General features: G+C 44.0%; 42 protein-coding genes, 2 rRNA genes and 2 riboswitches. Of the genes, 14 read left to right on the top strand and 30 right to left on the bottom strand.

Going from position 1 to position 49552, the window contains the following annotated elements; translation table 11 throughout:
- Nucleotides 1-187: 187 nt before the first annotated feature.
- The 8 genes from G541_RS10535 to G541_RS10615 form a co-directional block, all read right to left on the bottom strand.
- Complete coding sequence (locus G541_RS10535; protein ID WP_009553931.1) at nt 188-337, bottom strand: hypothetical protein; 150 nt, start codon at nt 335-337, stop codon at nt 188-190.
- Between the two features lie 126 nt (nt 338-463).
- Entirely contained in the window at nt 464-1141 is a 678-nt protein-coding gene (locus tag G541_RS0104510) for a class A sortase (protein ID WP_027826637.1), read from the bottom strand.
- A 53-nt stretch (nt 1142-1194) separates the two neighbouring features.
- On the bottom strand, nt 1195-5004 hold the full coding sequence (addA, locus tag G541_RS0104505) for a helicase-exonuclease AddAB subunit AddA (RefSeq protein ID WP_027826636.1): 3810 nt from the start codon (nt 5002-5004) through the stop codon (nt 1195-1197).
- Nucleotides 4991-8635 (bottom strand): PD-(D/E)XK nuclease family protein, encoded by a 3645-nt coding sequence (locus tag G541_RS0104500; protein WP_027826635.1) that lies wholly within the window; start codon nt 8633-8635, stop codon nt 4991-4993. Before G541_RS0104500 ends, addA begins: the two co-directional genes overlap by 14 nt.
- A gap of 103 nt (nt 8636-8738) precedes the next feature.
- Nucleotides 8739-9413 carry a type 1 glutamine amidotransferase gene (locus tag G541_RS0104495; RefSeq protein ID WP_027826634.1) on the bottom strand — a complete coding sequence of 225 codons (675 nt, stop codon included), beginning with the start codon at nt 9411-9413 and terminating at the stop codon, nt 8739-8741.
- Between the two features lie 497 nt (nt 9414-9910).
- Entirely contained in the window at nt 9911-11227 is a 1317-nt protein-coding gene (locus tag G541_RS0104490) for a C1 family peptidase (protein WP_027826633.1), read from the bottom strand.
- A 79-nt stretch (nt 11228-11306) separates the two neighbouring features.
- Nucleotides 11307-11858: an SDR family NAD(P)-dependent oxidoreductase gene (locus G541_RS10165; RefSeq protein WP_235806345.1), complete on the bottom strand. Its 552-nt coding sequence runs from the start codon at nt 11856-11858 to the stop codon at nt 11307-11309.
- Nucleotides 11859-11882: 24 nt separating this feature from the next.
- Nucleotides 11883-12122 carry an NAD(P)H-binding protein gene (locus G541_RS10615; protein ID WP_051174558.1) on the bottom strand — a complete coding sequence of 80 codons (240 nt, stop codon included), beginning with the start codon at nt 12120-12122 and terminating at the stop codon, nt 11883-11885.
- Between the two features lie 168 nt (nt 12123-12290).
- Here G541_RS10615 and G541_RS0104475 point away from each other — a divergent pair, with 168 nt between their 5' ends.
- Genes G541_RS0104475 through G541_RS0104465 form a run of 3 tightly spaced genes read left to right on the top strand, consistent with a single transcriptional unit; the run spans nt 12291 to nt 14549 of the window.
- Entirely contained in the window at nt 12291-12809 is a 519-nt protein-coding gene (locus G541_RS0104475; protein ID WP_027826632.1) for a TetR/AcrR family transcriptional regulator, read from the top strand.
- Between the two features lie 2 nt (nt 12810-12811).
- On the top strand, nt 12812-13873 hold the full coding sequence (locus G541_RS0104470) for an ABC transporter permease (protein WP_027826631.1): 1062 nt from the start codon (nt 12812-12814) through the stop codon (nt 13871-13873).
- A gap of 4 nt (nt 13874-13877) precedes the next feature.
- Nucleotides 13878-14549: an ABC transporter ATP-binding protein gene (locus G541_RS0104465; protein ID WP_009553940.1), complete on the top strand. Its 672-nt coding sequence runs from the start codon at nt 13878-13880 to the stop codon at nt 14547-14549.
- 63 nt (nt 14550-14612) lie between these two features.
- On the opposite strand, the gene G541_RS0104460 is transcribed toward G541_RS0104465, so the two are convergent.
- Nucleotides 14613-15578 (bottom strand): ribose-phosphate diphosphokinase, encoded by a 966-nt coding sequence (locus G541_RS0104460; RefSeq protein WP_009553941.1) that lies wholly within the window; start codon nt 15576-15578, stop codon nt 14613-14615.
- Nucleotides 15579-16217: 639 nt separating this feature from the next.
- Here G541_RS0104460 and speC (G541_RS0104455) point away from each other — a divergent pair.
- Together speC (G541_RS0104455) and G541_RS10790 are read left to right on the top strand one after the other, a co-directional pair.
- Nucleotides 16218-18413 (top strand): ornithine decarboxylase, encoded by a 2196-nt coding sequence (gene speC, locus G541_RS0104455; RefSeq protein WP_009553942.1) that lies wholly within the window; start codon nt 16218-16220, stop codon nt 18411-18413.
- Between the two features lie 172 nt (nt 18414-18585).
- Nucleotides 18586-18744: an ArsR/SmtB family transcription factor gene (locus tag G541_RS10790; RefSeq protein WP_202805141.1), complete on the top strand. Its 159-nt coding sequence runs from the start codon at nt 18586-18588 to the stop codon at nt 18742-18744.
- Between the two features lie 85 nt (nt 18745-18829).
- Here G541_RS10790 and G541_RS0104450 read toward each other — a convergent pair whose 3' ends face one another.
- From G541_RS0104450 to G541_RS0104415, 8 genes are all read right to left on the bottom strand, one after another.
- The gene (locus G541_RS0104450; RefSeq protein ID WP_027826630.1) at nt 18830-19573 is read right to left on the bottom strand and encodes a DUF1129 family protein; all 744 of its coding nucleotides are present in this window, start codon (nt 19571-19573) and stop codon (nt 18830-18832) included.
- Nucleotides 19574-19601: 28 nt separating this feature from the next.
- A complete protein-coding gene (gene ychF, locus G541_RS0104445; RefSeq protein WP_027826629.1) occupies nt 19602-20702 on the bottom strand; it encodes a redox-regulated ATPase YchF in 1101 nt (366 codons plus the stop codon).
- A 50-nt stretch (nt 20703-20752) separates the two neighbouring features.
- Nucleotides 20753-20938 (bottom strand): DUF951 domain-containing protein, encoded by a 186-nt coding sequence (locus tag G541_RS0104440; protein WP_009553945.1) that lies wholly within the window; start codon nt 20936-20938, stop codon nt 20753-20755.
- A gap of 19 nt (nt 20939-20957) precedes the next feature.
- The gene (locus G541_RS0104435) at nt 20958-21848 is read right to left on the bottom strand and encodes a ParB/RepB/Spo0J family partition protein (protein WP_009553946.1); all 891 of its coding nucleotides are present in this window, start codon (nt 21846-21848) and stop codon (nt 20958-20960) included.
- Nucleotides 21838-22605 (bottom strand): ParA family protein, encoded by a 768-nt coding sequence (locus G541_RS0104430; RefSeq protein WP_009553947.1) that lies wholly within the window; start codon nt 22603-22605, stop codon nt 21838-21840. Before G541_RS0104430 ends, G541_RS0104435 begins: the two co-directional genes overlap by 11 nt.
- A gap of 14 nt (nt 22606-22619) precedes the next feature.
- Nucleotides 22620-23456, bottom strand: coding sequence for a nucleoid occlusion protein (gene noc / locus G541_RS0104425; RefSeq protein WP_009553948.1), 837 nt, complete (start codon nt 23454-23456; stop codon nt 22620-22622).
- Between the two features lie 10 nt (nt 23457-23466).
- Complete coding sequence (rsmG, locus tag G541_RS0104420) at nt 23467-24207, bottom strand: 16S rRNA (guanine(527)-N(7))-methyltransferase RsmG (RefSeq protein WP_009553949.1); 741 nt, start codon at nt 24205-24207, stop codon at nt 23467-23469.
- A 193-nt stretch (nt 24208-24400) separates the two neighbouring features.
- Nucleotides 24401-25774 (bottom strand): MFS transporter, encoded by a 1374-nt coding sequence (locus G541_RS0104415; RefSeq protein ID WP_009553950.1) that lies wholly within the window; start codon nt 25772-25774, stop codon nt 24401-24403.
- Nucleotides 25775-25906: 132 nt separating this feature from the next.
- On the opposite strand from G541_RS0104415, the gene G541_RS0104410 reads away from it, so the two are divergent.
- The 4 genes from G541_RS0104410 to G541_RS0104395 all read left to right on the top strand — a co-directional run bounded on the left by G541_RS0104410 (nt 25907) and on the right by G541_RS0104395 (nt 29062).
- A complete protein-coding gene (locus G541_RS0104410; protein WP_035162934.1) occupies nt 25907-26560 on the top strand; it encodes an HD domain-containing protein in 654 nt (217 codons plus the stop codon).
- Between the two features lie 157 nt (nt 26561-26717).
- Entirely contained in the window at nt 26718-27602 is an 885-nt protein-coding gene (locus G541_RS0104405; RefSeq protein ID WP_027826627.1) for a metal ABC transporter solute-binding protein, Zn/Mn family, read from the top strand.
- A 6-nt stretch (nt 27603-27608) separates the two neighbouring features.
- Nucleotides 27609-28265 (top strand): metal ABC transporter ATP-binding protein, encoded by a 657-nt coding sequence (locus G541_RS0104400; RefSeq protein WP_009553953.1) that lies wholly within the window; start codon nt 27609-27611, stop codon nt 28263-28265.
- A complete protein-coding gene (locus tag G541_RS0104395; RefSeq protein WP_009553954.1) occupies nt 28265-29062 on the top strand; it encodes a metal ABC transporter permease in 798 nt (265 codons plus the stop codon). The genes G541_RS0104400 and G541_RS0104395 overlap by 1 nt, the downstream gene beginning before the upstream one ends.
- 35 nt (nt 29063-29097) lie before the next feature.
- On the opposite strand, the gene G541_RS0104390 is transcribed toward G541_RS0104395, so the two are convergent.
- The 5 genes from G541_RS0104390 to G541_RS0104370 all read right to left on the bottom strand — a co-directional run bounded on the left by G541_RS0104390 (nt 29098) and on the right by G541_RS0104370 (nt 34077).
- Nucleotides 29098-30543 carry a nicotinate phosphoribosyltransferase gene (locus tag G541_RS0104390; protein ID WP_027826626.1) on the bottom strand — a complete coding sequence of 482 codons (1446 nt, stop codon included), beginning with the start codon at nt 30541-30543 and terminating at the stop codon, nt 29098-29100.
- 125 nt (nt 30544-30668) lie between these two features.
- A complete protein-coding gene (gene accA, locus G541_RS0104385; protein WP_027826625.1) occupies nt 30669-31442 on the bottom strand; it encodes an acetyl-CoA carboxylase carboxyltransferase subunit alpha in 774 nt (257 codons plus the stop codon).
- Entirely contained in the window at nt 31429-32283 is an 855-nt protein-coding gene (locus G541_RS0104380; RefSeq protein WP_027826624.1) for an acetyl-CoA carboxylase carboxyltransferase subunit beta, read from the bottom strand. Before G541_RS0104380 ends, accA begins: the two co-directional genes overlap by 14 nt.
- Nucleotides 32283-33650: an acetyl-CoA carboxylase biotin carboxylase subunit gene (locus G541_RS0104375; protein WP_027826623.1), complete on the bottom strand. Its 1368-nt coding sequence runs from the start codon at nt 33648-33650 to the stop codon at nt 32283-32285. Before G541_RS0104375 ends, G541_RS0104380 begins: the two co-directional genes overlap by 1 nt.
- Before the next feature lie 4 nt (nt 33651-33654).
- The gene (locus G541_RS0104370) at nt 33655-34077 is read right to left on the bottom strand and encodes an acetyl-CoA carboxylase biotin carboxyl carrier protein (RefSeq protein WP_027826622.1); all 423 of its coding nucleotides are present in this window, start codon (nt 34075-34077) and stop codon (nt 33655-33657) included.
- Between the two features lie 126 nt (nt 34078-34203).
- Nucleotides 34204-34251: riboswitch (PreQ1 riboswitch) on the top strand.
- A gap of 7 nt (nt 34252-34258) precedes the next feature.
- Here G541_RS0104370 and G541_RS0104365 point away from each other — a divergent pair.
- The 4 genes from G541_RS0104365 to G541_RS0104345 all read left to right on the top strand — a co-directional run bounded on the left by G541_RS0104365 (nt 34259) and on the right by G541_RS0104345 (nt 37936).
- On the top strand, nt 34259-34753 hold the full coding sequence (locus tag G541_RS0104365; protein WP_009553960.1) for a QueT transporter family protein: 495 nt from the start codon (nt 34259-34261) through the stop codon (nt 34751-34753).
- A gap of 203 nt (nt 34754-34956) precedes the next feature.
- The gene (locus G541_RS0104360) at nt 34957-35556 is read left to right on the top strand and encodes a nitroreductase family protein (protein ID WP_027826621.1); all 600 of its coding nucleotides are present in this window, start codon (nt 34957-34959) and stop codon (nt 35554-35556) included.
- Nucleotides 35557-35617: 61 nt separating this feature from the next.
- Nucleotides 35618-35738, top strand: a riboswitch (FMN riboswitch).
- A gap of 91 nt (nt 35739-35829) precedes the next feature.
- Nucleotides 35830-36402: an ECF transporter S component gene (locus G541_RS0104350; RefSeq protein WP_027826619.1), complete on the top strand. Its 573-nt coding sequence runs from the start codon at nt 35830-35832 to the stop codon at nt 36400-36402.
- Between the two features lie 241 nt (nt 36403-36643).
- Entirely contained in the window at nt 36644-37936 is a 1293-nt protein-coding gene (locus tag G541_RS0104345; protein WP_027826618.1) for a C40 family peptidase, read from the top strand.
- A gap of 73 nt (nt 37937-38009) precedes the next feature.
- Here G541_RS0104345 and G541_RS0104340 read toward each other — a convergent pair whose 3' ends face one another.
- The 4 genes from G541_RS0104340 to G541_RS0104325 form a co-directional block, all read right to left on the bottom strand.
- Complete coding sequence (locus G541_RS0104340) at nt 38010-39725, bottom strand: SpaA isopeptide-forming pilin-related protein (protein WP_027826617.1); 1716 nt, start codon at nt 39723-39725, stop codon at nt 38010-38012.
- 219 nt (nt 39726-39944) lie between these two features.
- Complete coding sequence (potE, locus tag G541_RS0104335; protein ID WP_027826616.1) at nt 39945-41273, bottom strand: putrescine-ornithine antiporter; 1329 nt, start codon at nt 41271-41273, stop codon at nt 39945-39947.
- A 30-nt stretch (nt 41274-41303) separates the two neighbouring features.
- The gene (gene speC, locus G541_RS0104330; protein WP_027826615.1) at nt 41304-43484 is read right to left on the bottom strand and encodes an ornithine decarboxylase; all 2181 of its coding nucleotides are present in this window, start codon (nt 43482-43484) and stop codon (nt 41304-41306) included.
- 499 nt (nt 43485-43983) lie between these two features.
- Entirely contained in the window at nt 43984-45771 is a 1788-nt protein-coding gene (locus tag G541_RS0104325) for a glycoside hydrolase family 13 protein (protein WP_027826614.1), read from the bottom strand.
- Nucleotides 45772-45915: 144 nt separating this feature from the next.
- On the opposite strand from G541_RS0104325, the gene G541_RS0104320 reads away from it, so the two are divergent.
- The gene (locus tag G541_RS0104320; protein WP_027826613.1) at nt 45916-47289 is read left to right on the top strand and encodes an NAD-dependent succinate-semialdehyde dehydrogenase; all 1374 of its coding nucleotides are present in this window, start codon (nt 45916-45918) and stop codon (nt 47287-47289) included.
- Nucleotides 47290-47353: 64 nt separating this feature from the next.
- Here the strand turns inward: G541_RS0104320 and G541_RS0104315 are convergent, their stop codons facing one another.
- The 4 genes from G541_RS0104315 to G541_RS0104300 all read right to left on the bottom strand — a co-directional run.
- Nucleotides 47354-48046, bottom strand: coding sequence for a DUF975 family protein (locus G541_RS0104315; RefSeq protein WP_009553970.1), 693 nt, complete (start codon nt 48044-48046; stop codon nt 47354-47356).
- Between the two features lie 95 nt (nt 48047-48141).
- Nucleotides 48142-49059 carry a M48 family metallopeptidase gene (locus G541_RS0104310; RefSeq protein WP_081654780.1) on the bottom strand — a complete coding sequence of 306 codons (918 nt, stop codon included), beginning with the start codon at nt 49057-49059 and terminating at the stop codon, nt 48142-48144.
- A gap of 147 nt (nt 49060-49206) precedes the next feature.
- Nucleotides 49207-49323, bottom strand: a 5S ribosomal RNA gene (gene rrf, locus G541_RS0104305).
- An 84-nt stretch (nt 49324-49407) separates the two neighbouring features.
- A 23S ribosomal RNA gene (locus G541_RS0104300) occupies nt 49408-49552 on the bottom strand; the annotation flags it as partial.

Raw genomic sequence — 49552 nt, 5'->3', positions numbered from 1 at the left:
CTCAAATGTTTGAACTGGCGAACTCCAATTGAGATCTTTTTGCTTAATCTGCGTCATTAAATTTGTTCAAGTTATTTATTGCAATCTACCAAATAATAAAAAATCCACACAAAACACAGCAGTCTTATGTGGAGCCTTTAAATATTCGAATATTTGCAAACGATCGTAATTACGATTGCTCTACTTCTTACTTGCTAGCCTTGTCAAGTGCTTCGCGTTCCTTTAAGAAAGCAAGAACTGCTTGGTGTTGAGCACGACGCTTCTTGATGTTTTTAGCGTTAACCGGACGACGGTCGTTACCTACGCCAACATGGACGTTTGTTGAATCATGACGCATAACAGGAAAACCTCCCTTCATTTATTCATGCATTTTATCATTTTATACTTAAAACCGCAGTTTTTCAAGGTCTAGACTAAAAAAGAGACCACCTGAGCTGTTACCTGCAATGGTGGTCTTACTTTTTTAACGGTTAAATATCTTTAAATTATTGCTGGTGGCTGGAGAAGTTTGTGTTAGTTCGCCCCGCACAACGATCCGGTTAGTCTCCCCAGGTTCTCCTGAAGCACAGGTGAATAATGTTACTAACTTTTGCTGCCCCACATTATCCACCCAGTAGACTTCTGTTTCATTGATTTTTTGGCGCACAGTAACCGTATAAGTGTAGACCTTTTGCCCATCAGTCAGATAGATCTTATCTCCTTTTTGTACCCGGGCCAAGGGTCCAAACAAGATCTTATCGTTCTTCATGTGGTGTCCAGCCAAAGCATAGTTATTAGCTGCCCCCAGCTGCTGGTCAGCCTTCATTGTCCCAGCTCCACGAATTAAGTTACTATTTTCTAAACCATAAAAGATCGGCAATTTCAGCCCGACTGCAGGAATAGCCACCTTCCCAATCGCTTTTTGTTTAGCCATTGATGCTTTGACCACTTCGCGATTGTCTACGGCCTTAACCGTCGCAAAGTCAAAATTTCCCTTTTGTGTCTTGGGACTATAAATTTTGGTTGTTAAGGCAGACTTTTCCATGTGCCCAATCGCCATGGTTTTGATCTGTTCGTTAAAAACTAAGGCCAACCCAATAACCACCAAAAGCAACGCCAAAACCCGATAGAGCCAACTTTTGTGACTTTTCTTAGCTGCCACTTCGCTACCTCCTTAAAAATATTAATTTCATTCTAGCATGTTTTGCCCCCTCGCTACACCTCTACTGTTTCGCCTGTCTGCGTCAAATAGAGGTACTTGTGGGTTACCGGTGCAGCTACCATTTGTTGTAAAGCCAGTTGATAAAGGTTAAGTTGCCCCTGGTATTCCCGCTTCATTCGCTCGCTAAAGGCCTGGGCATCTTCGCCAGCAACTGCTCCTGCGTGGCTAGTGGCTGCCATATGTCCAAATGGATGGTTCGTCTTGTAGTCAAAAATCACCACTTCGTCCCCAGTGTCGACATACCCGTCAATGATCCCGTGAACCAGGATCGGCTTGCTAGCCGTTGCCGTGATGGCAAAGAGTTTTTCGGGTTGGATTACTAGCGAGAACGGAACCTCACGGAAAACTTGGTCTGGATGGGCTAGAACCAACTGGCCCACCGGGGTTTGATAGAAGTTAACGATCCCATCAAGGTTAATCCGAGCAGCAACTTCTTGACTAAGCAGATTATCCTGGACTAACTGCTCACACATTGCTTGGACCCGGTCCTTGGTTACCTCCTGGTGCAGATCCATTTTTTGGAACAACAAGTGAGTTGCAGTCCCGATTTGGGCTGCCGATACCGGTTTGGTCATTGTTGGCATAAATGATGGCAATGAAAATTCATTGTCCAAATACCGATTAACTTGCCCATTTTTAGCTCCATCAAGGTTTTGCAGTCGTCCCATCCGCTCAGTATCTGGATCTTCAAATAGGCGCCGAATATCTGATACCGACTGAAAGGCGGTGGTCCGTGTCAAATCAAGTTGATCGTAGTGGTGGTTCAAGACTGCCGCCATCTCTTTTAACATCTCAGGGCTGACATGCTCTTGCCCCGCCTCAGTTTGAGTTGTCAACCATTGATCAACATCCGTCGGCTGCTCATGTTCAATCTGAGGTAACTGATCTGGTCCAATAAACCGAACACTGAAATCCGCCCCACTAGCTTGAATAAATGTCGGCTCAGGCAAGTTCGTATCAAGTGGGTAACCAAACTTATGGCTCCGAATTAGGCACATTCCTAGCCAATCCATCAAAGATGTTTGGGCTGCCCGTGCGCCGGCTGGCAAGACCAGTGCGTCGGTCATCGCTGCCCCCTGCCATTTTGTGAGCACTTTATCTTGTTTGTCATACGCTCCGATGATAAGCAACTTCTGCTCAGCCCGCGTCAACGCTACATAAAGGAGCCGCATCGCCTCAGCCCGGTTTTTCCGTGCAATCCTATTCTGCGCTAATAGTTTAACCAGGGAGTCACTCTTGATGGTGGCCGTGTTGGCAACGCCTGGAATCTCAGGATCAGTTAATGGTTGTACATAAGTTAAACCAGCACCTTCGGTTGGGGTAAAGATCACACTTTGGCGCTCATCCGTGAGGTTAAATTGATGGGTAGCATCGAAAAGGACTACAATCGGAAACTCTAGCCCTTTACTCCCGTGAATAGTCATCACTGTTACCGTATTGCCAACGCTCTGTGTGGTTGCCGCGTTAAGATCATCATTATTTTCTTCCATCCGTTCAACAAAGCGAATAAATTGAAAAAGTCCTTTAAATGATGTCTTTTCATAAGCTGCCGCACGGTCATACAGCGCATGCAGGTTGGCTTGGCGTTGGGGTCCCCCAGGCATCCCGGCTACATAATCAATAAAGCCTGTCTGATCATAGATATCCCAGATTAGATCAGCAATCGCCTGCTGGCGGGCGAGATCACGCCAGGCGATCAGTTGTCGCATAAACTGGTCGACACGCTCCCACAACTCGCGGTGTAGCTCATCGTGAGTTTGCCAATACTTAGTTAATGCCGTGTAATAATCACTATCTCTTTGGGTCAGTCTGATCCGAGCTAAGTCATTTTCCTTGAGGCCCACAATTGGCGAACGTAAAACTGCTACTAATGGGATATCCTGTCGGGGGTTATCAATGATTTTTAGCAATGAAACCATGATTCTGATCTCGGTTGTCTGGAAATAGTTAGCCGCATCATTGACATATAAAGGAATACCAGCACGACTGAAGTAATCCATGAGTGTATTGTTGTTGCTACGCGTCCGCGTCAAAATAGCGATATCACTATAAGTAATCGGTCGCATCTCACCTGTCTTTCGGTCAAAAATCCGGTGGCTACCATCACACAATTCTTGAATCTTGGCAATCAATAATTGCACTTGCCCCGTCACCTTATCCGGAACAGGTTCTTCTGTCGCTCCATCCTGTTCACAATAGAGCAGGATTTCGGCTTGGAGGTCCGCCACATCGGCAGGGAGCGCCTCAGGTTGGGTTTGAGGATAATATTTCGCCCCAAACTTTAACTGTGCATTAGTGTCATAGTCCATTTCCCCCACTTGTTGGTCCATCAGCTGACTAAAAATCAAATTGGTAAAGTCTGCTACATTTTGTACTGACCGGAAGTTCTCAGCTAGGATCACCCGTTCATCGTCATTGTCAGTCTGGGCATAGCGGTGGTATTTATCCAAAAAGAGCTGGGGTTCAGCAGAACGAAAACCATAAATTGACTGCTTAACATCCCCAACCATGAAAAGGTTGCCGGGTTTAGTTCGGGCAAAGCTCGTCAGGATTGCTTCCTGGAGGTGGTTAGTATCCTGATACTCATCGATCATGATTTCCGCAAACTGGTTACGCATACTGGTTTGCACGTCTTCATTCTGTAAGATTTGTAAGCTTAAATGTTCCAAATCATTAAACTCTAACAGGTGGCGCCGCCTTTTCTCTTGGGCATATGCATCCATAAATCGCAGGGTCACTTCTGCCAGTTTATTAGCTAAGCGGTAGCAAGCATGTAAGGTTTGCCGAACGGCTTGTTCGTCTTCCCCAAACCACCGGGTACTGAGATTTTTGAGGGTTTTTTTAACATCGTCAATCAGTGCCTTGATCCGTTCCTTCTCTTGGGTTGCCACAGGATCAAGGTTCCGACCATAATATTTCTTAGTGAATGTAAAGGCCAAGAGTGCTTGAATGGTGGCATACTCTGGGTCCGAAGCGGCCAAAGCAGCCAGAACTTGGCGTAAGTGAGCTTGATCATCGGCAATCTTAGCAGCTGCTTTGTCAAAACCATTGTTTTCAGCAATTGTCTGTGCCAAGGTCAAATTGCTAGCTTGTTGCTCTAATTCCTGTTGTACCAAAGGAATGATCCCCTGCCGAAATAGTTCCATCTGGCCTAAACCTGCTTCAGGGACCCGGTAGGCCTGGCCCAACTTTTGGAGCCATTCCTGGGGGTGTGGTAAGGATAACGATTGCCGATAAGCCCGCAATACAATCGTTGTCAGACCTTCGTCATCACGGTCATTGGTAAAATTATCGGCTAATTCTTTGAAGGACGCACAGTCGGATTCAGGTGTGTCCTGCCCTTGATAATAGGCTTGATAATACTGCTCACGCACGTCTTCCCACACATTTTCCATTAACATGGTCTGTTCAGCCGTGTCCGTCAACATCCTGAAGCCCGGATCAAGGTTGATAACATAGTAGTAGCGACGGATGATTTGCAAACAGAAAGCATCGATGGTGCTGATATTAGCAACATTTAGCTTCACTAATTGTTGCCGGTAACGGCGCACTTCGGCTGGCGTAGCTGTTTGCAGTTCTTTTTCGAGCGCCTTTTTAATTCGGTCGCGCATTTCAGCGGCCGCTGCTTCGGTAAAAGTTACGATTAAGAGCTGGTCGATATCAGTTCCTTGCTTAATCTTTTCGATCACCCGTTGGACTAAAACCCGGGTCTTCCCAGACCCAGCTGAGGCAGCCACCAGGATGTTTTGCCCCTGGTCAAAGATTGCCTGTTTTTGTCCCGGTGTAAAATTAATTTCTGCCATTGTTGTCCCCCTCTTGCTGTGCATTATTTAATAGCTCTAAGACTTCTTGGAGTCGCAATTCTGGAATTGAGCGATAGTTATTCTCAGGTAACATCTCGTCAAATTGCATAATCGCCTTGTAATCAGAGTATGCAAGCACACTTGTATTGTCAGTAAAGCGCGCCGGAGCCAAACTAACATCTCCGGCAAAAATTCTTTGGGCAGCCGCTACAATCAGGTGCTCATCGTGGGCCACCAACTGATTGAGTTGGTCAAGTGTCAACAAAGTATTGGTAGTCGGACTGCTAGAGGCAAACTGATAATCGCCTTCCTGTCGTGCTTTTTTTCGTTTAACTGGATAAATGCTGGAATTGGCAGCTTTAGTCGCATCCCCCGCTAGATCCTGATCCAAAGTCAACAAGAAATCTTGGTCGTTGACCAACAAGCCGTTTAATTTGTGTTGCTTAAAGATTTCCTGACTACTATTCTTCTTGAGAACTTGAGCTTGATTCAAATTAGGACTAAAGATCCGCATATACAAAGCACCGGCTGGTTCAAACCGTTGGGTTGCTGGTAATGCTTGGGCTTCGCGCTCTAAAAAGGCTAAGTATGTTAATAATTGCAACATAATACCAGCATATGCTTTACCATAGCTAAACCGTTTATCGCTAGATTTATAATCAATAATTGTCCGGTAGCGTTTATTATTAGCCACCAATTCATCGATGCGGTCAACTTTTCCCCGTACGTTGACGCGGTAATCAGCCTGGTTTTCCACAGCAAAATCATATTGTAGCCCTGGCCGACTATTGGTATCTCCTAATTGACCATACACGACTTCGGTTCCAATTGTTTTGACTGGCGACTTAGTTCGGGACTGGCGCACCGTCCACCCCATATGTGCAATTGTCCCGTGGATTTTATCCCCTAAGTACCGCATCCGGTGTGAACTCTGCAAAATGCGGAATTCATCCCGGTGTTGAATGTCATCCATAATCGCAGTCATCATCCGGTCAAATTCGGTTGCACTCAGCTCAGCCAAAGTCTGGCCGGCCTGCGCTAGGCGGTCAAAAAGCTCTTGCAATGCCAAATGGAAAATCGTCCCCCGAATCGTAGTTGACATTTCCAATACTTCCCGTGGTTGCAGTTGCAGTCCATATTTCAAGAAGTATGAATAAGGATTGGAGTAGAATTCTTCTAGCTGTGAAATAGAAGTGTTCAGTACCAACTTATTGTCTTGTTTGCTAGCATAGAGCTCTTGAGCTACTATTGGCTGCAAATGTTCTGGTGAATTGTGGTATGTCAACCCACCTAAGAGCTTGTGGGCTAGTTTGGCCCAATGTGGATCTTTGGTTAAAACATTATAAACAGCCTGCCAGCGGTCAGGTAACGGCTGATTTTCTTGGAGGGCGTGCCGAGTCACCCCAGCTAAATTGGTCAAAGTCAAGCGGGGGGCGCCAACATAGTCAGCAATTGCCCCCGTAGTTACGGGTGGGATCGTTGCTACTTGCCGGACTGGTAAAGTAAAGTGTGTGACGATCTGCCGTAAATATGGCGATGGGTTAACTGTTTTTTCACCATCAATATTGGCGGGGTAAGATAGATACAATTGCTGGTTGCCCGACATAAAGGCCAAATAAGCAATAAACGCTTGATCAAGCATCGCATACTCACTGCTTGGTTTAAGTACCTGGTTATCTGCTAGCAATGGGGTTAAGAGGGCACGATCTTGGTCAGTTAGTAAGTCGTCTTGTTTGATAATTTCTGGCATGACCCCTTCACACAGCCCAAGTATGAAAGTCACTTTTTGTTCATTTAGTTGGGCTAACAATGCGTCTGACACAAGTACCTGGTCTAACGTAGCTGGAATTTGCCCGTAGCTAGCTCCTTCAAACCCACTTTGCAGGATTTCAAGAAAGTTGTTGGCAACAAAGGGCTGCTTTCCTAAAACTTCGTTATATTCTTCGACCATTCTAATCAACATTTGCCATACTTCTTTGGGACGGGAACTTCCCACTACATCCCCTGCTTGGTGGGCTTGTTCTTGGAGTTTTTGTAGCTGAACCACTACTCCGTTTTCCACTAAGAACGTGATTAGTAATTTAGCCGCTTGGGTCCCCGTTTGGGCGTGGTCTAACTGTTTAAAGAAAGGCGGTAGTGTCTGCTGAATATAATGTCTGATAAAGTTGATCTGATGTTCAACTTTCTTTTCACTAGCAAACTGTTCCCGTCCCGCCGTTGTCTTGCGATAAAAGAACTTCCAGTCCTCTTTTTGTAACCAGTCACGAGCACCATTGAAATTATATTTAAGGATGGCATTCTCCGTAATATCCAGAAGCTCCCTAAATTTATGCCGACTCATATATTCATTTTCGGCATCTGGGTCGCGGGGGAGTAGCAACTCTGTCTTCAATAGCCGCATCATATCCTGGTATTGATAGTTGTGTTCCTTAATTTGAAACAAAGCTGTCAACAACTCCACTAGCGGGTGATTACTCATTGTTTGGCGACCATCAATAAAGGCCGGAATCTGTGCCTGCTGTAATAGTGGCTGGATGACTTCTTGGTAGGCTGTCAGGTCCGGCGTCAAAAGCACAAAATCGTTATAATGGTAACCTTCACGCGCTACCATCTGGTGAATCTTGTTAGCAACAAATCTCACCTCGGCGTCCTTGGTCGCCGCTTGAACTACATGCACAGCTGTCCCAATATCATGCACTGCGTTATTGGTTTGGCCCGTATTACTCTTTATCCAATAATCCTCCAGTCCGAGGAGGCCTGGTGCGGTGATTCGAGGCTGTTGAACTGCTAAATTCCGTACGGCTACTCCTTTTGCCCGTGCCAACTGGTTAAGCCGGAAGTATGTCCGCCCTGTCCGTAGATAGAAGGAACTAGGGTCAGGTAGCTTTGAGGACGGTTGATCTAACACAAGCGCCACAAACACTTGCGCTGCTCGTTGAAACAGCACTTGAAGCACTTGTTCTTCTAAAGCATTGTAACGGTAAGCTTTATCAAGGAAAAAATAAGTATGACTCAGGTCTGCCTGAGTAAAATATGCTGCCAAAGCTGTTAAAACGGCTGCATTATCAGTATATTTACCTTGCAAATAATGTTCATATTCTCGATATACTAATGCCAAATCGGTTAGTTTTGCTTGGAGGTCGGCTTGCTGGCCCACATCTGGGGCTACTTGCGGGATCAGCTCTTGAAGATCTGTACTACTGATGTTAGCAGCCCGCAAATCGTTCATCTGTGTTACCAGTTTAGCCACAAACCCCGGTTGATTTTTTTCACCCCGAAATAGGCGCAGGTCATCCCCTTTATCTTGCAAAATTTTGGTCACCAGCATGTTGGTCCCAGCCTGGCTCAAGCGGGGCACCTGATAAACTGGTTGGTCCTTGAGAAAATACCAAGCTAAACGGGTGAATGAGTAAACTTGCACCTGGTTTGTTGCAAATGTCGCCTGCCGCTCAACGCCTGCTTGTTGCCGTAGCATATCCAGTATTTTAACCTCTGTCCCAAACTTAACGTGATCAGGGACGATAAAATAAAACTTCCCTTGTGGGTCCGCTTCTTTAAGCGCCAGCATTTGCTCCAGCAACTCCTGCTGGTGGTCTTGTGACGCATTGCCAAGAATAAAAGTAAGCCCCATATTATTGCCTCCAAATCATAATTGTCCATGACTCATTTTAGCAGAAAACAAAAAGGAGCTGCGGCGCGATCACTAAAAGATCACTCCGTCAGCCCCTAAAGGGTTATTTTTGTGACACTAAGTAGTCTAATAACTGGAACATCACTTGTCGATTTTGCGCTGGAACGCCATGAGCAATAATTTCTGCTGCCGTTTGGTGCAGATCATTATTGTCATCTGGATAAGTAGCATCGTTAATGGCAATTTCGCGCACATTATCCAGCGCTGGTTCAAAATGAAATTGTAGACCAATTACATTATCTTTCAACAAGAAACCCTGGTTGGCAACCAGATCACTACTGAATAGCAACTTTGCTCCCGTAGGAATTTCAAACATTTCTTGGTGCCAATGCAATACTTCCACCGTTGCTGGCAAGCCCGGAATCACGTCAGTTTGCAAATAGACCGATGCCCACCCAACTTCTTTATGTGGAGCCGCATGTACCCGGGCTCCCTGAGTATAAGCAATCTGTTGGGCCCCAAAACAAGCGCCAAAGAGCGGTTTATTTTGGACCAATAGTTCCCGAATCAAATCTCGCTCCGCCTTGACCCAAGGTAAATCATCGTTGGGACTTTGGGGACTACCCAAAATCACTAGCATATCTGTTTCGTCTGCTTGAGGCAACCGGCCAAAGGTCGCCGGATGATAAATGTACACTGCGTGTCCATGTGCATGGGCCCAATCTTGAATAGTCCCGGGTCCTTCATTCGGCGTATGCTGCAAAATATTAACTCTCATGTAAGTTTTCCTTTCCAACGACGGCAAAGTTTATCCGGTTTCGCCTGCAAATACCTGAAATTATTTTTAATATAAAGCATACAAGAGATAGTTGACAAGCAAAAAATAACTATAGCTGGATCTTGGCAGCAGAATATGTTTCCTTTCGCAAACAAGCTAGGTTTCATGTCCAAATAATTTAAGCAGTCATTATCTTTTCTCCGCCTACTTTTTCTAGCTGACACGATATATTAAAAAATATGTGCTTTTCAAAAAGGCTTCAAACCAGGGTTCTTCTCTTGTGAAACGCGCATATTTTACTATATGCCGTGTCATAATTGCTACCAGAGCAAATCTTCATTTCAACTGTTGGTAAATAAAATTCCTTTTTGGCAAAATCTGGATATAAAAAGAACGAGGCTGAGAGAAAATAAAGTTTTCTCCCAGCCCCGTCGATCTTTACCAATATTAGTTGCAAAGATCCATCATATTTTCCTGTCAGTGCTTAACCCAACAGCCTATTTCAATGAGTCCCAAGGTGCCAATGGAATAGGTTCTTGGTGCAACAATTCCTTTTGTGCCGGGGTCAGGTACTTCTTGTTGATGATCACTTCATACATATAATTATCAAACCATTTATCAGTCATAATGAAATATCCCGCTTGCCCAGGCTTGTCACCCCACGAGTTTTCAACTTTCCATTTCGTTGGTTGACCTTCAACCAGATCAACGCCTGTCATCGTCATTGCATGGGAAACTTCCCCCTGCCCGCTGGCGAGCCGATCCTGTTTGGAGAAACTCAAATCCACCCCAAAGAGTTCATCTTGCTTGAAGAAATCTGGGTCTAAAATCCCGGCCTTACGGTCAGAATCCGCGCCCACATCACATCCAAACCAAGCTGTCTCACCCGCTTGTAGCTGCACAATTGTCGCCTGCTTTAACGCTGCTGTATCCACAATTACGAATTGGTTCGTCCGACCACCAGCAATATAATCTTGGCTTGGAAGAGAATATACCTTACCTAACTCGTGGTCCGGTGCGTCTGTCAAACAAACATAATCATTAAAGTCAACTTTGATGTACTTGGCATAGAATTCCTGTGGAGTTAGGTTCCGCACAATGTGGTAGTTGTTATCCTTGTCCCGGTATTCGAAATCAAATTTTTCAACTGGTTTACCAAAGGCAAAAACTAACATCCGGTAAACCTCACTCAAAAAGGCCTGTTTTTGTTCAGCAACTGCAGCCGGAGTTTGACCGGCAGCTATCATTCGCCGTAAAAACATGGCATCGCGCCGCAGCTTCCATTGCAGGGTTGTATTTAACCCGGCAGTGTTAGAGCTGGTAAAAGTTTCTTCCATCGCACTCTTGGGCACCAGTCCGTACTTTTCAATCAATGCTACCGCATTGGACCACTGCCCGCCGTCACTGTCATTCCAGCTCAGGTTCCACTGGACTAACCGATCGTTAAGGGGACGGTCGGCTGTAGCAATGATCCGTTCATAAAATGCATTAGCCTTTTCAAGGCGATCATAGAAAGCATTGTAGTTTTGAGAAAACTCGAAATCTTTCAATTTTAACTCTTGTACTAACTGATGACGCAACGTATTCAGGGTTGCAAACAACCAGCAACGTCCTGATTGCTTCTGGTTGGTAACCTTGCCAGTCTTAACTTCAACTGAAAAGACATGGTCCAGATGTTGCTTAGCCGCAAAATTCTTGCTAGCTTCGACCACTCCAGTGTTTTGAACTGCTCTGGCCAACGGCTCTGCTCCCGGATACGCGGCTAATTCCTGTTCGTACCGTGCTAGGTCTGCAGCTGTGATCTGAGCTGACACTGGCATTGATTCATTTTCCATTCTTTCACCACTTCCGCTAATTTTGTTCGATTATACCACAAATCAAGGAGGAAACTTTTTATTCTACTGGCCAGTCAATACTTTGACTCAAAGCAACGTTACGGTTAATTTCTTCTACCAACGTTCCGATTTTTTGCTGGAGGGCGCCTAAAGACCAGTTGCCCAGATACAGTCGCCGCGGCATTTCTTCCATTTGAGCCAGGGTAATGATTGCCTGGCCGACCAATTCGGGGTCCCCACTTTGGTTGTGATTGAGTTGGGCCAAGCCGGCCATTGTTTGCCGTACCACCTGGTATTCTGGCAGTTGCTTTTGGGGCCGTTTCATCGAACGGTCATCCAAAAAGTCAGTGCGCACTCCGCTAGGACCAACAGCAGTTACCTGGATCCCAAACGGTGCTACCTCATCAGCCAACGCCTCACTCATCATGATGACAGCCGCTTTAGTTACCGAATAGATAGCTTGTCCTGGCCCGGTCACTGTGCCTGAGATTGAAGCAATATAAGCAGCCGGTAAATTAGCTTCGGTCCAGCCTACCAGTGGTTGAGGTACTTCTCCTTCTGTCCCCGCAATTGTAGCCCCGATCAGGTGGGTAACTCCTACCTGCTTCATCGCGCTAATGATTGTTTGAGTTGCCTAAGCATCAGACATCGCATTTAGATAAACTAAGTCAACGCCTTGCAAGGCCTGCATTAGTGCCTTTTGGTCTTGGAAAGTCCCATCAACCAGGCTAACCTGGTCTCCTTTTAACGCAGCCAGACGGGTACTGATATTCCGCCCATATAAGACAAGTTCCATGTCCGTTCCGGCCAATAGCCGTTGACTAAATTGACGCGCAATTTGTCCAGCGGCCCCTAAAACTAGAATTTTCTTCATAATAGTTTCCTCCTGATTATTAATTTGTATGCACATGCATATATCATAAGAACACTTACTTTTTGTCAACCCTCCCACATTTTAGTTGACACCGTGTCACTTTGTGTTATTCTTGATTTTAAAAGTGACATCGTGTCACATAGATGCTAAAGAATACAGGAGAGAATTATGCCTAGTTCGACTTTTTTAAACCTACCCACACCGAAAAAGGACCGGATCATCCATGCTCTGGTCACAGAGTTCTCGCACCATCCCCTGGCCGATGCTCAAGTAGCCCCCATCGTTAAAGAGGCTGCGATCGCGCGCGGGGCTTTTTATAAATATTTCACTGATTTAAATGATGCTTATCACTTTGTTTACCAACTAGCAATCCAAACAATTCATCGCGCCATTCCTGCTCCGCCAGTTGCACACTCGGCTGCCACCTATACTAACTTTACCCGCTCCTTCCTTGAACAAGCGGTAGCTAGTGAATACTTTTTATTTATCAAGAACCATCTTTTATTTAATGAACAAAATGTCTCCACATCAGTACCACTAGATTCTGATGCAAAAACATGGGCTGCTGCTACCCTGAGCCATGCAGCCCTGCGCGAGGCTATTGCCACATCGGATTCTGCCACTCAAGCGTTGATTTTGACCCGACTTAATACAGCCTTAAAGCACTTATTTTCAGAGGAGGATTGACTATGTTTTTAGCATTAAAAGAATTACGCCACGAAAAACTCCGGTATGGGCTCGTTATTGCAATGATTGCCCTAATTTCTTATATGATTTTCATTTTAACCGGTCTGGCTTCTGGTTTAGCCAACCAAAATACCGCTGCCATTGATTCATGGCAAATCAAAAAGATTGTCCTCAACAAAGATGCTGATACCAACCTACGTCAATCCCTTCTAACTAACCAAGAAGTCGCTAAAGGAACACAAAATCACCAGGTATCTGTTATCGGTCAGGCAACCATTGTTGCTAAACGTCCGCACCATGCCAATATCTCTGGAACTTTTATCGGGATCAATCCTAATCAAGCTCTTGCCTCCCAGATAAAGATCACTACTGGTCACCAGCTGCGTGGAAAATACCAGCTAGTGGTCGATGATAGCCTGGCAGATAAAGGTCTGAAAATTGGCGACCAGTTTACCTTTAACTCTGATCCACAAAAATATACTATTGTTGGCTTTACTCATAACGCTAAGATGAGTGTTACACCCGTCATTTACGGAAACATTGCTGCGTGGGCTAATATTCGCCAATTACCAGCAACTTTTGGTGGCAGTGCACTAGTTAGTTCCCACAAAAACCTCCCGGCTCCATCTGCCAACTCGAAAACATACCCTGTTGCTGACTTCATTGCAAAATTACCGGGATATGCGGCTCAAAATAGCACCTTCATTTTTATGATTGGTTTTTTACTAGTGATCTCACTCATTATCATCGCTGTTTTTCTATACATTATTACAATGCAAAAGTTACCCAACTATGCGGTTCTCCGAGCTCAAGGGATTCCTGCCCGCTTGCTGGTTACTGCCACTTTATTGCAGGCTGGTTTGCTCACTGTAATCGGACTTGTTATCGGAACCCTTTTAACATACGGAACAGATTTGGCTTTACCAGCTGGTGTCCCCGTGTCATTTGACCTCCCCCTACTAGGTTTAGGGGCACTGGGGCTGCTCTTAATGGCCTTCCTTGGGGCACTGATCCCTGGTCGTGTAATAGCTAAAGTCGATCCAATCACAGTAATTGGAGGTTAATTTTATGACAGCAATTCATTTACACAATATCAATAAGTTTTTTGGGTCTGGGTCCGCACGTGTTCATGTGCTAAAAGATCTTGATTTTCAAGCTGAATATGGTGAACTAGTGCTTATCTTAGGTCCCTCTGGTTCCGGCAAGAGTACCTTTTTAACGATTGCCGGTGGTCTGCAAACACCGTCCACAGGTACAGTAAGCATCGCAGACCAGCAAATCGATCAGTTAACTCCCCAACAGCGGGAACAAGTTCGCCTGAATAAAATTGGCTTTGTTCTCCAGTCATCCAGCTTAGTGCCTTACCTTGATGTCGCTGATCAGTTTGCTCTAGTTGACCGAGTCAAAAAAGGGAATCTTTCGCCACAAGAACTGGATCGCTTGTTGAAACAACTAGGCATTGCCGAGCTCAAGCATAAATTTCCGGAGCAGCTATCTGGTGGGCAGAAACAGCGGGTAGCAATCGCACGGGCATTATATGCCGATCCAGCAATCATTTTAGCTGATGAGCCAACTGCTGCTCTTGACAGTCCACGGGTACGTGAAACGGGTCAACTTTTACAGGCCGTTGTACATCAGCAACACAAGGCAGTAGTAGTGGTAACTCACGACCTGCGCCTCAAAGATTTTGCCGATAAAATTTATACATTGAATGATGGAAAATTAACAATTACCCGATAAACAAAAAAGCGGGGAGCACATTTTTTTCGTGTGCTTCCCGCTTTGCTATATTTATCGCAAGAATTAAATTTCGTGTTGTTCAAATAGACTATCGACCGACTGATTATGGTAAATCAGCGAAATTGCTTGAGCAAATACTGGTGCTACGGATAACACCTTGAGTTGAGCGAATTGCTTTTCTTCCGGAATAGCAATCGTGTCTGTCACAATCACTTGCTTGATATCAGAATCACGCAAGCTTTCTACAGCTTTGCCAGAGAAAACAGCGTGTGTTGCGCAGGCATAGATATCCTTGGCATTAGCCATCTTCAATGCTTTGGCCGCATCTGTCATCCGAACACCGGTATCAATCATATCATCCAGGATGATGCAGTTCTTACCGGCAACGTTGCCAATAACCGTCTGATCATGAATTGTTTCCAGAGAATTCTCATCCCGCTTATCAATGATTGCAATTGGTGCTTTGAGTAGTTGGGCCATGTTCCGTGCTTTCTTGGCACTGCTATGATCTGGCGCAATCACCACAACATCCTTGTCGAGACCAATCTTCTTGAAATAATCCACTTGGGTAAAAATTGCCAGCAAGTGGTCGACTGGAATATTGAAGAAGCCTTGGAGCTGACCAGCATGCAAATCCATAGAAACTACCCGATCAGCACCTGCTGTTTGAATGAAATTAGCCACCATCTTAGCGGTGATCGGTTCCCGTGCACGCGCTTTCCGGTCTGCCCGTGCATATCCATAATAAGGAATCACAACATTAATTGTTTCAGCACTTGCGCGCCGCAAAGCATCGATCATAATCATCAATTCCATGAAGTTTTCATTAACTGGGTCAGAAATTGATTGCACAACGAAGACATCCGCTCCCCGGACACTTTCATCAATGTTGATTTGAATTTCACCATCGCTAAAATGCTTAACTGAAGCACTGCATAGATCTGCTCCCAATTCGGTAGCAATCTTTTGTGATAATTCTGGATTTGAGTTCAATGCAAACAGTTTTAAACTAGCAGTATTATTTTCCATAATGCCCTCCAATATATAATCCTACTGTCCCTATTATAGGGTAAAACGATTGATTAGTAACTATCTTTCCATGAAGTTATCCGATAAAAATCATCTGGTAAAAATAATTTAAAATTCATTGGGGGGCAAATTAGCACCTTTCTCATTGAAATATAGTAATTATTTAACTATTAATAACAGATTATGATTATATAATATGAACATACCTAAGTTGTCCCCTTCCCGTTCAAGCCACTTTAGACGGGTAAATTACAAACATTTCGCTTTACAACTTTCTTATTTAAATCGAAAAAGATTAATATTTCATATATAAACAGTAATTAGTTATATTTGATCCACAAAGCCCCCTAGTTCCGCAATAATTCGCATCCGCCTTTTTATACACATTCTCATTATTGTCTCAGTTGCAAACATTCCCTTTTTCACTTTTAAAGTAACCGTTACCTTTACTTATACGACGGCGTTTGTTCCCATTAATTTTTAGTTCTATTTTTTTATTCTTTTAAAGAAAAATAAGGATGATTCCGCCTTGATTAAAATCAATAATGGTTTATACTAGATTATGTATTCAAGTTGAATTCGGTTACATCACATAGTGTGTTGTAATTACGGATTTACATATTTTTAGGAGGTTTTATGATGAGTTCTTCTCTTAAAATTGCTTCGACTCAAGAAGCGCGTCAATATTTCGATACTGACCGCGTTGTTGTCGATGCTGTAGGCTCTGATTTTACTGATGTCGGTGCTGTTATCGCAATGGATTACGAAACAGATGTCATCGACGCTGCTGATGCAACTAAGTTTGGTATTCCTGTTTTTGCCGTAACTAAGGATGCCCAAGCTATCAGTGCTGATGAGCTGAAGAAGATTTTCCACATCATTGATTTGGAAAACAAATTTGATGCTACTGTTAACGCTCGTGAAATCGAAACTGCTGTTAACAACTACGAAGACAGCATTTTACCACCATTCTTCAAGTCATTGAAAGAATACGTTAGCCGTGGTTTAATCCAATTCGACTGCCCAGGTCACCAAGGTGGTCAATACTACAGAAAGCACCCAGCTGGTCGTGAATTCTACGACTTCTTCGGCGAAACTGTCTTCCGTGCAGACTTATGTAACGCTGACGTTGCCTTGGGTGACTTGCTGATCCACGAAGGTCCTGCTGTTGCTGCTGAAAAGCATGCTGCACGTGTTTACAACGCTGACAAGACTTACTTCGTTTTAGGTGGTTCTTCCAACGCTAACAACACTGTAACATCTGCTTTAGTTTCTAACGGCGACTTGGTATTGTTCGACCGGAACAACCACAAGTCCGTTTACAACTCAGCTTTAGCTATGGCTGGTGGCCGTCCTGTTTACCTCCAAACAAACCGTAACCCATACGGCTTCATCGGTGGTATCTACGACAGCGACTTCGATGAAAAGAAGATCCGTGAACTGGCAGCTAAGGTTGACCCAGAACGTGCTAAGTGGAAGCGTCCATTCCGTCTGGCTGTTATCCAATTAGGTACTTACGATGGTACTATCTACAACGCACACGAAGTTGTAAAGCGTATCGGTCACCTTTGTGATTACATCGAATTCGACTCTGCTTGGGTAGGTTACGAACAATTCATTCCTATGATGCGTAACTCTTCACCATTATTGATTGATGACCTTGGTCCAGAAGATCCTGGTATCATTGTTGTTCAATCAGTTCACAAGCAACAAGCCGGCTTCTCACAAACTTCACAAATCCACAAGAAGGATAGCCACATCAAGGGTCAATTACGTTACTGTGACCACAAGCACTTTAACAACTCCTTCAACTTGTTCATGTCTACTTCACCATTCTACCCAATGTATGCAGCATTAGACGTTAACGCTGCTATGCAAGAAGGCGAAGCAGGTCGCAAGTTATGGCATGACCTTCTGATTACTACCATTGAAGCTCGTAAGAAGTTGATCAAGGCTGGTTCAATGTTCCGTCCATTCGTTCCACCTGTTGTTAACGGCAAGAAGTGGGAAGATGGCGACACTGAAGATATGGCTAACAACATTGACTACTGGCGCTTTGAAAAGGGTGCTAAGTGGCATGCTTACGAAGGCTACGGCGACAACCAATACTACGTTGATCCAAACAAGTTCATGTTAACTACACCTGGTATCAACCCAGAAACTGGTGACTACGAAGACTTCGGTGTTCCAGCTACTATCGTTGCTAACTACTTACGTGACCACGGTATCATCCCTGAAAAGTCTGACTTGAACTCTATCTTGTTCTTGATGACTCCAGCTGAAACTCCAGCTAAGATGAACAACCTGATCACTCAACTTCTTCAATTACAACGCTTGATCGAAGAAGATGCTCCATTGAAGCAAGTTCTTCCTTCAATCTACGCTGCTAACGAAGAACGTTACAATGGCTACACTATCCGTGAACTTTGCCAAGAATTGCACGACTTCTACAAGAACAACAACACGTTCACATACCAGAAGCGTCTCTTCTTACGTGAATTCTTCCCAGAACAAGGTATGCTTCCATACGAAGCTCGTCAAGAATTCATCCGCAACCACAACAAGCTTGTTCCATTGAACAAGATCGAAGGCGAAATCGCCCTCGAAGGTGCTCTTCCATACCCTCCAGGAGTATTCTGTGTAGCACCAGGTGAAAAGTGGTCAGAAACTGCTGTTAAGTACTTCACTATCTTACAAGATGGTATCAACAACTTCCCTGGATTCGCTCCAGAAATCCAAGGTGTATACTTCAAGCAAGAAGGCGACAAGGTTGTTGCTTACGGTGAAGTTTACGATGCAGAAGTTGCTAAGAACGATGATCGTTACAACAACTAATAACTGCATTGCCTGATTAACAGGCAGGAAAAAACCGGCGTTATGCCGGTTTTTTTGTTGCACAATTTTTCTTTTTTAACTTGATTGTCAATAAGTAAGTTTTATCCCATGATAGTTCCATGACTATTGAACTATTAAAACAAGACCAATATCGCGTCAAAATTTTTAAGCACTGGCAGAAGTTAAACGGATTGAAATCATCCGTTATCTCTACCACCATCAGGGAGCTCACTCATGTGGTGAAATTAAAGTCTCCCTAAACATGAGTAAGTCAAACCGTTCCTACCACCTTAAAATCTTACAGGAAGCAGGGATAATTAATGATCCGTAATATTCGCTCATAAGCGCTTCCCCACACAAAAACGCCCAGCTGGATTCGCATCCTACTGGGCGTTCTTAATATTATAGCTTTGCTTTTAGAAAATATTTGGTCGGAAGTTGAATTTCTTCTTCATGAAGAAACGTACAAAGTACCCGACTGTTGCCAGGATAAAGTAAACAATCCCTGGCAACGGTGGGTTGATTGACTGTGGTACTAGGGAAATGATAATGAACATGAAGAGCCACATTACCACCAACGTAGCCAATGCCGTTGTGATCTTTACCCATCCTTTAGTATTGTACTTAGACAAACTAGTTGTAAAGACTGCCATGGTTACCCCGGTAATCACAGAAATCAGCACAACTGTCAACCAACCACTGCTTGCAGCTTGGGCTTCCTTTTTGCTGAACAAACCAATCAACGCAAACATCAAACAGAACAAGGTGAACATCATTGTCCCGTTATCTAGGGCTGCTTCCAGGAATGTCTGGTTCACTCCACTACCACGCTTAACTTCCTTTTTCTTAGGACCATTCACGATTTCATCAGCCTTTTGGCTCACTGGACCATACAGCTTAACAGCAGTGATCCCTTGCTTTTGTTTTTCTTGAAGTTCGGCCATCATTGTCCCGATAACTTCATCTTTTTTAGCTGGATCATAGTGCATTTCATCCAATGCCTTGTCCAACTTATACATATAATCTTCGTTCTTATTGGTTAAACCTGCATACCGATCCAAGCGTGCTTGGGTTTGTTGTAATTCCCGCTCTACTTGCCGCTTCTTCCGCAATGCTTGTGTTTCGGCATTTTTTTCTCTTGCCGTCTTTTCTTCTGCCACGATCAGTTCCTCCTATCACTCTCTGCCACTAAACGTTGAACCGGAATTCAATAATGTCACCGTCTTGGACCACATAGTCCTTACCCTCTAAGCGTAACCGGCCTGCTTCACGAACTGCTTGCATACTACCGTACTTGTTCAAGTCTTCAAAGGACACTACTTCGGCCCGAATGAAGCCCCGTTCGAAGTCAGAGTGAATAATACCAGCCGCTTGGGGAGCTTTAGTCCCATGTTTAAAGGTCCAGGCCCGTGTTTCCTTGCCCCCGGCAGTAAAGAATGTTTCCAGCCCCAACAACTTGTAAGAAGCCCGAATCAAGCGGTTCAAACCTGGTTCTTCGACCCCTTCCATTTCCAAGAATTCAGCCTTTTCATCGTCGTCCATTTCTGCAATTTCTTCTTCAGACGCTGCAGCCACTCCGATCACTTCGGCCCCTTCATCCTTGACATGTTCCTTGATCGCTGCCATATATTTGTTGCCGTCTGGGTTAGCCATATCTTCTTCAGCAATGTTGGCAACGTATAAAACTGGCTTTGTCGTCAGCAGGAATAACCGCTTAACGATCACTTTTTCAGTATCATTAAATTCAATGGTCCGGACACTCTTTCCGGCTTCCAAAACAGGCTTGATCTTTTGGAGAACAGCCAACTCTGCTTTAGCTTCCTTATCTGGCCCCTTAGCTGCCCGTTCAACTTTAGCCAAACGCCGGTTAACAGCATCCAAATCTGCTAAAACTAATTCCAGGTTGATCGTATCAATATCATCAATCGGATCTACCCGTCCAGTAACGTGAGTAATATTATCATCATCGAATGCCCGCACTACGTGAACAATGGCATCAGTTTGGCGAATGTTTTCCAAAAACTTATTCCCCAAACCTTCACCCTTGCTAGCACCCTTTACGATCCCAGCAATATCAGTAAACTCAAATGTAGTATGCACGATCTTCTTAGCTGGCACAATTTCATCAATCCGTGCCAAGCGCTTGTCTGGCACCTCAACCATCCCCACGTTTGGATCAATAGTGGCAAACGGATAGTTGGCCATTTCAGCCCCCGCTTTAGTAATCGCGTTAAATAAAGTTGATTTACCAACGTTTGGTAACCCAACAATCCCTGCAGTTAATGCCATGTTTTATTTCACTCTTTCCTTACTTATTTAGCTTGCTTCTTAACTCTGGTTTAACCATGAGCCTTTTCTAATACCCGCTTCAGTCGTTTGTCAAACTGCCGCCGGGGTAACATTACCAACCGCCCACACTGGGTACATTGAATCTTAATGTCCATCCCCATCCGGATAATTTCCCAGCGGTTGGCACCACATGGATGGGGTTTTTTCATCTCAACAATATCATGGAGTTCATACATCAGCTTGTCCCCCTTAACTCTAATCCAGATGGATCCCCAAAACATCCATAATGCGGTTGAAGTCATCTGTTGATAAGTAGTCAATTTCAATTTTTCCCTTGTGTCCCGACTTATTGTTCTTGATAGCAACCTTCGTCCCGAACTTCTCGCCTAAGAGTTGTTCGCTTTGCCGGTAATATTGCTCATATGGATTGGCTTTGGTTTTACTCCGTTTCTTTGCTGGCTGCTTACCGTTAGCCTTTTGAACCAATTGTTCTAATTGGCGAACAGTTAACCCTTCTGCGACCGTTCTTTTAGCTAAGGCTACCAATTTTTTCTGGTCTTTAACCCCCAGCAACGTCCGCGCTTGTCCCATCGACAATTGCTCTTTTTGAAGCATCGTTTTAACGGATGCAGGTAGGCCCAAGAGCCGTAAGTAGTTAGCAATATATGGTCGCGACTTTCCTAGACGTTGTGAAACTTCATTTTGGGTTAGATTCAGTCTTTCCATCAACGTCGCATATGCTTGGGCTTCTTCCAACGGTGTCAAGTCTTCCCGTTGCAAGTTCTCCAAGACAGCCACTTCCATCATTTGTTCTTCGTTGAACTCACGAATGATCGCTGGAATAGTTTTCTTTTGTGCTAGCTTAGAGGCGCGGAAGCGACGTTCCCCAGCAATAATTTCATAACCCTTAACTTGCGACTTGCGCACAATAATCGGCTGGAAAACCCCATCTTTTTTAATCGATGCCGCCAATTCTGCCAGCGCTTCTTCGTTGAAAGTTTTCCGTGGTTGGTAAGGGTTCGGCCGGATATCAGCGATCGCTAACTCCAGAACCTTTTCATCATCCGCCGGATTTTCTGCGTCAACATCCTGGAAAAGAGCTGCAATCCCTCGTCCCAAGCCGTGGTTATTCTTTTTATTCGTCATGAGCTGCAAGCACCTCCTTGGTCAAGGACCGATACTGTTCTGCACCCTTGGACTTTGGATCATAATCAATGATCGCCATCCCGTGTGATGGAGCTTCAGATAAGCGTACGTTACGTGAGATTACCGTCTGATATACCTTATCTTTGAAATAGTTCCGCACTTCAGCCACCACTTCATTTCCCAGGTTAGTCCGTGCATCTAACATAGTCATCAAGACCCCTTCAATCTTCAATTCTGGATTGAAGTGCTTCTGAACCAGGTGAATCGTATTCATCAACTGGCTCAACCCTTCCAAAGCATAGTATTCTGCTTGAACGGGAATCAAAATTGAATCACTAGTCGTAAACGCGTTGATAGTCAGTAAACCCAGTGATGGGGGACAGTCGATCAGAATATAATCGTATTGATCTTTGATCGTTGCCACTGCATCTGCTAACCGCTTTTCCCGCGCCATCTGCGAAGTTAATTCGATTTCTGCCCCCGACAACTGGATCGTTGCTGGCACCACATCGTAGTTTTCCCGTTGCGTATGCTTGATCACATCCGCGATCGGAACTTCATTGACCAAAACGTCATAAATATCTTGGTCAATATCTGCTTTGCGTACTCCCAGGCCACTAGTAGCATTCCCCTGGGCATCCGTATCAATTAATAGTACTTTTTTTCCTGCTTCCGCCAGGCAAGCTCCCAAGTTTACACTGGTTGTGGTCTTGCCGACGCCACCTTTTTGATTTGCAAATGCAATAACAGTTCCCACAGTTGCCATCCTTTCTACTTTCCCGCTGGTTTATCAACAGGAATATCAATGATAATCCGCCGAAAACCTTCGTGTTCTTCCTCAACGGTATGGATATCCAAGCCGGTATCAGTAATCATTTTGACTGACTTCCGGATTGTATTGACCGCCAGCCGCGGATCACTTGTCTTCCCACGAATTGAACGCTTCTTCTTGGTCCGCTTAGGACGTGGCTTCTTATAAGTGCTGACTACTGCTTCAGTTTCCTTAACTGAAAGATGTTCAGCCAGAATCTTTTTCATCACCGCTACCTGGGTCGCTTCATCCAATCCAACCAAACACCGCCCGTGGCGCTCAGTCAACTCCCGCTTGAGCATCACCCGTTGAACTGCTGGTGCCAAACGCAACAAGCGCATCTTGTTGGCAACAAATGATTGGCTTTTGCCGATCACTTTTGCCAATTCTACCTGGGTCATCTGGTTGAGCTTCATCAGCCGTTGGTAGGCTTGAGCCTCTTCAATTGCAGTCAGTTCTTCCCGTTGGAGATTCTCAATAATCGACATCGAGGCAGATTCACTATCCGTCATCTCTTTGACTAAGGCCGGAATTTTTTCCCAACCTAAATACGAAACGGCTCGAAAACGTCGTTCCCCCGCAATGATTTCATAGTGTTCTGGTTCATATTCGCGGATCACAATTGGTTGCAATAACCCGTGTTTTTGGATTGTTTCCGCCAACTCCTGAATACTTTGCTCACTAAATTCTTTTCGGGGTTGATAACGATTCGGAACAATTTGCGCTACCGCTATTTCCTGAACGCTCTTTGTTTGATCAACCTCTTCTTTTTTACTCTTAAAAAAAGACCATGCCATACTATCACCCCTAGTTTTTTTCTGGTGCTACCAACGGTTTACGGGCAGGTGTACCAGCTTTACGTGGATATTGCCGTGGTGTCGGTTGGACCTTGGATACTATCACAATGTGCCGCTCATCGCCTGTTTGGGGCAAAGTCATTTGCTTATCAGCTTCGATTTTACCGCCTAGTTTGGCAATTGCATACTGGGCATCATGGAGTTCATCAGGGGCTTTTTGGGCTTTCAATGCCACAAATTGCCCCCCTACTCGCACGAGGGGTAAACAAAACTCACTCAGGACACTCATCCGGGCCACTGCCCGTGCTGTTACCAGGTCAAAAGTTTCCCGACTAGCACTCTTTTTACCCCCAAATTCTTCTGCCCGTGCATGAACAAGCGTAACATCCGTTAACCCTAATTCATCAACCAGCGTTTGAAGAAAGTTAATGCGCTTGTTTAAAGAATCAATAATCGTCACCCGCAACTGCGGAAAGGCGATTTTTAACGGGATTGACGGGAACCCTGCTCCTGCCCCAACGTCTGCTAAACTGAGCGCTTGGGTTCGTATTTCAGGCACTGCAATCGCAGCCGTCAACGAATCATAAAAATGTTTCAAATAAACTTCATTTTCTGCTGTGATGGCAGTCAAGTTAACCTGCTCATTAGTCTTGACCAGTAACCGATAGTACAGCGCAAACTGTGCCATTTGTTGCTCAGTCAGTATGATCCCTTGTGCTGCCACTGCCTGTTGAAATTCTTCTGGATTCATAGTTTTTTCCTTCGTTATATTTTTGTGAAACACAGTGCTTCCCAATGTTTCACACACTGTTATAAGTATAAGAAACTTAGCTAGGAAATACAAGCCACCACCCTAGAGAAATCAAGTATCTCTACAAAAAAATAATGGGAAATTCACTCGCTTTTTTTGCCAGCAAATTTCCCATTATTTACGCTTCACTCACTCACGCCGTTCGTTGTTCTTTAATCATCAAAGCCAGAATCAATCCGACTAACTCTAATGCAAAGAAGAAGCCAAATGCGTATCCATATCCTGCTTTTTCCATAGTTGTATGCCCTGCATATGTAACTAGCAACATCGCTAAAGCAACCCCTAAACTACCTAATATTTGTCGCATCGTTGTCGTCACAGCCGTCCCGTGGGGAATCAGGTGCTCTGGTAAAGAGTTGGCGCCTAAAGTAGTTGCAGGCATCATTACGAAAGCATTGCCCCCTTCAATCAAGCATGCCAGCAAGATCATGCTGAGTAAGTGTAACTGCTGCATGAAGATTTCTAAGCCAGCCCAACCAGCTAAAATCATTACCATTCCGATCAACAACGTCCGCTTCATCCCTAATTTACCAGTCAAACGGCCAGTCAATGGATTGAGAATACTCAATAAGATAGCTGGAGGAACTAAAGCTAAACCAGAAACTAATGGTGAATACCCCAGTACATCTTGATAAAACATCGGGTAGAGTACTGTTGTGACGATTAGTGAGATATAGGCTAACCCCGTCAGGAGCATCCCAATATCAAAATTACCATATCTAAGCACTTTCAAGTCCAACATCGGTTTAGGGGCAGTAAGGTTACGCTGGACAAAGAGGGCCGTCAAGATTGCACTTATGACAAACTCTCCACCCAACCAAAGGGATAAAGTCCGACTGCTCCCCCAGCTATTGATGAAGTATAACAAGCCCACCAAACCAACTGAATATAACACAGCCACAAAATCTAACTGGTATTCGTGTCGTTCAACTACATCGCGCATGCTAAACAATGACATGATAATCAAGATCGCAATAATGATCATAAAAAGCCAAAAGAGATTTTGCCACCGCATATAATTAAGTACGATCCCTGAGATGATTGGACCACATGCTAATGCGGACCCCAATACCAGGCCAACAAACCCCATCGTTTTAGCACGATTTTTCCGGGGCGAGATTAAGAGTAAGACTGCTTGGAAAGTTGTAAACCGAATTCCCACAGCCATTCCTTCGAGGAGACGCCCACCTAGAGCCCACCAAAAGTTGTGTGCAAAAACAATTAACAGTGTCCCCAGTTCGAATAGAATCATTACCCCTAAATAGAGTGCTTTGAAATTAACATTATTCATCAACCACGGACTAACTGGCATCATAATACACATCATCAACATAAAACCTGTAGTCAGCCACTGAATCGTTGGGGCACTAACATCAAAATACCGCATCAACGTTGGATAAGCAGTTGACAATGATGATTGACTGATCGACATCGTAAACGACCCCATTAATAAGGTAAACATGAAGGTCATTCGCTGCCCTTTTGTCATTGCAATCTCTTCATTCATGAACAACATCTCCCTCTTAAGACAGTACTATTATAGTTTTAATTAGAAAAATTGTAAACTACTTGCAACTACTTGATTTAACCCCTGGGATTATCCATAATTGACCTAATCTATATCGAAGGAGTGGTCCTGATGAATCAAGTCCAACTAAACGCGATCCAAAAATATGCCCATGCCCAACTCCAAGCCGATAAAACTGGCCACGGTTTCGACCATATCCAACGAGTTGTGGCGATTGCACGGCAAATTGCTACTCAAGAACAAGCCAACCTATTTATTACCCTAGCAGCTGCTTACCTTCACGATGTGATCGATGATAAACTCGTCGCTGACCCCCAGGCAGCTCAAGCCCATGTTCGTACTTTTCTAAGTACAACTGGATTAACCCCAACTGAAGTAGAACAAATCATGGTAATCATTACCAATATGTCTTTCGCCAGCACTTTAAACAAAGACACCCCCTCCCTGTCATTAGAGGGCCAAATTGTTCAAGATGCGGACTGGCTTGATGCTATCGGCGCAATCGGCATTATTCGGGCAGTCTATTTTGGTGGGGCTCATGGTGAAAAAATCCACGATCCTGCAATGCCACCGCGGCATAATATGTCCAAAGAAGAGTACCGTAACCTCGACCATGAAACGATCATCAATCATTTTGATGAAAAGCTTTTTAAAATCTCTGCTATGCTCAATACCCCTACCGGGCGAAAAATGGCTGCTCACCGCCACCGCTTCATGCAAGAATTCCTCGCCGAATTTCATGCTGAATGGGCTGGCCAAAAATAATTTAAATCGTAATTACCAGCATTCAATTGCTGGTTTTGTTGTCCTTAGCCCCGTTCTAAAGCGTAATTGTCCTTTTTCTTGATAAATGTCCCTATTGACAATTTAAATAGTAATGCTTACTATTTAACTCGAACTTATTTTATGAGGAGGTATCCCCTTGCGGTATATACGCTTTGTTTGGCTGAATTTGCTCTTGGTAGTTAGTGCTATTATCATCAGCGGTTGTAGCTTGCGAACACCTGCTAAATCTACGACTAAGATTCAAGCGGTAGCAACCACCAATTTTTATGGTGAATTAGAACAGGCTGTCCTAAAAGATCACGGGCAGGTTTACTCAATTATTGACAGTGCCAACGTTGATCCCCATGAATATGATCTCACCATCAAACCAGCTCGAAAGATTGAAGACAGTGATTTGGTCTTGTCTAACGGGGTCGGCTATGACACCTGGGTTACTAAAGTGACGAGCAAACGCCATATTACTGTCGGCGAAGATATCGCCCATATTTCTCCCGGCGCCAATGAACACCTCTGGTACCGGCCTGATCTGATGAAAAAAGTGACGCTGAAATTAGCGTCTGAATTCAGTCAGATTCAGCCGCAACACCGCGCTGCCTTTTATGCCAATGCCAAAGCCTATAATCAACAACTATCGCAACTAACTGACCTTTTAGCTACGATTAAGCACCACAACCAGGGGGAAAAAGTAGCCGTTAGCGAACCAGTTTTTGATTATGCACTAGCGATGATGGGTTACAAAGTTATTAATCAGCACTTTGCCCAAGCCATTGAAGAGGGGACCGATCCTTCGTATGACGATATCGCCCAGCTCCAAGCTGACATCCGTCATCACCGCATCGCCTTCTTTGTTGAAAACACCCAAAGTGACGCTCCGGTCATTAACCAACTGGTCAAACTGTGCCACCAGTATCATGTGCCGGTGGTCCAGGTTACAGAAACAATGCCCGCAGGCAGGAATTATCTCTCCTGGATGAAAGATGAATTCATGCAAGTTCGCAATATACAGAAAGGAATTGATTAAGCAGTTATGGATTATATTTTACAAGTTGATCATTTAGATCTTAGAATCCCTCAACGGCAACTCTTTAAAGACCTATCCTTTGGGATTCCCCAAGGAGCTTTAACTTGTATCACAGGTGAAAATGGTGTCGGCAAAACTACCTTAATCAAATACCTCCTGCGTCATATCAACCGGGAATCGGCCACTGTAACCATCAACCTCACTCCTGACCAGGTACAATACGTTCCGCAGTTACGGAATATTGATGATGACTATCCTTTAAGTGTTGCTGATTTCGTAGCGCTTGGTTTTAAACACCGACTCCTCCCTTGGAATACCCCACGGATGAAACAAACCGTGGCTGACCTCTTACACGAAACTAATCTAACCAAGATTGCGCGCCAACCCCTCGGTAAGGCATCAGGTGGTGAAAAGCAACGCGCCTACCTGGCACAAGCTCTTTGCGCTGAACCACAATTACTAATCATGGACGAGGCAACTGCCAACTTGGACCAAGAATCAAAGCATGAACTTCTTCGCTTGCTTAAGCGTATCATGCCTCAACGCAATCTAACGGTTATTTTTATTACTCACGATCCTGAATTAATTACTACTTATGCTGATTACGAACTTCACCTTGCAAACCAGACCGGTCACTTGACTAAAAAGGAGGCGCAAAATTAATGTTTTACTACGACTTTATGCGGTACGCATTCATTGCCGGAATCTTCATCGCTGTTATCTGTAGTTTCATGGGGGTCTTTGTTGTCGCTAGACAAACCTCATTCTTTACCCATACCCTATCTGAAATTGGCTTTTCTGGCGCTTCCTTTGCTATTTTTGCCGGTTTCGAGCCAATTTTAGGAATGCTCCTTTTCACTTGTACCAGCGCCTTATTTATCGGCTTTTCTGGTGAAAAGCTCGGGCGCCGTGAAGCATCAATTAGTGTCTTTTCAGGCTTATTCTTAGGATTGGGGATTCTCTTCTTATCCCTTTCTGAAAAGCAAGCAAGTTACGCCACTAATATCCTCTTTGGAAGCATCATCGGGATCACCGCCCCTAATCTCCGGACCCTTATCTGGCTGAGTATCTTGCTGTTAGTGGTAGCCTTCTTCTTGTTCCGCCGTTTAGCTTATAATTCTTTTGACGCGCAGGGAGCTGAGTTCAACCAACGGGGCAACCGCTTAGTTTCAATAATTTTCTTATTAATGTTAGCTTTGACTGTTAGTATTACAGCCCAAATTATCGGGGCCTTATTAATCTTTGTTCTCCTGACCATCCCGGCTTCGGCAGCTAAATTTTTTGCCAGTTCTCTCCCCAAGATGATCGGGCTGACCTTTAGTTTCGTCTTGATCGGCATTTGGCTTGGACTTACGTTGAGCTATTGGACTAATTGGCCAGCTAGTTTCTTCATCACAGTGCTTGAAGCACTGTTTTACGGCGTCGCTTTACTCAAAGACCGCCTCCTTAATAACAAGTAAAAAACGCCCAGTTTTTGAACTGGACGTTTTTTTGTTTAGTAATTTTCTGTATATTGACTGATAACTGCTTGCTGCAAAGCATATAGTTGCGGTGTGATATACACTGGGAACTCATCTGGATTCAACCGTCGCTGGGTTGCTTCTGGTAGCTCTGCTAACTGTTGCTTACTGAACTTTTGAATTGCAAACACATCCGGTGTACTGGTCAAAAGTTTCGTACCGTTCATTACCTCTGTTTGTAATGGGCGCGCCTCAAAATTATTCAGTAACTTATTTTGTTTAATCGCCATCGGATCAGCTGTCACCGCATGAATAACGATTGGCAAGCGTTCATCTTTCAACGCAATTAGATCAGCAAAGGCTTCATTAGTTCCTTTGTGATAGAGGCGATAAACCTGTTTCAAACCTGGTAATGTTAGTTTACCCCGGCTAGCAGACAACTTAATCTTAGGAATCAATTCACCATCGCGTTCAACCGCCGCTAATTTGTATACCCCACTCAACACGGGTGATGAAGAACTGGTAATCAACTCTTCCCCTACCCCCAAGGCGTCAATTTGGGCACCTTGGTGTAATAATGAAGAAATGATTTCTTCGTTGAGGGAGTTGGAAATGGTAATTTTAGCGTCGGGGAACCCTGCTTCATCCAGCATCTTCCGCGCTTGCCGTGAAAGAGAGGTAATGTCCCCCGAATCAATCCGAATCCCAAAAGAGCTATGCCCTTCTTCTTTCAACCGCTGAAATGTCTTGATGGCATTAGGAACTCCTGAATTCAGGATATCGTAAGTATCAACCAACAAAGAACAATTATCTGGATAAATATCCGCCCATGCATTGAAAGCATCGATTTCAGAGTCGAATGCCTCAATCCAACTGTGGGCCATCGTTCCAGAAACTGGAATATCAAATTTTTTCCCCGCCAGTACGTTGGAAGTAGCCACTGCCCCACCAATGATTGCGGCCCGCGCTCCAAAGAGTGCTGAACTTGGTCCTTGAGCCCGACGAGCACCGAACTCCATCACTGGCAACCCAGCAGCGGCAGCAGTAATCCGCCGTGCCTTGGAAGCAATTAGCGTCTGGTGATTTAAAATATTGAGCAAGAAAGTCTCATATAATTGTGCTTCCATCAACGGGCCACGAATGGTCATCAATGGTTCCCGCGGAAAAATTGGGGTTCCTTCAGGCACTGCCCAGATATCACATGTGTTTTTGAAATTCTGCAAATAAGTCAAAAACTCTTCATCAAATATGTTCAATGAACGTAAATAAGCAATATCCTCTTTAGCAAAGTGCATGTTTTGGATTTCTTCCAAAGCCTGTTGGAGCCCAGCAGCAATCACAAAGCTCCCATTATCTGGGACTTGACGATAAAAAATGTCAAATACCCCACGTTGTTCACGGTCTAGAGCACGTTGGAAACCAGCTGACATAGTGAACTCATAGAGGTCTGTCAGTAATGCTAAATTATCTCCGACTTTCATAATTTCTATTGTTATTCTCCTTAGATTTGCTAGCACGGACGCTAAACTGGTCGGGCTAAATGTTTTAAAACCATAATAAATGATTTTTACCCTTGAAACAAGCTATCATCCCTGCCATGTACTTCTTAAAACTTCCGAAAACGCGCATGGCGTTGGCGCACCAGTTCATTCCCTGGTAAGGCGCGTAACTTTTGTAATTGTTCCCATAACACTTGATCAATATTAGTGCATACTTCCTTATGATCGTCTGGTTCAGGGATTATCCCCTCTATTACCTGTTGCTTCAGCAATGCTTGGGGGGTTAATTGCATCTGCTCTGCCGCTAACCCCGCCTTTTTACTGTCTTTCCACAGGATAGCAGCAAAACCTTCTGGGGAAAGAATTGCATAGGTACTATACTCCAACATCCAAACTTGATCACTAACGGCTAAAGCTAATGCACCGCCACTCCCTCCTTCACCATAAATCACAGTGATCACAGGGACTTCAAGTTCGCCCATTGCCAAAATACTCTGGGCCAATGCTGGACCCTGCCCTTGTTCTTCTGCTTCCGGACTAGGGTATGCTCCCGGGGTATTAACAAATACCAACACTGGGCGGTTAAAGTGGGCTGCTTGTTGCATCAGACGCAAAGCCTTGCGATAACCCGCTGGCATCGGACTTCCAAAATGCGTTTGTTGGCGTTCTGCCAGGTCCTGGCCCCGGTTGGTTATGATGACAGTTACCGGCTGGTCGTGGAAAGTTGCCCAACCACCGATGATTGCAGGATCATCTCCGCCCACCCGGTCACCATGAAGCTCAAAAAAATCAGGAAACAAATGTGTGATTAGCTCCTGCGCCGTAATCTTATCTGCCCGCCGGGCGCGTTTTACGACCTGAGCTGCATCAAGCTTGGACATTATTTCTACCTCCATTTTTCAATAACCATCCGAGAACCTTTTTTTCATCTTCACGTTGCACAATTTGATCAATGAAACCGTATCGTAGGACATTTTCTGCCGTCTGCAAGTCCGGCGTTACTGTGGTTTGGATGGTTTGTTCAATTACTCGTCGCCCCGCAAAACCAATTAAGGCATGTGGTTCAGCCAGAATAATGTCGCCATCCATCGCAAAACTAGCCGTCACACCCCCTGTTGTTGGGTCCGTCAAAATCGTTATATATAGCAAGCCTGCACGGTGGTGGGCTGCTATGGCCTGCGAAATTTTCGCCATCTGCATTAACGAATGGATCCCTTCTTGCATCCGTGCACCCCCCGAAGCCGTTACTAGTACAACTGGGAGTTGGTGGGCTGTCGCATATTCAAACAGGCGGGTGATTTTTTCACCGGCCACAGTTCCCAATGATCCCATGATGAACAGTGGATCCATGATCCCTAAAGCAAACGGGGTCCGCTCGATAGTTGCTTTTCCTGTTAAAACCGCATCGTTAAGCTGTGTTCGCGCTTGGGCAGCCGTTATCTTTTCCATATAACCTGGAAAATCTCTCCCCACAACAGTTGTCAGTTCAGCATCCATCTCTGTAAATTCATCTACCAGCCACGCTAAACGCTGCCGTGCCGCCTGCCGTTTGCCTGCACCACAGTGGGGACAAGTGCCATAACGATTAGTCGCCACTTTGGCCCAAGTGCCATGACAATAATGACACTTCTCCCATAAGTCATCTGGAACTCGCTGCATAGCTTTTTTATCTGCCTGAATATGACGCTCGCTGAGAGTATTCTTTTTATCATACAAAGCCATCACATATCCGTTCCTTTCCAAGCGGGAAGAATCTCTTTTTCCAACGTTGTAATCGTCGCCTGCCCGCCAACAAAAAGCGGGTCTGCAAGAATTGCCTGTTGCAATGCTTGATTGGTCGTGACTCCCCGAACTACCAATTCGTTTACTAAACGTTGGGCCTTGGCCCGAGCTTCTTCGCGATCAGATCCTTGTGCAATCACTTTAGCAATCAGTGAATCATAAAAAGGTGTGACCACATCCCCCGGATATAACGCCGTATCAATCCGCACGCCCAAGTTTCCTGCTGGAAGATGTACTATTGTCACCTGACCAGTAGCTGGGCGGAAGTCGTGGGTCGGATCTTCCGCATTGATGCGACACTCGATTGCATGTCCGTGTGCTTGAATATCATCCTGCATAAATGACAGGGGTAAGCCCGCTGCCACCCGCACCTGTTCTTTGACCAAGTCTATCCCCGTGATCATCTCTGTCACGGTATGCTCCACCTGGAGCCGGGTGTTCATTTCAATGAAATAAAAATGGTGGTCCTGATCCATCAAAAATTCAATCGTTCCCGTATTGGTATAGGCAATCACATCCATTACCCGGAGGGCAAGCCGCCCCAAGTATTTTCTCTCCGCTGAGGTCAAGCCGGGGGCTGGACTCTCTTCAACCAATTTCTGTTTATTGCGCTGAACTGAGCAATCACGCTCTGGAAAATAAACTTGGTTCCCCTGGTGATCAGCAAAAACTTGGACTTCGATATGTCTGACCCCCGTCAGTATCTTTTCCAGATACATTCCCTGGTCTCCAAAGGATAATAGGGCTTCTTTTTGGGCCCGGGTAAAGACACGTTCCAATTCTTGTTCACTTTCGACACGGCGGATGCCCTTGCCACCACCACCGGCAATTGCTTTTAACATTATAGGATAGCCTAATTCACTAGCGGCTTGCTGCGCTACTCCCAGGGTCGTAATCCGCCCCTTGCTTCCAGGGACTACTGGAATCCCGTTTTGCCGCATTTCTTGCCGCGCATGCTCCTTGTTTCCCATCAAATCAATCGTCGTTGCTCGGGGGCCAATAAAAGTTAGGCCGCATTGTGTACACAAGTTAGCAAATTCGGCATTCTCGGCCAAAAAACCATATCCGGGGTGGATTGCTTGTGCTCCAACACCCACTGCTGCTGCAATAATATTTTGCATATTCAAGTAAGATTCTTGGGGTTGCGCAGGTCCTACACAGACCGCTTCATCTGCCAATTGAACATGTAAACCATCCCGATCAGCAGTTGAATAAATCGCCACTGTTTGAATTCCTAATTCTTGTAATGAGCGAATGATCCGTACTGCAATTTCACCTCGGTTAGCGACTAGAACCTTTGTAAACATTGTTTCACCTGCTCTCTGCCACTTCCATCAAGGGTTGCCCAAATTCAACTAACTCGCCGTCTTGAACAGCAATTGCCGCCACTTGACCCGCATGTTGACTTTTTATCTCCGTTACCATCTTCATAGCTTCAATAACACAAACAGTTGTCCCTTCCTCAACTTGATCACCCACTTGTACATATGGTGGTTGATCGGGTTGGGGACGCAAATAGACTACACCGACCAGTGGTGCAGTGACCGTTTGCGTTTCAGCTTTAGCAACTAATACTGGGTCCGTTGGGGGGTTCTCACTTTCGATAGGTGCCGATATTTGTGAGCTCTTGTTCTTACTCAAGCGTAAATGGAAATCACCATTATCAATCTCTAGTTCACGCACTGTCATTTGTTCAAAATCCCGCATTAGCTGACGAATTTCATCCAAATCCATATTTTTGTCCTCTCTTAAATTTATTCCGTTATAGTCAATACCTTTCATTATACCAAATGTTCTTGGTTTGCAGATTGTTCCCCACAAACCTTAATAAATCTGCTATACTAGCATGTGTTTCTTGAAACACAGGTGGTTCGCAACCATCCCACCTTTATAAAAAACTAAGGAGAGATTTAATATGGAAAATACATCTAGTCACACACGGTTAGTGAGCCTAGTCAAAGCCGCCCTGATCGCTGCTTTATACATTGCTTTAACTTTGATTAATCCGCTAAGTTACGGAGCAGTTCAGTTTCGTGTCTCAGAAATGCTCAACAATTTGGTTGTTTTCAACAAACGCTATATTTGGGCATTAACCCTGGGATGTGCAGTAGCCAATATCAATTCCAGTTTGGGAGTTGTCGATATGGTTTTTGGGACCACAGAAACCCTCCTGATGACAGCGCTGAGTTACTGGGTAAGCCAACACATCTCAAGCAAAGTCGGCAAACTGGTCGCAACTGTCATCATCTGTGCTGCTATGTCATGGATCATTGCCCTAGAACTATTTTATGTTATGCACTTACCATTCTGGGCTTCGTACATTTCAGTTGCAGCCGGTGAACTCGGGGCCATGGCCGTTGGCGCTATTTTAGTTTACTTGATTAGTGAACGGATCGACTTAACTAAATAACCATCAGCATTTTTATAGTAATCAATTGAACGAAGGGGACTTCTTTGAAGTATCCTTCGTTCTTTTTATTAAACTTATCTTCCTGCTCCAACCTATATCCATTTCTACCCGCAAAAAATATTATTTTTAACTTGCTTATTTTTAGTAAGCAAGTTATACTAAAAACAACAAGTTAATTACATATTGTTTTGGAGGTAATCATTATGGAATCTAAATTAGTTGAATTAAACAAAAAAAGACATTCTATTTACGCGCTAGGCGAAAACTTACCACTCACTCAAAATGAAGTTTATGAATTGGTAACTGATACTATTCAATCTTCACCAACTGCTTTCAATAGCCAAACAGTCCGTGCCGTTGTGCTCTTCGGCGAAAAGTCAAACCGTGTTTGGGACATCGTTGAAGAAACTTTACGGAAGATTGTACCAGCAGAAAACTTCCAGTCTACTGCTGACAAGATCGCAAGTTTCCGTGCCGGAGCCGGAACAATTCTGTACTTCACTGATATGCCAACTGTTGAAAAGCTTGAAAATGATTTTAAGCTCTATGCTGACAACTTCAAGCCATGGGCAGAACAAGCAATTGGTGGGGCACAACAAGCTGTTTGGGTTGCCTTGGCAGAACAAGGAATTGGTGCTAGTCTCCAACACTACAACCCACTAATTGATGATGCCATTCGCGCTGAATTTGACTTACCAGCTGGTTGGCAATTGCGTGCACAAATGCCATTTGGCTCTATCGAAGCTCCAGCTGAAGACAAGCCAAAGCTGGCCAAGGATGAACAATTCCGGCTTTTCAATTAATCGCTGGACTTGTGACTACTATTAACTTGTTGTATAGTTTTAGCGTAATTAAATATTTTTGGTTTATCTTCAGGGCAGGGTGTAATTCCCGACCGGCGGTAAAGCCCGCGACTCCCATTATTGGGACTGACTTGGTGTGATTCCAAGGCCGATAGTTATAGTCTAGATGGTAGAAGATGGATTTTAGCATACCTAAATCCTCCTTGAAGTGGGAGGATTTTTTTGTTTGATCCAGTCCATGGAAGGTATTCCTCATCTTTAGGAGGTTTTACTATGGTGCAAACCAGAACTAGAAAGTATGTAGTCGCCGCTGCTTTGGCTGGACTAGCATATCTTTTGTATTATATTTCTTTCCCCGTCATTCCGGGGTTTACTTGGATGAAAGTCGACTTTTCGGATTTACCGATCTTGTTAGCTTTCTTTATCCTTGGTCCAGCTGATGGGCTTTTGGTCGCAGTTTTGCGGTCCTTGTTATATTTTGTTTTAACCGGCTTTGATGCACCCAACTTTATTGGGATTGCAGCTGGTTTTCTGGCAACTGTAACATTTGTGTTTAGCTTATATCGCTTCCTAGCGGCGCGGGATAAAAGCGTAACAAACATCATTACGGCGGGTGCTATTGCTACCATTGCACTCACTGTTGTGATGAGCTTAGCCAACTGGGCAGTTGTCACTCCCCTCTATATGCGGGTTATTGGTTTGCAACTGCCATTCAGCATTGGACGCTATGTACTAACAGTTGTCGCTCCATTTAATATTATTAAGGGGATCTTGTTAACTGTTGCCTTTGGTTTAATATATCACCATTTGGAAAATTGGATCGAACACAAACATCGTGAATATTAGCTTACTCATCAAATCCGTGCTAACGCACGGATTCTTTTTTTGCAAAAAAAGAAATCTTTTTAGCTTTTTGCAAACTTACTTATTGCTGCTTATCCTGAACAAAACAAATACCGACGCCACTTAACAAATATATTACAAAAAGAAAACTAATTGTAACATTTAAGCCGTAGGGATTGTAACCGATTTGCTATACAATAGGAAGTGTCAATATTACTATCTGGAGATAGACGGGAGTGAGAGCATGAACAATAAGACAAAAACCCTGTTAGCTGGAACTGTGGGAGCAGCTGGTTTATTAGCTGTTTCTGCTCAGCCTGCTAGCGCTAATACCACTGTAAAGATCCAACCTGGTGACTCTGTATGGCATTTCGCTCAAAAGTATGGTGTCTCCATCCAATCAATCGAAACATTAAACAAGATTAATTCTGATACCCACCTAATTTATGCTGGTGCATCATTGGAGATTCCAACTGCTAACAAGGCAGCTACTCCTAAGCAAACCAGCACTAAGCCTGTCACTAATACATACGTAGTTAAGACTGGGGACACCCTCTGGTCCATCGCTCGCGCGCATAACATGAGTGTCGATAGCCTACGTTCAATGAACAACATTGCTAGTGATAATGACCTTATCATTGCTGGACAAACATTATCTGTTGTGGCTAAAGCTCATACTACTCCTGGTGCAACTGCTGCTACTACTCAGACAGCAACCAGCGTGACTGAACGTACACCACAAGTTGTTCCTGCTAAGAGTGCGGCTGTTGCTACAACACAACAAGCTGCAACCCCTGCACCTGCAACAACTACTACAACTGAAAGTCAAACTAGCAGTGCTCAAACATCTAGTGCAAGTTCCGTAGCTACTTCTTCAAGCACAACGACTTCAGCTACTCAGCAACCAACTACAGCTGCTCCAACAGTTGCTACCAGTTCTTCCACGGAAACTACTACTACAACTACCAGCAGCAGTACTGTTGCCAAAGCCGAAACTAGTGTTGCTGCTACACCAGCTCCTAGCCAAACAAGTACTACTACCCAAACAGCACCAACTACTACCGCTGTTACTAGTCAGCAAGCAAATACCACTGCTGCAACTCCTACTGTGCATGAATCAACTCAAGCAACGGCACCAACCGCTACGGATTACAAGCAAGCTGCAACTAACCCTGTTAGTTCAGCAAGCAATGCCGCTGCTGTAACTATTGCCCAAAAGTACCTTGGTACACCATATGTTTGGGGCGGAACTACTCCAAGCGGTTTTGACTGCTCTGGCTTTACCCAATACGTTTACGCTCAGTTAGGCAAGAGCATTGGGCGGAATACCATTGCTCAAGAATCCGCCGGGACACAGATTGCTGTGAGCCAAGCTCAACCTGGGGACTTACTTTTCTGGGGAAGCAAAGGGAATACTTACCACGTCGCAATCTATGCTGGTAATAATACTTATATTGCTGCTCCTCAAGAAGGCCAAAACGTCAGCTATGGTAATATGGCTTACTACATGCCATCATTTGCTGTCCATGTAAACTAAGAGCAAACAATTACATCATAAAAAGGCTACATCCTATGCGGTGTAGCCTTTTTATATTCATCAATTTAGGTATTTAGAATAACTTTCTTCGAAACCCCAACACTGTTCCTACTAATATGATTAATCCATATACCATTAAGGAAACTCCCGCTCCTGTTTGCGGCAACTTCGTATTAACCGAAGTAGCTGCAGTAGCTTTAGCGGTTGCCTGTTGCTGTCTTTCCTTTTTCTCTGCTGCATTTACTTCTGCAGGTTTAGGTACTATTTGCAAACCTATTTCCTTACCTGTTGTCTTTGTACCCAGCGCTGGTTCCTGGTCACCTATTAATGGCAATTCCGGTACCATTGGTAATGCTGGTTTTTCTGGATCCTTTGGTAGGTCTATCTCATTCGGATTTGCTGGAATCCTAGGTTCTTCCGGTGGTTCCTTTTCACCCGGAACTTTGGATATTTCGTTGTCTTCTGCTGGCGGTTCTTTCTCGCCTGGATTTGCTGGTTCTTCTGGAGCAGGCTTTTTATGGTTAACAATTTCCAACGCTTGCCCTTCACCCCTGCTTAATACCGCAACCTGCCAAGTACGGTTCCGTACTTCATCTAGGTCAATCCAGTCTGGCGCCGCAATTTCACGAACAAAATAAGTCCCCGCGATCATATTCTTTAAGCTGATAACGCCATGGGCATCTGTTGTTACCTGCCATTTTTTCCCAGTTTGCGCCGTAATTTCAAAAATTACCCCTGGTAAGAACTTGCGTGATCCGTTCTCGTCATAATATTTAATGATTTTTAGTTCTCCTGGCTTAGTACCAGTCACACTAGCATCAAAATTGACATTGCGCACCGTCGCAGCGAAGTCATAGTCTTGGGGTGTTTGGCCAGCTAGCTGGTAGGAACCAGTGGCCGTATTGGTGAAACTGACCGCAGTTGAGTCTGTTATTTCTGTTAAATAACCTAACGAAAAACTATGACCGGAAAACTCTGTCCCAGCAAAGGTAGCAGTGATCACTGATCCCTCAACCTTGATTGCCGATTGTGGAAACCGGACCTTAAAGTCAGCCAGCGGAATGTATTCCGTACCATCAAGCCAAATGTTGATTCGGTTTGGATCCAAGCTTAAACCGGCAGGAATTTGATCCGTAAAAGTGATCTGGCCCGTCAAGTCCGCAGCGTTAGAGTTAAAGTATACGCCCCAGTTGACCCAGTTTTTGCCAGCATAACTCTGGACCGCACCGGTCTTAGACCCTGCCCACGACTGGTGGTGGGTTATTTCATGACCATCACTAGCTCCTGCCTGCATCGTGACATCGACATTCACTGTTCCAGAACCAATGTTTAACACCTGATTATTCGAGGTATCATTAAACGCTTGAACAGTAAATGTAAAATTACCATTGATATTCTGTAAATTATTGACATTATCATTAAAAAGTAACTTGGCTCCCGTGGCATCTACCATATAGGTTGCAACCATTGTACCATCAATGTACAGGTCTTTTTTTCCATTAAACCCTTGCAAAAATGCGCGCGCATTTTCACTTTGAGTCGACCAATTAACTAAAATATAATCGCCACCGTGAATTTCACCGCATTGATCACTAAATGTTCCCTTTACGTTCAGGTAAGCTCCATGTTGATAAGTATCCTGCTTTCCTTGATCACGGTCGGAAATTTCCAAATTAGTGATGTGATCACTAATATTACGTCCCATATCAGCATGGACAGAGTAATTACCCAGGGTAAATACAAATAGCAGCAAACTGATCAACCCGATGAACAGTTGTTGCTTCTTCACTACTATCTCCTCCTTAATTTATAACTCTTATAAATTACCTGAACATGTAGCTAGAGTCAATTGTGAATGAGCACCTTGCTCATCTGAAACGTTTTCACATTAAAACGCTATGAAAATAGTAGTAGTGACGGCAACTTGAAAATATGTACACAAAAACCCCACGAGATTTTCCTCGTGGGGTTCCTGTTAAGCTAATTCAGCTCGGCAATAATCAAATGATTATTTGCTTTCCTTGCCAAGTGGCATGAAGTTGTGAGCGATGAAGCCCCAAACTGTCCAGCCGAAGAAAGCAATGATAGCACCGATTAACATTGATTCGGCACCACAAGCGTACATAGAGTACAAACTGTAAAGACCAGCTACGAATGCAATTGCATTGGCAGTCTTAGCCTTGCTATCAGTTTGACCTGCACGGATTTGGATAATCTTAACCGCAGCCATGCAAAGTACGTATGGAACTAAGTTAGTGATAACGGCAATGTTAACTAATTGGTTGAACTGTTCGTTCAAGTTTGGACTCATAGTCATCAATGACAGAATCAATTGAACGATCATTAAGATAGTCATACCAGCAACTGGTGCGTCGTGCTTGTTGAGCTTCTTGAAGACAGCTGGGAAGTAACCAGCGTTTGCAGAAGAACGGAACACTTCGGCAACAGTAAATTGCCAACCAAGTAATGAACCGATACATGCTAAGGTCATTAATGCCATAACGATCTTACCAGCCATTGCACTGTGGAACATAGTTGTGAATGCTAAACCGAATGGAGCAGTTGAAGTAACAAGATCCTTGTTATCAACGATACCAGCCATAACGTTAGTAGAAGCAATGTAGATGATACCAGCAATGATTGTACCGCTCAAGATAGCGATTGGCACGTTCTTTTGTGGGTTTTCTACGGCGTCACCGTTAGCAGCAGCAGATTCCAAACCAAGGAATGACCACAAAGTAATAGGAATAGAAGAACCGATTGCTTTGCCGAAACTCATGTGGTGTGGATTCCATGCAGCAGCATACTTGTGACCGCTGAAGAAGAACCAACCAACAACAGAGATCAAGACAACTGGGATGATAACGCCCCAAACAGTGATGGAACCAATCTTACCAGTGATTCTTGGACCCCAGAAGTTAGCTATAGTAGTGATAACAACCAATGCCATAGTTGCCAGGGAAGTTTGTACGGCATTCAATTCAATACCCAAGTAAACGGCACCGTAACCAACGGCAGAAACACCGATGGCAACGTTAGCGATAACTAATGACAAAGCGTAAGTAAAGTTTGCCATGAAGTTACCATTCTTACCGAAAGCATATTCAGCATAACCACCCATACCGTTGGATGTATTTTCACTGAACATACCACAGCGAGCGAAACCATAGGACAGGCACAAAGCACCACCCAGAGTAACTAACCAAGAAAGAACTGATTCAGTACCTACTTGGGCAAGTTTGGATGGTAACATGATGATACCTGAACCCATCATGTTAACAGCAGTGATGATAGTTAACTCAGTAACTGTCATCTTTTGGCTTGAAGATTCAGCCATTTTCTCCACCTCAATCCAGTAATTTATGAACTATTTCTTGTCTAAAACTGATTCGTCCTTTAAGACATAACCAAAGGCACGTACCTTACCATTTGGTTGTGGTTCGTTGTAGACCCCTTGAATTTCAGGAGCGAAGCCAGGGAACTTGTTAATACCATCTTGAAGAATCAAGAAGTACTTAGTAACTGATTCGTTCCAACGTTCACCTGGTGCAATCATGAAGATTCCTGGAGGGTATGGTAAACCACCTTCGAGGGCCACACGGCCTTCGATTTCATCCAATGGTACCAATTCAGCGTTGTTCCGGATTAATTCCTTATCAGCATCGAATGGAGTCATTGCTCTTTCTGGGAAGTAATCTTCTAAGAAGGCACGCTTTTGGTATGTCTTAGCATCGTTTTCCTTATAGAAGTTGTGCATTTCTAAGCAGAGATCTTGAACCTTATAACCCTTGTAACGGTCTGCGTTTTCTGCATAGATTTCTGGAAGGACATCCTTCAAATCAGCATTTTCGTTTACTAAGTCTTCGAAACGAAGGATGGAATTAATTAAGTTATCGATCTTAGTCTTAGTTTCAGCAGGAGTGATTAAGAATTCGATTGAGTTCAAGTCACTCTTTTCTGGAACAATACCGTGTTCACGCAGGTAGTTTGCTAAGATGTTTGCTGGAATACCAGTCTTGTCGTATTCACCAGTTTCCATGATGATACCAGGAGTTCTGAAGATGATCTTCAATGGATCAACGTAGTATTGATCGTCGCCGTAGCCTTCGAAACCGTGCCACTTGCCTCCCTTGTCGAACTTCCAGTAGTCAATGTTTGTAGCTAAGATGTCAGTATCAACATCTTCCCACTTTTGACCATTTACTACAGGTGGTACAAGAGGGATGAACATCTTGGATTCCTTCAAGATTCTCTTCCGAGCGTAGATAGCTAACTTAACTGTGTCTTCCCACATCTTAGCACCATGCTTGCCTTCTTGGAGGTATGCGTTAACGTCCAAGGATGCATACAATGGGTAGAATGGAGAGGTTGAAGTAAACTTCATGTAAGAGTTATTCATGCGCTTGTGAGTGATGTAGCGCTTTTGACCCTTAATGTGGCTATCCTTCTTGTGAATTTGTGAAGCTTGTGATAAACCAGATTGTTGCTTGTGAACAGATTGGGTCACGAAGATACCAGGATCGTTAGGTCCTAATTCGAGAAGTAATGGAGAACCATTCTTCATCATTGGAATAAATTGCTCGTAACCAACCCATGCAGAGTCGAATAAAATATAATCGCATAAGTGACCAATTCTGTCGACAACTTGGCGTGCATTGTAGATAGTACCATCGTAAGTACCTAATTCAATAACAGCCAACCGAATAGGACGTTCTTCATTTTCACGACCTGGTGCTACCTTGGCGATTTCTGCACGAATGTGATCTTCGTTAAGAACATGGTCAGAAATACCACCGATGTAACCGAAAGCATCTCTTTCAGTTTGCAGGTAAACAGGAATACCACCGGTTTCTTCCAGTGCTGAAATGTACATTGACTTGTGGTTGTTCCGATCGAACAATACTAAGTCGCCAGGTGTAACTGCAGCGTTTGTAACGATGGAGTTAGAAGTGGATGTACCGTTAACAGCAAAGTAAGTCTTGTCAGCGTTAAATACCTTAGCAGCATGTTGTTCAGCGTCTAATGCGGCGCCACCGTGAGTCAAAAGATCCCCAACTTCTGGGTCAGAAATACTTAAGTCAGAACGGAACAAGTTTTCACCGAAGTAATCAACAAAAAGACGACCAGCTGGGTGCTTCAAGAATGACTTACCGTTGTGGTGACCTGGTGTTGTAAAACTCAACTTACCTTTTTGAGAATATTCAACCAAGTTCTTGAAGAACGGTGGTAACATCTTTTCTTCGTATTCTTCAGCTGCGCTTTCGATTTCGCCATCGTAGATGTTACGGTATGCCTTATCGTTGTCGATAAAGTGGAATACCTTACGACGAGTTTCAGCAGGCACTTCAACCTTACCAGTCATAACCATGAATACAGGAATGCCAAAGTATGTATTGTAAACTTTGTCAACTAATTCTTGGTCTTCATCAGTAATAACTACGGCTGCAACATCTGTGAAATCAGCGTCTGTGTAAGCATCAACAATGCTACGCTTAGTAGAGAAATACTGTTTAGCATCTTCTGAAGCTGCGATACTCAATAATTTCATTTTGTTCCTCCTTAGTAAAGAAGCACGCCTAAAGAACCGGCCTTGTTCTTTAACCATGCATGTAAACTACGCAAAAGCGTATTCACAAGACGGATGCTTGGAATGATGACCCTCACCATTTGCCATCAGGTACCAACCTCTCAATACCATTTCCAATGACTTGTTCCCATACAAGTCACATCCTTCATATGAATGTAACGCTTCCAGGCACACTTTAATTATATACCTGAATAAGTAAAGTTCAATATACTCAAATACATTTCTAAGCTAGAACTAATCATCGCTTTGACCGTTTTCACTGTGTAGTATTCAAAATATGTAATATAAGCACATTTAATCACGTTTAAAGCCGGAAAAAGGCACAGATCATCCACCCTTTTTGGGGTTTTTTTCTCATTATATTCTCACTATATTGCGTATTAAGCTGAAAAAGAACTGGGAACCAGCGTTTAGCTGGTCCCCACTTTGTGAGTTATTCCGCGTTTTTTGTCTTAATTTACTACCCTTGGGTCGTCAATTCAATAATCAAGAAACCATTAGAACCAATCTTTTCCTCATGGTCTAGCAAATTCTGCGACAGAATTATGCGTGAGTTTTGTGGGCGCACAAACTTAATTGCTGTATAGCCAAAATTAAAGAGGGCAAAAACCTGATGCTTGCCTAACTGCCGGGTCAAGCTCAAGTAATTGTATTTATTGGATCGTGGCCCCCACTGGAAATCACCATAACTTAACAACTTAGCAAAATTACGCCGGAAGTGTGTCAGAACCTTCACAAACCGTAACATTTTTTTATCCTGTTTATCTTCATCCCAAATCATACTCTGGTAAATCCGAGGAGCTTGATGGTTGGTCATCCCCACTTCTGTCCCATAGAAAAGACTTGGCGTTCCGATTTGTAAGAAAGTTAATGCCAAAATCATCCGCACCAATGAGCTGTCTCCATGACAAGTAGCTAATAACCGTTGGGTCACATGACTCTCCACTGCGTTAAACATCACTTCGTTAGTCTGATCACGGTATAAGGCCATCTGATCATTGATTACCGAAATCAGCTCCGCAACGGACAGCTCTTTATTAGCAGCAAACCGAGTAATAGCTTCGGTAACCGGATAGTTAACCACTCCATCTAGTTTACCCGGTTGAACAATGCGTTGGTTACTATGCTTAACTTCTCCTACCAGATAGATTTCTGGATTAATTTCTCGGACAGTTGTTGCAAATTCGCGCCAAAACTTTTGATCAACCTCAGCGGCGTATTCTAGGTGCCAGCCATCAATATTGAATTCTCTCGTCCAATAAGCTGCTACCCCTAGTAAATACTTCCGCACTGCCGGGTTAGCAGTGTTTAGCTGGGGCATATGCGGGTTATTTCCGTGAACGTTATACGTTAGGTCGTACGCAATATCTGGATTGTCTGTTGGTTTATAACCTACCGGGAACCGACGAATTTGGAACCAATCTGCAAACCGGGAAGCCCGACCTTTCTCTTGCACATCTTGCCATTGCAAAGAGGTATCACTCATGTAACTGAAAACCCCGTCCAGCATGATCCGCATGTTACGCTTATGTAGCTCATCCACTAACTGCTTAAATTCCGCCTTAGTACCGAGACTAGGGTCAATACTAAAATAATCTACCGTATCGAACTTGGTACTACTATATGCGGTAAAGATTGGCATCAAGTAAATTCCATTAACCCCTAAATCTTTGAGGTAGTCCAAGCGTTTGATCAAACCAGCCAAGTCACCCCCGAAACATGCGTTCGGATGAACCGCTTGGTCCCCCCAAAGCAGGGTTGCCGGCGGGTCATTTTTGACATTACCATTGGCAAAACGATCAGCAAATAGTTGGTACCAAACCGTTTGCCGAACCCAGTTAGGTGCCCATTTTTCGTCACTCAAGTGTACAAAAGGAACAATAAAACAATCCATCCGCGCTAAGTTCTGCTCATTGTATGGCATGATTCGGCGGTCATCATAAATAACTTGTTCGCCGTCTTTACCTTCTACCCAAAAGGCGTACTGCAACCGTCGTTGCGGGATGTTAATTGCCAGTTTCCAATAATCATGGTTCAGTGTTTCGGCATCTTTAATCATTGCTACTTCTTGATAATTCCATTTACGTTGACCTTTTTCATCAAATTCAAAGTCATATGGATCCCCAAAAAGTAGTTTGACCTGCGCAACATCTCCATGCTTGGTTCTTAGATAAATGTGATATTCATTGCGTGTGTAGATAAAAGCCATTTCACTATCCGGCCGGTGATACAATGCTGCCTGATCCATGTTGCCAACCTCAATTCCATCATAAATTTCTTTTTCTATTGTACTTCATTTCTTTGCAGTTGCCAAAATGCTTTAAATTAGCAAATGAAATCGTTTCCTACTATAATTAAAATTGTATTCATTTAGATTGAGGAGGATTTTATTATGTCATATCAAACAATCTACCCTTATACGGGTGAAGTTTTACATGAATTTCCCAATGCAAGTGATGAAAAATTAGAAGAAACCCTAACGGTTGCCCACCGTCTTTATCAACAGTGGCGCCAGGAAAAACCGGCCACAAGAAAGCCGGTCTTGCACCGCTTGGCAACCCTTTTACGTGAAAAACGGACTGAAATGGCACGGATTATGACCCAAGATATGGGGAAACTTCTAACTGAAGCTGCAGGCGAAGTTGATCTATGTGCTGACATTGCAGATTATTATGCTGATCATGGCGAAGAACTCCTCCAACCAGTTGATCTTCCTTCTGATAGTGGCAAAGCCTACTACCTCAAACAATCAACGGGGGTAATTGTCGCTGTTGAACCATGGAATTTCCCATTTTACCAAATCATGCGGGTCTTTGCCCCCAACTTTATGGTGGGGAACCCGATGATCCTTAAAGATGCTTCTTCATGTCCTGCATCGGCCCAAGCTTTTGCCGACCTAGTTCTGGAAGCCGGTGCACCAGTTGGCAGTCTAACCAATTTATTTATTAGTTATGACCAAGTTAGCGCCGCCATCAACGATCCTCGGGTTGCCGGTGTTTGCCTCACTGGTTCTGAACGCGGGGGAGCAGCTGTTGCCCAAGAAGCCGGCAAAGCACTCAAAAAGACTACCCTTGAACTGGGTGGAAATGATGCTTTCATCGTTTTGGGTGACGCAGATTGGGACCTCTTGAAGGAAGTTGCTCCACAAGCTCGGCTTTATAATGCTGGTCAGGTCTGCACATCGTCCAAGCGCTTCATCGTGATGGACAACCTCTATGACAACTTTGTTGCTATGATGAAAGAAGCATTTTCTCATGCTAAACTTGGTGATCCGATGGACCCAGAAACTGTTGTCGCCCCATTAAGTTCTAAGAGTGCGCTCGAAAAGTTAACTGCTCAAGTTCAAACTGCTGTTGATCATGGTGCAACTGTTGTATACGGCAACGAACCAGTTGAAGGACCAGGGTTCTTCTTTAAGCCAACCATTCTAACTGATATTACGGAAGACAATCCGATCTTTGATCAAGAATTATTCGGTCCAGTTGCAGTTATTTACAAAGTTCACAGTGAAGCTGAAGCTATTGCCCTAGCAAACAAATCGAGCTACGGTTTAGGAAACACCGTCTTTAGTAGTGATGTTGCTCACGCCAAAGAAGTGGCCGCCCAGATTGAAACTGGTATGTCCTGGATCAACGCCGGTTGGGCCTCCTTACCAGAGCTACCATTCGGTGGGATCAAGAATTCTGGTTATGGCCGTGAATTGAGTCACTTAGGTATGAATGCCTTTGTCAATGAACATTTGATCTACGAACCATACCAAAATTAAGCTAATTTTAATTATGTAAAAAGTGCCAGGTGTTGAAAAAATTCAACGCCTGGCACTTTTCTTATTATTGTTCATTAGTCAAATGACGATAATAGTTAACAAATGTCATCTGCTTGTACGGAGAAATCCATAAATACCCAATTCCTAAGGTAAGCATTCCCAATAAATCCCAACCGATGAAACTTAGCTGTAAGACAAAAAATTCCATCTTATGACCATCCATTAGTTTCCGGCTCAAGGTGATGTAGTCTAAATAACTATACTTATCGCTTTCACCCCGATCTTTAATATCTTTGTAAATAAAGAATGCTTGGGAATATGAATATCCTTTGATAATGCCTGGGATCACTAATAACAGACTCCACAGGAAAATAAAGATATTGCGCACAATGAAGATAATTAAGACTGAAAAGAAATGTTTGCCTGTGAACACTTGGAGCCCACTTCTTACTGGGTGCAACGGAGCTTGGTGTTGCCGCAACCAGTCCAAGAAAGTAAACTGCACTCCGATCAAGAAAAGATTGGCAATGATGCTAGCACCAGAACTGCCCCCAGTTCCATGTGAATGATGCATTGTTGCGCCCTCACTAATACCAGCTGTCCAATTTGCTTTTAACGTAGCAAATGTAGCAATTCCGATAATGGTTAACACTACCGCCAGCAACAAATAAGGAATAATCATCACTTTGATCGCTGTCCACCAATTACCAGATAGTTCTTGCCGTGCTTCTTGCTTAAGTTGTTTTCTTGTTACCATACCTACCACCCCTTTTAATTTGCTTATCACATTCCTGTTTAGCTAATTATACCAAAGAAGCATTCACTAGATCATGCCCCAGCCTGCATTCATCCTTACTGCTTCCCATTGTTGACACCAAAAGCTTCTTGTAACTTCAAAATACGCTTATCCAAAGTAGGATGATCGGAAAACAATTCTAACAGTGAATTCATCTTGGGACCATTGATATAAGCAGCGTTAAGAACCATATTATGCGATGGTGGCATAGCCAGCGCAGGATCCTTGAGTTTGGAAAGGGCTGAAATAAGTCCGTCGGGATTGCGGGTTAATTCTGCAGAACCTGCATCAGCGAGATATTCTCTTTGGCGAGAAATCATGAAGTAAAAAATTTTTCCTAAGGGGATCGCTACCAGCGTAATAAGCCCGAAAAGAATTACTAAGCCCAACCCTAAGACTCTAAATACTAGAGCAATTAGCCCCCGACTCTTATTAACCACCATACCGGCCCCAATCAGTAAACCCCCCAAAGAAATACCTACAATGAGATTCAAAATTAAGTTGGTGGTTATGGTTAACCGTGTATCGTAATTGCGAATATGTGCTAATTCATGGGCAATAACTCCCTCTAATTCCCGTTTATCCATGATCTCCAATAAGCCTTTGGTCAAAGTTATACTAGCATGCTTTGGATCCCAGCCCAGGGCGTAGGCGTTGGGAAGAGGATCCGGATCAAATAGCACTTTAGGTTGGGGAATACCGGCTGCTAAGCATAGGCCTTCTACCAGCTCGATAATCTCGGGCGCATTTTCCGTTGTTAGCTCGTATCCAGCAAGACCACGATAGCTGAGCCATCCCATGCGGATAAAACCCCATACAAAATAAATAATGCTACCAATTGCGATCCATTTTCCTAGTTGCGGACTAGACATTCCAATTACCAGAGTCACAGCTATCAGAATGCAGATATATACCACCAAGGCAATCCACGTGTTACGGCGATTACGGGTGATTTGGACAAATAACAATTTCATTTCCTCCCATTCTATCCACTCATTAAAGATAATTCTAACAGATACCAACCATCCTTAGAGTCAAGATTTTTGCCCTTGAGTGAAACGCAAAATATTAATTTACTAATACATAAAAAAAGCGACCTGCAATTGCAGATCGCTTTAGTCGCGTGGCAACTTCCTATCCTCACAAGGGGCGTTCCCCTAACTACTTTCGGCGTTAAGAAGCTTAACTTCTGTGTTCGGAATGGGAACAGGTGTATCCTTCTTGCCATCGTCACCACACTTTTTTACTTGAAAGCTTGCGCTCTCAAAACTAGATATCATTATTTTCTTCTGCCTTGAACATCTCGTTCTTAATCTAACTCCTCGGTTAAGTCCTCGATCGATTAGTAATGGTCCGCTCCATACATCACTGTACTTCCACTTCCATCCTATCTACCTGATCTTCTCTCAGGGATCTTACTTACTTACGTAATGGGAAATCTCATCTTGAGGTGAGTTTCACGCTTAG

This window comes from Ligilactobacillus saerimneri DSM 16049 (assembly GCF_000423265.1).
Lineage (GTDB): Bacteria > Bacillota > Bacilli > Lactobacillales > Lactobacillaceae > Ligilactobacillus > Ligilactobacillus saerimneri.
This window is presented reverse-complemented; position numbering and strand designations above follow the sequence as displayed.

What these genes read in the sequence shown, in the direction of transcription:
- G541_RS0104320 (WP_027826613.1), top strand. Translation starts at nt 45,916, where the DNA reads ATGTCATATCAAACAATCTACCCTTATACGGGTGAAGTTTTACATGAA.
- G541_RS0104435 (WP_009553946.1), bottom strand. Translation starts at nt 21,848, where the DNA reads ATGACGAATAAAAAGAATAACCACGGCTTGGGACGAGGGATTGCAGCT.
- speC (WP_009553942.1), top strand. Translation starts at nt 16,218, where the DNA reads ATGAGTTCTTCTCTTAAAATTGCTTCGACTCAAGAAGCGCGTCAATAT.
- G541_RS10165 (WP_235806345.1), bottom strand. Translation starts at nt 11,858, where the DNA reads ATGAAGCAGGTAGGAGTTACCCACCTGATCGGGGCTACAATTGCGGGG.
- addA (WP_027826636.1), bottom strand. Translation starts at nt 5,004, where the DNA reads ATGGCAGAAATTAATTTTACACCGGGACAAAAACAGGCAATCTTTGAC.
- G541_RS0104350 (WP_027826619.1), top strand. Translation starts at nt 35,830, where the DNA reads ATGGTGCAAACCAGAACTAGAAAGTATGTAGTCGCCGCTGCTTTGGCT.
- G541_RS0104365 (WP_009553960.1), top strand. Translation starts at nt 34,259, where the DNA reads ATGGAAAATACATCTAGTCACACACGGTTAGTGAGCCTAGTCAAAGCC.
- G541_RS0104310 (WP_081654780.1), bottom strand. Translation starts at nt 49,059, where the DNA reads ATGAAATTGTTATTTGTCCAAATCACCCGTAATCGCCGTAACACGTGG.
- G541_RS0104395 (WP_009553954.1), top strand. Translation starts at nt 28,265, where the DNA reads ATGTTTTACTACGACTTTATGCGGTACGCATTCATTGCCGGAATCTTC.
- speC (WP_027826615.1), bottom strand. Translation starts at nt 43,484, where the DNA reads ATGAAATTATTGAGTATCGCAGCTTCAGAAGATGCTAAACAGTATTTC.
- accA (WP_027826625.1), bottom strand. Translation starts at nt 31,442, where the DNA reads ATGTCCAAGCTTGATGCAGCTCAGGTCGTAAAACGCGCCCGGCGGGCA.
- potE (WP_027826616.1), bottom strand. Translation starts at nt 41,273, where the DNA reads ATGGCTGAATCTTCAAGCCAAAAGATGACAGTTACTGAGTTAACTATC.
- rsmG (WP_009553949.1), bottom strand. Translation starts at nt 24,207, where the DNA reads ATGAATCCAGAAGAATTTCAACAGGCAGTGGCAGCACAAGGGATCATA.
- G541_RS0104380 (WP_027826624.1), bottom strand. Translation starts at nt 32,283, where the DNA reads ATGGCTTTGTATGATAAAAAGAATACTCTCAGCGAGCGTCATATTCAG.
- G541_RS10615 (WP_051174558.1), bottom strand. Translation starts at nt 12,122, where the DNA reads ATGAAGAAAATTCTAGTTTTAGGGGCCGCTGGACAAATTGCGCGTCAA.
- ychF (WP_027826629.1), bottom strand. Translation starts at nt 20,702, where the DNA reads ATGGCATTAACTGCAGGGATTGTTGGGTTACCAAACGTTGGTAAATCA.
- G541_RS0104470 (WP_027826631.1), top strand. Translation starts at nt 12,812, where the DNA reads ATGTTTTTAGCATTAAAAGAATTACGCCACGAAAAACTCCGGTATGGG.
- noc (WP_009553948.1), bottom strand. Translation starts at nt 23,456, where the DNA reads ATGGCATGGTCTTTTTTTAAGAGTAAAAAAGAAGAGGTTGATCAAACA.
- G541_RS0104415 (WP_009553950.1), bottom strand. Translation starts at nt 25,774, where the DNA reads ATGAATGAAGAGATTGCAATGACAAAAGGGCAGCGAATGACCTTCATG.
- G541_RS0104475 (WP_027826632.1), top strand. Translation starts at nt 12,291, where the DNA reads ATGCCTAGTTCGACTTTTTTAAACCTACCCACACCGAAAAAGGACCGG.
- G541_RS0104345 (WP_027826618.1), top strand. Translation starts at nt 36,644, where the DNA reads ATGAACAATAAGACAAAAACCCTGTTAGCTGGAACTGTGGGAGCAGCT.
- G541_RS0104500 (WP_027826635.1), bottom strand. Translation starts at nt 8,635, where the DNA reads ATGGGGCTTACTTTTATTCTTGGCAATGCGTCACAAGACCACCAGCAG.
- G541_RS0104460 (WP_009553941.1), bottom strand. Translation starts at nt 15,578, where the DNA reads ATGGAAAATAATACTGCTAGTTTAAAACTGTTTGCATTGAACTCAAAT.
- G541_RS0104410 (WP_035162934.1), top strand. Translation starts at nt 25,907, where the DNA reads ATGAATCAAGTCCAACTAAACGCGATCCAAAAATATGCCCATGCCCAA.
- G541_RS0104315 (WP_009553970.1), bottom strand. Translation starts at nt 48,046, where the DNA reads ATGGTAACAAGAAAACAACTTAAGCAAGAAGCACGGCAAGAACTATCT.
- G541_RS0104495 (WP_027826634.1), bottom strand. Translation starts at nt 9,413, where the DNA reads ATGAGAGTTAATATTTTGCAGCATACGCCGAATGAAGGACCCGGGACT.
- G541_RS0104400 (WP_009553953.1), top strand. Translation starts at nt 27,609, where the DNA reads ATGGATTATATTTTACAAGTTGATCATTTAGATCTTAGAATCCCTCAA.
- G541_RS0104465 (WP_009553940.1), top strand. Translation starts at nt 13,878, where the DNA reads ATGACAGCAATTCATTTACACAATATCAATAAGTTTTTTGGGTCTGGG.
- G541_RS10535 (WP_009553931.1), bottom strand. Translation starts at nt 337, where the DNA reads ATGCGTCATGATTCAACAAACGTCCATGTTGGCGTAGGTAACGACCGT.
- G541_RS0104440 (WP_009553945.1), bottom strand. Translation starts at nt 20,938, where the DNA reads ATGTATGAACTCCATGATATTGTTGAGATGAAAAAACCCCATCCATGT.
- G541_RS0104360 (WP_027826621.1), top strand. Translation starts at nt 34,957, where the DNA reads ATGGAATCTAAATTAGTTGAATTAAACAAAAAAAGACATTCTATTTAC.
- G541_RS0104325 (WP_027826614.1), bottom strand. Translation starts at nt 45,771, where the DNA reads ATGGATCAGGCAGCATTGTATCACCGGCCGGATAGTGAAATGGCTTTT.
- G541_RS0104375 (WP_027826623.1), bottom strand. Translation starts at nt 33,650, where the DNA reads ATGTTTACAAAGGTTCTAGTCGCTAACCGAGGTGAAATTGCAGTACGG.
- G541_RS0104370 (WP_027826622.1), bottom strand. Translation starts at nt 34,077, where the DNA reads ATGGATTTGGATGAAATTCGTCAGCTAATGCGGGATTTTGAACAAATG.
- G541_RS0104390 (WP_027826626.1), bottom strand. Translation starts at nt 30,543, where the DNA reads ATGAAAGTCGGAGATAATTTAGCATTACTGACAGACCTCTATGAGTTC.